The following is a 56,756-nucleotide window of genomic DNA, read 5'->3' as shown; positions in this document are numbered from 1 at the left end:
GGCCAACCCCGCTGTTGCTACAGCCTGGGTTTCTGCCGTATCTCTCAGAGTCCGGATGGGCACATGTGCAGTTTGGAAAAGCGCTGTGGGCTCAGACGGGCAATTACTTGGTCGCAGGGGTCTTGCTGCCGTCCTTGTGCCACTCGAAGACCTGGAAGTCGAAGGAGGTCAGGTCTCCTTGCTTGTTCCATGAGACGGGGCCGATGACGGTGTCAATCTTGGCCTGGTGCAGGTAGTCAGCCACCTTCTTGGGGTCGTTGCCTACGGCCTTGATGCCATCAGCCAGTGCCTGCGCTGCGGCGTACGAGGTCAGCTGGAAAGCACCGGAGGGGTTGCGTTGCTTGTCCTGGAATGCCTTGACGATGGCTGCATTTTGCGGATTGCTGGAAAAGTCTGCGGGCAGCGTCACCAGCATGCCTTCCACCGCATTGCCTGCAATGGCGTTCACCTCGGGGTTGCCCACGCCTTCAGGGCCCATCATGCGCACTTTCAGGCCTTGTTCGGCAGCCTGGCGCAGCAGCAGCCCCATTTCAGGGTGGTAGCCACCGTAGTAGACAAAGTCCACGCCTGCGCTCTTGAGCTTGGTGATGATGGCCGAGTAGTCGCTGTCACCGGCATTGATACCTTCGAACAGCGCCACTTCTACATTGGCTTTTTTCAGCTCATCACGTACGGAAGAAGCGATGCCCTGGCCGTAGGACTGTTTGTCGTGCAGCACGGCCACCTTGCTGGGCTTGGCTGTTTCAATGATGAACTTGGCGGCCGATGGGCCTTGCTGGTCATCGCGGCCGATGGTGCGGAAGATGTAGTGGAAGTTCTTGCCTTCCGTCAGCGCCGGGGAGGTGGCAGAAGGGGTGATGACGACGACGCCTTCGTTGTCATAAATGGGGGCCGCAGCAATGGCCGCACCGGAGCACACGGGACCAATCATGTAGCCAATCTTGCTATTGACCACGCGGTTGGCCGCTACTGGACCCTGCTTGGGTTCGCAGGCATCATCAACAGTCACCACTTCAATGGTTTTGCCATTGATGCCGCCTGCGGCATTGATCTGCTCCACAGCAGTGAAAACGCCTTCCTTGACCATGTCACCATACTGGGTCAGTGGACCCGTAGCAGGGATGACCATGGCGAACTTGATGTTCTCTGCGTGAGCCTGGATACCCACAGTGGCCCCCAGCAGGCCCAAAGTGGCAACGACAGTTTTTAAACGGAGTGAAGCACGCATCATCGAATGTCCTCTCGTAAGTTGGAAACCAAGCATTTGTTGAAAAATGATCTGCAAATTGCATGCCTGTTACTGACGGGACAAGCTTATGATGGCGCCCTCGAATGGTGCAATCGGGTTTCTATCTACCGGATGCTGCGTTGCAGAAAAAAATGAGCGGAAGCTGTGCATTCTCAAGCTGCATGCAGAAAAATTGTGTGCGCTCGCTCCTGCGCACAGGCTGTTCAAAATGGCGCAGGGCTTTCGATGTACAGCTTCTGCCCCGTAACGGGGTGTGGAAACTCCAGCACGGTGGCGTGCAGACACAGGCGATCGGACATCTGTGCAACAGGTGCTGGGGCATACAGTGCATCCCCCAGCATGGGGTGGCCGATGTGGCTCATGTGCACCCGCAGTTGATGGGAGCGGCCAGTGATGGGCTCCAGCCACAGCCTGGTACAGCCAGCAGGCACACCATCCTGACTGGGATGGCGCAGATAACGGGTCTGGCTGGCCTTGCCGATGCTGTGATCGACGATTTGCAGCGGACGGCGCTCCCAGTCACAGATCAGGGGCGCATCCACCATGCACCAATCCGGGGTGAGCACGGTGCCATGCACGATGGCGGTGTAGCGCTTATGGATGGTGCGTGCGGCAAAGGCATCGCCCAGCAGGCGCTGTACTTCCTTGTTGCGGGCAAAGATGAGCAGGCCAGAGGTGGCCATGTCCAGGCGGTGTACGACCAGTGCGTCCGGCCAGTGGAGCACAGCGCGGTGGATCAGGCAGTCTTGTTTGTCAGGGCCACGGCCGGGCACGGAGAGCAGACCTGCGGGTTTGTCCAGGACGAGCAAGTGCTCATCCTCATAGAGGCAAGAAGGGCGAATTGTCGTTAGCAAAGTTTTCAGGCACCAGGTCGGATGAGGCGGTCCACGGTTTCGCAAAGCTCGTCCACATCATTGGGCTTGTAGATCAGTGCGAGCGCACCGGCAGCAATGGCCTGCGCCTCAATTTCAGTTGTGATGTAGCCAGAAGCCAGTGCAACAGGCAGGTCGGAGCGAATGGTCTTGGTATCCCGCACCAGATCTACGCCGCAGTAGCCCGGCATGTTGTAGTCAGTGACGACCAGGTCGTACGCAAAAGGATCTTTGCGCAGGGCTTCTGTGGCTTCTCTGGGATCCAGAAAGCCAGTGACCTGATAGCCCCGGCGGCGCAGCAATCGCTGAACCAGCGACACGAGCGCCTGGTCATCATCCACATACATGACATGCTTGCGCAGGTCTGGCTCTGCGGCTGCCTGTATTGCTGGCACAGCGCATACCGACTGTTTGCTGGCATGCGCGCTGGTCGTACGTTTGGATGTGCTGTCCTGGGCTGATACTGGAAAGTACAGCGTAAATGTGCTGCCCTGCCCCAGTCGGCTGTTGACATCAACGGCACCGCCATGGGTGCGCATGACACCGTGCACTACAGCAAGGCCCAAGCCCGTGCCCTGGCCCACGGGCTTGGTGGTGAAGAAGGGCTCAAAAATGCGCTGCAATGTTTCAGGTGCTATGCCCGGGCCGTTGTCTCGCACGGAGATGACGATGTAGTCGCCCAGTGGCAGACCAAGGCGGTCGCACAGGCGTTGCTCCGACAGGCTCAGGCTGGCTTGCAGCTGAATCAGTCCACGGTTTTCACCCAGTGCATGCACGGCATTGGTGGCCAGATTGAAGATGGCCTGTTCCACCTGGGTGGGGTCTGCCAGCATGCAAGGGAGGTCAGGTGTAGCGTCGACCTGCAGCTCAATCGCTGGAGGCAGGGTCACACGCAACAGCCGCTCTGTGTCTCGCATGACTTCGCTGGCATCTATAGGGTAGCGCTTGGGAGGTTCATTGCGGCTGAAGGTCAGAATCTGACGCACCAGATCACGGGCACGGCGGCCGGCCTTTTCAATTTCCAGCAGACTTTCCAGTGCCTGCGGGTTGTGGCCGCAATCGGCCTTGGCCAGCTCGACGTTACCGAGAATGGCACCAACGATGTTGTTGAAGTCGTGGGCAATGCCGCCAGCCATGGTGCCCAGCGCCTGCATCTTGTGGGATTCGCGCAGCTGCAGCTCTAGCTCGTTGCGCTGCGCCTCGGCACGCTTGTGGCTGGTCAGGTCGCGGGCAAAGACCGTGATGATCTCGCCATCAGGCAGACGGTCAAAGGACAGGCTCACTTCCACAGGCACACTGTTGCCTGTGGCAGTCAATGCAGACATTTCTCCGAGTGTGACCTGGGTGGTCAGCGGCGCCAGATCCAGCGCATGCATGGCCTCGGGAAGAAAGCGATCCAGTTTGCTGCCCAGGGCATCGGTAGCCGGGCAAAGGAACAAGGTGGCAGCTGACGGGTTGAACACCGTAATGCGGTGGTCCTGGTCTACACAGATGATGGCGTCCAGTGACGAGTTGATGACGGACTCAAGCCGGCGCTCACTGGCATGCAGCTGTTCATTGCGATGCAGCAGCTGCTGGCGCTCGGCCAGCAAAGGGCTCTGGTCCACCAGAGCGCACATGAACTGCGCGATCGAAGGGCCATCGCGCTGCGGAATCTGGATGCAGGCGATGTGCAGATCGCCCTGAATCTGTTTGCCATTGCCTAAAGTGAAGATGACGGCATGCGCTTCACTGCTGCCCTCGAGCCGCGCTGCTTCAAAGGCCTGGGTGACGCGGCCTACATCTGTAGGGCAGACATAGGGCATGAAGGACACCAGCAGCCTGTCATGGCCCTCGGCCTGGAAGGCATTGTGTGCCATGGCATTGGCCTGGATGACCATGTCATGCTTATCGAGCACCAGCAGCGGCAAAGGTACGCTGGAGAATAGTGCTTCAAAACGCTCAGAGGCACTTTCTGCCACGGCCTGGCTGTAGTCCAGCACCTTGTTCTGGATTTCCAGCTCGTTCTGGTAATTGCGCAGCTCAGCAATCAGTGCAGCAACGGGATCGTCATCAGGCAGTCTGTCTGGGATGTCGAAGTCAGGCAGACCATCCAGCGACAGCCTCTCCAGGTCAGAGGTGTCGCCGGATTGCGAGGAGGGGTCTTCGCGATTGATGAGAAAGGAGAGGTCTGGGCGGCTCATAGGAAACAGCGCAAGGCCGGAGCAAGGGCGCAGTGTAAGCGCTTGACCTTCAAGGCCACAAAAGGGACTCGTAAGCTTGTGGGCTCAACTCAGGTAAGCATCGGGCATCGGGCAGGTACAAAGGAGGTTGCGGTCTCCATGCACATTGTCAATGCGTGCCACAGGGGGCCAGTATTTGTGGGCCAGCTGGCTTTGCGCAGCGGCCTCTGCGCGGCTGTAGGGGTGTAGCCAGTGCTCGCGCAGCAGTTGTGCGGCAGTGTGCGGGGCATTTTTCAGCGGATTGTCCTCACGCGGCCATGCACCGCTTTCAATGCGCCTGATTTCTTCACGGATGGCAATCATGGCGTCGATGAAACGGTCCAGCTCTTGCAGGGGTTCACTTTCTGTAGGCTCCACCATCAGGGTGCCCGGCACCGGGAAGGAGAGTGTGGGGGCATGGAAACCGTAGTCGATCAGGCGCTTGGCCACGTCTTCCGCTGTCACACCACTGCTGTCCTTGAGAGGGCGCAGGTCCAGAATGCATTCATGGGCGACCAGTCCATCGGGGCCGGTGTAGAGCGTGGAATAGTGTGCCTTCAGGCGGGTGCTGATGTAGTTGGCATTCAGAATGGCAGCCTCTGTGGCGTGGCGCAGGCCAGCTGCACCCATCATGCGGATGTACATCCAGCTGATGGGCAGCACGCTGGCATTGCCATAGGGGGCAGCCGATACCGCCCCCACCGTTGCGGGCCGTCCAGCCGTGGCATGGCCAGGTAGGAAGGGTGCCAGATCCTGCACCACGCAGACAGGGCCCACGCCCGGTCCGCCGCCGCCGTGTGGAATGCAAAACGTCTTGTGCAGATTGAGGTGACTGACATCACCGCCAAAAGCGCCAGGGGCAGCAAGGCCGACCAGGGCGTTCATATTGGCACCATCTACATACACGCGGCCACCGTGCTGGTGCACGACTTCGCACAGTGCACGAATGCTGTCTTCAAACACACCGTGCGTGCTTGGGTAGGTCACCATGATGCAGGCCAGTTCGTGGCTGTGCGCTTCGCACTTGGCCTGCAGGTCTGCCATGTCGATATTGCCATGGGCATCGCAGGCAACGACCACCACACGCATGCCGCACATCTGCGCGCTGGCAGGGTTGGTGCCATGGGCGCTGGCGGGTATCAGACAGACCGTACGCTGGCTGTCACCACGGGCTGCATGCCAGGCACGGATGGCGAGCAGGCCAGCATATTCGCCCTGTGAGCCCGCATTGGGCTGCAAACTCACGTCCGCATAGCCTGTGATGCTGCACAGCCACTGGCGCAATTGCTGGTCGAGCAGGGCATAGCCTTGCTGCTGGTCCGCAGGTGCAAAGGGGTGAATGTGCGCAAATTCCGGCCAGGTGATGGGAAGCATCTCGCTGGTGGCATTGAGCTTCATGGTGCAGGAGCCGAGCGGAATCATGCAGCGATCCAGCGCCAGGTCTTTGTCGGCCAGACTGCGGATGTAGCGCAGCATGGCTGTCTCGCTGCGGTAGCGGTGAAAGACCGGATGGTTCAGATAGGTGCTGCTGCGCTGCAAAGACGCAGGAATGCGCGCAGCGGTGTGGGTGTCAACAGCCGGTGCAGATGGGCTGCCGAAGAGGCGCAGCAGCAGCGCCACATCGGCGGCAGTGCTGGTCTCGTCCAGCGAAATGCCGAGTTCAGATTCAGAGACTTTTCGCAGGTTAACGCCCGTCAATACTGCGCGAGTAGCTATATTTAATGCATGACCGGGGACCGAAATGGTGATGGTGTCGAAGGCCGTGTCATGCACCAGGCGATGACCCAGTGCCTCCAGCCCCAGTGCCAGAGCAGCGGTCAGACTGGCAATGCGCTGGGCCATGGCACGCAGGCCGTCCGGGCCATGGTAGACCGCGTACATGCTGGCGACCACGGCAGGCAGCACCTGGGCGGTGCAGATGTTGGAAGTGGCTTTTTCGCGGCGGATGTGCTGCTCACGGGTCTGCAGTGCCAGTCGCAAAGCAGGTGCACCTTCTGCATCCAGGCTGACGCCCACCAGCCGTCCGGGCAGTGAGCGCTTGTAGGTATCCTGACAGGCCATGAAGGCTGCATGCGGGCCTCCTGCGCCCATGGGCATGCCAAAGCGCTGGCTGCTGCCCACCACAATGTCTGCCCCCCATTCGCCGGGCGGTGTGAGCAGGGTCAGTGCCAGCAGATCGGCAGCCACTACCAGCAGGGCTTGCTGTGCATGGCACAAGCTGGCCGCTTCCTGCCAGTCATGGATGGCGCCTGTACTGCTGGGGTATTGCACCAGCGCCCCAAAGTGCGGCGTTTGCAGTGCGGTGAAAAATGCCTCATGGGTGTCTGGGACGCAGATCTGCCAGCCCATGGGGGCGGCGCGGGTGCGCAGCACTTCCAGCGTTTGAGGGTGAACGTCAGGATGCACCACGAACACGGTGCTCTGGCTGCGGGCGCTGCGCTGGGCCAGAGCCATGGCTTCGGCTGCGGCGGTGGCTTCGTCCAGCATGGACGCATTGGCAATGGGCATGGCAGTGAGGTCACACACCATGGTCTGAAAGTTCAGCAAGGCTTCCAGACGGCCTTGCGAAATTTCTGCCTGATACGGGGTGTAGGCCGTGTACCAGGCCGGATTCTCCAGAATGTTGCGCTGAATGACGCCTGGCGTGTGCGTGCCGTAATAGCCCTGGCCGATAAAGCTCTTGAGGATGCGGTTGCGACAGGCAATGGATTTGAGTTCCTGCAGCGCTTCGGCCTCAGTGGCAGCTGGCGGCAAGTCCATGGGGTGTTGCAGGGCGATGCTGGCGGGGACGACGGCCTGCATCAGCGCGTGGCGTGATGATTGGCCAATGACTTGAAGCATATGTGCTTCATCGGCTGCAGCTGGGCCGATGTGTCGTGCGGCAAAGTCGGTGTGCGTGTCCCATTGTGACAAGGGGGCTTGCAGTCGCTGATTCATCATCCAACCTCCATAAGCCAAATGCATTGGCAGCGCAGCAGGCAGTGCCGCAGGCTGCTATCCAAAACGCGAGAGAACCGGGGATGAAAAAAAACGCACCAGCCGGGGCAAGGTGCGTTTTGAAGGGTTTTAGCTGTTGGCTGCGAAGTCGCCGTAAGCAGTTTCGTCCATCAGACCATCCAGCTGGCTGGGGTCACTGAGTTTCACTTTGAAGAACCAACCGGTGTTCAGCGGGTCGGTATTGGCCAGTGCGGGGTCATTACGCAGTGCTTCGTTGACTTCCACAATCTCACCGGAAACAGGCATGTAGACGTCAGCAGCAGCCTTGACCGATTCGACCACACCTGCGACTTCGCCCTGGTTGAAGGTGGCGCCCACAGCGGGCAGATCCACAAAGACTACATCGCCCAGGGCATCCTGTGCATGCACGGTGATGCCAACCACTGCGGCCTCAGGATTGGCGGCGTTGATCCATTCGTGTTCTTTGGAAAATTTGATGCTCATGACGGCTCACTCCGGTATGCAATAACTATGAGTCCAGCACATGCACAGCGCATGTACGGAATGAATGACACTGTAGCGGTTTCTGCATGGGTCTACGGACGACGGGAAACATCTGCCATTGCGCAGGCCTAGCCTTTGCGGTAGCGCGGCGCTACAAAGGGCAGGGGAACCACTTCCATGGTTACGGGCTTGCCACGCACCATGGCATGGATGCGGGTGCCAAATGCGGTATAGGCCGGAGGCAGATAGCCCATGGCGACAGGGCGATCCAGGCTGGGTGCCATGGAGCCGCTGGTGACAACGCCAATTGCCTCACCATCAGGGATATGCAGGGCAGTACTGTCGCGCACAGGTACACGTTCCATGGCATGCAGGCCTACGCGGATCTTGTCGAGAGGGATGTCGCCTGCGAGTTGTGGCAGCACCACATCTGCGCCGATGAAGCCGCCTTCGCGCAATCCCCCCGTGCGGCGTGCTTTGGGAATGCTCCAGGCCAGACCTGCCTGCGAGGGTGTGGTGCTGCTGTCCATGTCTGCGCCATAGAGGCACAGCCCTGCTTCCAGCCGCAGCGTATTACGCGCGCCCAGTCCGGCAGGCAGCACCTGTGGCTGTGCCAGCGCCCAGCGTGCAAAGGCTTCCATATGGGATGCCGGCAAAGCGATTTCAAACCCATCTTCGCCGGTATAGCCACTGCGCGTGAGGTAGCCCACAGCCCCCTGAAAGCGCAAGGGTGCGCCTTGCATGAAGCTGAGTGTGCTGGCGGCTGGATGGATGGCCTGCAGAACAGCAGCGGCCTGTGGTCCTTGCAGGGCCACCAGTGCCATGTCAGGCAGCATCTGAATATGGCAGGAATGGCCAATGTGCTTTTGCAGCCAGGCCAAGTCCTCATGCTTGCGGCTGGCGTTGACGATAAGCAGATAGTCATCACCACGGTTGATGAGCATCAGATCGTCCAGAATTCCGCCGTTTTCATTGAGCAGCAGGGCATAGCGCTGGCGATGGGGGGCAAGGCCGAGCACATCAATGGGCAGTACCTGCTCCAGCGCAGTGGCGGCTTGTGGGCCGCTGACGCTGATTTGCCCCATGTGCGAGACATCAAACAGACTGACCTGCTCGCGGGTATGGCGGTGCTCTGCTATCAGGCCCTGGGGATATTGCACAGGCATGTCGTAGCCTGCGAACTGCACCATGCGGGCTCCCAGCGCCAGGTGCAAAGCATGCAGGGGCGTGGTACGAACTTCGGCAGGGGAAGGGGAAACACTGCTCATAAGCTTGTCATCCTCTGTTCTGGTGTGTCGAGTCATTCTAGGCGGGCGATCGCTTCTCGCTGCTGAATGTTGTGTGAAAGCTATCCAGCCCCACGCTTGGCAGCCAAGGCCGCGCATCTATGATGCGTGTCTTTGTGTTCAGAGGCATGCGTGTGCATGCAGCTCTGGTTTGGATCCATTCACCATGCTCTCTCACTCATTGAAGTGGACGACCCTGATGGGCGTCCTAGGTGCAGCGTTGCTGACTTCTGGCTGCTCATATGTCAAAGGTTTCTATGGCGGTAAAGTGCAGACGCAGACCGCAACGACGGCGGCGACTGTGCTTTATGCGCCTGAACGTCACTATGCCGCAGACATCAGCGCCGCGCGTGCCTATGTGAGTGCGCAGCTGCCTGCTTCGCAGCGCATGGCTTTGCTGGATGTGCGCGATGCCACGGAATATCGCATGGGCCATCCGGAAGGGGCCTTCCATGTGCCTTATCCACGCATTTACCGTCAGTGCCAGCCTCACCCCAGTGGTGCAGAGCAAGCCCAGATCCGGTCGGACGATGGCAGCGAATGCCGCTATGGCGTGGTGCCGGGCAGTGAAGTGCGCATGAGTGCAGCGGATTTCTGGCAGGCCGTGGTGGATGTGCTGCCCTATAAGGATGCGCCTATTGCAGTGCTGTGCCGTAATGCCGCATGTGCCGCAGAGGCCGCCAACCTGCTGGCGCGGCCTGATCTGTCTGTAGACCCCAAGCTTGCAGGGCAGGGCTATCGGTCGGTCTATGTCATCAAGGAGGGCTTTGTGGGGGCGCCCATGGTGGCCACAGATGTGCAGACAGGACGTGTGCTGAGCACAGAGAAAAAAGCGCAGGCCTTCAAGCAGTCGAGCGGCAAAACCCAGTTGTATGCGCAGCCATCTGTGCCTGTAGACGCAGACAATGACGGAAAAATCACGCAGGCGGACTGGAGCGGCTGGCGCAATTTTCTGGGCTTGCCCTATGTCATGAGCCTGCAGCCCAGTTTGCTCAGTGAGGCTGCTCAGCCCTATTACGAAAAACCTTGAGGAAGCTGAACTGTGGCAAGTGTGTTGGTGAGCTGCAACAGGGCACTTACTTACGCACCGTTCCTACATCGGCGCTACGTTCAGCAACGAATGATGCAGGGCAGTGCCTTGTCAAAGTAGTGAGCAGATACTGACTGGCTGTTGTGTGTGAGCGACATTTCAGTCATTTCTGAAATATCTGGGATTGACTTTTGACTTAAGGCAAACGGCACTGTGCATCGCGGTGATGCAATGGCTGTACGGGGGATGTCCCCGGGTTCACTAACTGAATACCCATTATGAAAAAGACTCTGCTGGCTGTAGCCGCTCTGTGTGCGTTGACTTCCGGTGCTGCAATGGCGCAGCAGCAAGATGGCAAGTGGCAAATCCGTGCACGTGCTGTGAATATCGATTTCCACAATGGTGGCGCTGCGCATGCTCAGGGTGTGAGCGTCAAGGACAAGACCATTCCTGAAGTCGATATCACTTACTTCTTCACACCTAATATCGCTGCAGAACTGATTCTGACCTACCCACAGAAGCTGGATGTGAAAGCGGGTGATGCCAAGATCGGTAGGCTGAAGGCTTTGCCTCCTACGCTGACAGCCCAATATCACTTCACCAACTTTGGCGCTTTCAAGCCTTATGTGGGCGCTGGTATTAACTACACCCGTTTCTCTGGCCAAAAGGACACAGCAGGTATTGGCTGGAAAGTGAAAAACCACAGTTGGGGCGGTGCTCTGCAGGTTGGTTTCGACTATGCGCTGGATAAGAACTGGTCGCTCAACTTTGACGTGAAGAAGGTCTACATGGACACCAAGGTGACAGCTGGAAATGGTGCTGTTGACATGGGCAAACTCAAGCTGAACCCCGTACTGATCGGCGTTGGCGTTGGCTACCGCTTCTAAGCAGGCATCCTCCAAGGGGCTTTCAAACCGCTGTGCTGTATGGCACAGCGGTTTTTTTTGCCTGTGGAGAATAAAAAAACCGTCCACATTGGTGGACGGTTTTTGTGGATGCCGTGGCTGGTGATCAGACTTTATCCAGCGCCTGCTCCAGATCAGCCAGCAAATCGTCGATGTGCTCAATGCCGATGGATAGGCGCACCATGCCTTCGGTGACGCCAGCCTTGGCCAGCTCTGCGGCGTCGAGCTGGCGGTGGGTGGTGGAGGCAGGGTGGGTGGCCAGCGATTTGGCATCGCCGATGTTGACCAGGCGTGTGAACAGCTGCAGTGCATCCAGGAAGCGGGCACCGGCAGCGCGCGCATCCTCGGCCTTGAGGCTGAAGGACAGAATGCCCGAAGCGCGGCCCTGAGACTGTTTTTGCACGATGGCATGGTCGGGGTGGTCTTTCAGACCAGCGTAGCGCACCCATTCCACCTTGGGATGGCGTTGCAGGGTTTCAGCAATCTTCTGGGCGTTGTCGCAGATGCGGTCCATGCGCAGCGCCAGGGTTTCAATGCCTTGCAGAATCTGGAAGGCATTCTGGGGCGAGATGGCCGCACCCATATTGCGCAGCGGCACCACGCGGGCGCGGCCGATGTAGGCTGCCTCGCCCAGGGCTTCGGTATAGACCACGCCGTGGTAGCTGACGTCGGGTTCGTTCAGGCGCTTGAAGCGCTCCTTGTGCGCTGCCCAGGGGAATTTGCCGCTGTCCACAATCGCGCCGCCGACGCTGGTGCCGTGGCCGCCCAGGTATTTGGTGAGCGAGTGCACGACGATGTCAGCACCAAATTCGATAGGGCGTAGCAGGTAGGGCGAGGGCACGGTGTTGTCCACAATCAGTGGCACACCGTGGGCGTGCGCCACATCGGCCAGCGCGCGGATGTCGGTCACATTGCCCAGCGGGTTGCCGATGGACTCAATAAACACCGCCTTGGTCTTGGCATCGATGAGCTTGCCAAAGCTGGCTGGATCGCGCGGATCGGCAAAGCGCACCTCAATGCCCTGCTGCGGGAACGTATGGGCAAACAGGTTGTAGGTGCCGCCGTAGAGCGTGCTGGCGGAGATGATGTTGTCGCCGGCCTCTGCAATGGTCTGGATGGCGTAGGTGGTGGCGGCCATGCCCGATGCCACGGCCAGCGCCGCAATACCGCCTTCCAGCGCTGCGACGCGCTTTTCCAGCACATCGGTCGTAGGGTTCATGATGCGGGTGTAGATATTGCCCTGCACTTTGAGGTCAAACAGATCCGCGCCGTGCTGGGCGCTGTCAAAGGCATAGGCCACCGTCTGGTAGATAGGAACGGCGACGGCTTTGGTGGTGGGATCAGGGCTGTATCCAGCGTGCACGGCCAGTGTTTCGATGCGCATGTTTGTCTCCTGCTGTGGTTGATAGCGTCGCAATAATTGTGAAAAAGAAAGCGGACGCTGCCAACCAAGCAAAAGCTATGTGCTTATGCCTGCTTGATGTAGTGCAAAACTGATAGCTTTTTAGGCAGTATCAGTCTGTGCTGGAAACGTGTTGCATGCTTTGTTGCTTGGGCGATGGCTGCATGGCTGAAGTTGCCGCTGTGCCTGGAGCATGGCGGGGGCGTCTGGGGCGGCTTGGGGCAGGGGCAGCCTGTGTGCTTTCCCAGGCGGGCAAAGCGGCATAGACCATGGCGGGGGCATGCGCGTCATTGGCGGCGTAGCGAATCTGTGCCGGGCTGAGCTGGCGCAGCGCCCAGTTGCTGGTCGATTGCTTCTTGGACTTGTGAAAGCTCTGACCCAGCACCAGCGCCACGGCAGCGCGGACCCCGGTGGAGGAGCCGTAGCCATAGCGCTTGAAGACACGGTCCAGGTCGAGCACATTCACCAAGGGAACGCTCAGCCGATGCGGCAGGGTGGATTTGTCATTGTCCAGGCCAAAGCCCACTTTGATGATGTCTGGGTGCGCCATGACTGCTTGTGCTAGCGCCAGGGCTTCGGTGTGGTGCAGCTGAAGAATCCATGCCGCCTCAGGCGTTGCCAGCTGCACGATGTGGGGGCCGGTGTCGACCTGCCCGGGCCGGAAAAGGGGCTTGCTTTCGGTATCAAACCCCAGTGCCTGCTGTGCCAGCAGTACGGCGCGGGCCTCGGCGAATGCCTGGGGTGTCTGTGGAATATGAATGGCGCTGTCGGGCAGTGCGTTGTAGGGAGGAAGCAGCTGGCTTTCTTCTTTGGAGGGGGGCTTGATGCGGGGCATGGTGCAGGAGTGTGCCTGAACTGTTGCCCTCAGGGCGGCGCAGCGCAAAGTACCAAGAGGGGCGCCGGTGGCAGGCATGACCATGCCCCAGACAGGGGCAGTGCGATCCTCTTTATAGTGCGCCAGCAATTTCGCCAACAGGGAGGGCCAGCTTGTCCATCATGGGTGACGCCTGACCCTCGCAACGATGTGGCGCCGTGTGGCGCGTGCTTAACACCATGGATTTCCGTAAAGCTTGGAAGCCTGCGGTCGCTCCGGCGACGCGCCAGGACGTGTGGCGTGTCGGTCTGGGCGGCATGCTGGGGCTGGCGCTGGCGTCGTTGCTGGTCTGGGGGTGCCAGCAGCTGGGGATACCAGCCGGGCTGAACCTGTTCGCACCGCTGGGTGCCAGTGCCGTGCTGCTGTTTGCCGTGCACACGAGCCCGCTGGCACAGCCCTGGTCCTGCGTGGTGGGCAACACTGTGGCCGGATTGTGGACCTGGCTGGTGGTCAGTTGTGTGCCGCTGGACTGGGCGCCGGCGCTGGCTGTGGGCGGCGCCATCATGGTGATGCAGCTCACCCGCTCGCTGCACCCGCCCGGAGGCGCCGTGGCGCTGCTGTGGGCACTCGATGCGCAGCACGGCACCGTCCATGGCTGGACCTATGCCCTCTGGCCGATTGGTGTGCTGACGCTGTGCCTGGTACTGGTGGCCATCGTGTACCACCGTGTCTGTGGCAAGCGCTATCCACTGCAGCCCGTGGCGATGTCCACGGCGGGCATGCAGCAGCTGCCGACCAAGGCGCTGTCCGAAGCTGACCTGCAGGCGCTGCTGTCGCGCTTTGACCAGAGCAACAACCTGACGGCGCAGGAGCTGCAGCAGCTGGTGCTGGCTGCGGAGGAGCAGGCCATCGCACGGCGCTTTGGCAGCGTGCATTGCGGGCAGCTGATGACCACGGCCATGTGGACGTGCTCGCCCCTGGAGTCGTTGGACAGCCTGGCGGCGAAGTTTCAGCAACATCCCATCAAAAGCCTGCCCGTCGTGGGCGTGCAGGGCGAGCTGCTTGGCGTGGTGGCGCGCAGTGCGCTGCTCGACTGGCTGTGGCAGCAGCGCGGGAACGTGGCGCAACGCCGCCAGCAGCGTGTCTGGCGCCTGTGGGGCAAGAAACCTGCACAGCCCACGGCCTGTGCCGCGGATCTGATGGCCGATGCGCCACTGTGCGTGCAGGACAGCACCCCCGTGTCGCAGCTGCTGGCCGTGCTGGCCGAGCATGCCGTGCCCTTTGTTGCGGTGCTGCGCCAAGGGAGGCTGGTGGGGCTGATCACGCGCACGGACATCATGCGGCTGTTGCTGCACTAGCGAGAGCACCTTCCCTTCCTACAATGGCGCCTGCTTGTGCGAGCCCAACCGGGCTCGCCTTCCGGGACACCTTGTATGCGCTTGCTCGTTTCGATTTCTGACTTCTTCCGTGACAACTACCCGTCCTCAGAACGACTGGGGGTGCCGGTTGCGCGCTGGCGGCAGAGCATTTACCGCACGGTGTTTGAGACGAACACCGAGATGGGCAAGCGCTTTGAGCGCAGGTTGACGCTGGCTATCATCCTGAGCCTGTGCGTGGTGATTGCGCACAGCATTCCCTCGGTGGTCAGCCACCGTCCGCTGTACTACCTGCTGCGTGCGCTGGAGTGGGTGTTTACGCTGGGCTTTACGGCAGAGTATGTGCTGCGGCTGATTTCAGTGCGCCATCCCTTGCGCTATGCGCTGAGCTTTTATGGGCTGGTAGACCTGCTGGCCATTGTGCCCACCTATCTGAGCATCTTTTTCCCCGACGCGCACCTGCTGGTGGCGGTGCGGGCGTTGCGGCTGGTGCGCACCTTTCACGTCTTCCCGATTTTTCGCAGCTTTCTCAACGAGTACCTGATGCTTGGACAGGCGCTGCGGGCCAGTGCGCGCAAGATTTTTGTGTTTCTGAGTGTGGTGGCGCTGATCGTCTATGTCATGGGCACGCTCATGTACTTGCTGGAAGGCCCGGAGCACGGCTTTACCAGCGTGCCCATCGGCATTTACTGGGCGATTTCGACCGTGACCACCGTGGGCTATGGGGACGTAACCCCTGCCACTCCGCTGGGGCGTATCTTCGGCTCCACCATGATGCTGCTGGGCTGGGGCGTGCTGGCTGTACCAACGGGTATTGTGGGGGCGGAACTGTCACGCAATGTGGGCACCAAGGCCGCGCTCAAAGGCGTGTCATGCGATACCTGCGGGCTGGAGCGCCATGAGGAAGATGCGCGCTACTGCCGCCGCTGTGGCACGCGGCTGGTCTTGCCGGGGGCGCAGCGTGTCAAACCGCAGGCGCCTGCAGCAGAGCACAGCAGCCAGGTCCAGTGAGGGTGGTGCCCCTTGAGGGAACGAATGTGGCCTTGTGTTGCACGTAGCAAGTGGCGTTCATGGCAAGATCAGCGCTTTGTTGGATCCATCGGCGAGGTAAAACACATGAAGCAGCGGTTGTGGCAGGCAATGGGAGCAGTGGCAGCGGTGCTGGCACTGGCAGGGTGCGCCAGCGCAGACAAAAAAGGCGGCACGGAGGCCGTGGTACAGGTCAATGTGGATAACGCCCGGCGTGTGACAGACATTGGCTTTGCCCCGCAGGCAGTGGAGTGTGGCCTGGTGGCGCATTGCCCTACGCTGGGCGTGCAGTGGAGCAGTGAAACGCCCAACCGTGCCATCTTGCTGGTTGGTACACGCGGTGGCAAGGCCAAGGTGGAGTCGCTGGAGTTCAATGCCCGTCCCCATGCGCCGCTGCGCGTGCGCTCTCTGGCCAAGCAGGGCTCAGATCTGCCCGGTGTGACAGCCTTTGTGGTGCCCATGGACACCATCGAGCGCGTGGCCTTTGGCAAGGATGCATGGGTGCGCCTGTATACCGATGACGGCGTGATTGAGGAGCTGATGCACAACGGTGAGCGCAGCAGCCGCGCTTCTGATGCTTTCAAGCGTTTGGTCTACGAAGCCTACAAGGGCACAGACAAGGAAGCGCCACAAGGCCTGTTGCAGATGTTCGGTGGCGACAAGCCCTACACCCCGAACTACGATAAATAAGTAGCGCCTTGCGCTGATCTACAAAGGCTTTGCAAGTGTTTTATCTTGCAAAGCCTTGTTGTTTCAGCGCTAGCAGCTTTTCTTTTGAGAGCGGCAGCGTACGCTACCAGGAGGCTGCGGCATGGTTTAGCGCTGCTTTGCACGCGGCAAGGACTGAAATCAGGCATCATTGCGGGTTTACGCCTAGCTTGCCGACGTTATAACCAAAGCATCTTATTACTTGAATATTGATTCTTTGGGGTTTGATATTTCGGCGCGTTACATTCCAACATCTTCTATATCTAGAGCACGTCGCCAGTTTTGTGCGCTACGTGCGGTAGCGAATCACATGATCGAGATTCGGGATCTGTCCCTGACTTACCAAGGCCCCAAGGGGCCGGTCGAAGCGCTCAAGCACATCAACCTGCGTGTTGAAAAGGGCGAAATCTTCGGCATTATTGGTCGCTCCGGTGCGGGCAAAAGCTCGCTGGTGCGCTGCATCAACTTGCTCAATCGCCCCACATCCGGCCAGATGATGGTGGATGGCAGCGACCTGATGCAGCTCAGCGATGCACAGCTGCGCGCTGCCCGCCATCAAATTGGCATGGTGTTCCAGCACTTCAATCTGCTGTCTTCGCGCACCGTCTATGACAACGCCGCGCTGCCACTGGAGCTGGCCGGCATGTCCAAGGCCGAAATCAAAAAGCGCATTGACCCGCTGCTGGAGCTGGTGGGCCTGTCGCATCTGGCCGATCGCTACCCCGCGCAGATCTCTGGCGGCCAGAAGCAGCGTGTGGGCATTGCCCGTGCACTGGCTTCCAACCCCAAGGTGCTGCTCAGTGACGAGGCCACTTCGGCGCTGGACCCTGAAACCACCCGTTCCATTCTGGATTTGCTGCGCAAGGTCAACCGTGAGCTGGGCGTGACCGTGGTCTTGATTACGCACCAGATGCAGGTGATCAAGCAGATTGCGGACCGTGTGGCCGTGATCGACGCTGGTGAAATTGCAGAAATGGGCCCGGTGATCGATGTGTTCACCAAGCCCCAGAAGGACATCACCAAGAGCCTGATCGACGAAATCGTGCCCCAGGAACTGCCCGAGAGCGTGGGCAACCGTGTGCGTGCACTGGCTGCCAAGCTGCCTGCGGGGCAGACGGGCAAGTTGCTGCGCCTGTCGTACGCGGGTGAAAGTGCCTATGAGCCTATCCTGTCGCACCTGATTCGTGAGCTGGGGCTGGATCTGTCCATCCTGCACGGTCAGATTGACGAGATTCAGGAGCAGACCTTTGGCTCACTGGCGGTCTATGCCAGTGGCGAAGCCGCCAAGATTGAAGCAGCTATCACGCACCTGCAGCAGACTGGCGTGATCGTGCAAGTGGTGGAAGTAAAGGCTTAAGCGATGTTTGAGAATTTTTCTGAAATGATGATTCAGCTGTTCATCGACTCCTTCTGGGAGACGGTGATCATGGTGGGCGTCTCCGGCGTAATTGGTGCGCTGATCGGCATTCCCATGGGTGTGTTCCTGCGTCTGACGGACAAGGGCGGCGTGCTGGAAAACGCACCGCTGAACAATTCCGTGGGCTGGGTGGTCAATGCCGTGCGCTCCACGCCTTTCATCATCTTGCTGGTGGCCATTATTCCGCTCACGCGATTTATTACAGGCTCCTCCATCGGCACCTGGGCGGCTGTGGTGCCTCTGACCATTGCGGCTGCGCCCTTTATTGCGCGTCTGGTGGAAACCTCGCTGCGTGAAGTGGACAACGGCCTGATCGAAGCTGCCCAGTCCATGGGCGCGACGACCAGCCAGATCGTCTGGAAGGTGCTGCTGCCCGAAGCCATGCCCGGCATCATTGCGGGCCTGACCATCAGCCTGGTGAGCCTGACGGGTTACTCGGCCATGGCAGGTGCCATCGGTGGCGGTGGCCTGGGGGACCTGGGCATCCGCTACGGCTACCAGCGTTTCCTGCCCGACATCATGCTCGCTGTGGTGATCATTCTGATCTTCTTTGTGCAGGCTATTCAAAGCCTGGGTGACTGGGTCGTCCGCCGTATTAGCCACAAATAAATCTGAGGTGCTGTAGCGCAGGCATATCCCTGCCTGCAGGCACTGCGCAACTGAAAATGCCGTTCACTGCAATTGAGTGAGCGGCATTTTTTATGCGTGCTGTCTGTGCAGAGGCGAGGAGCATGCCACTGCGTGGAGCCGTGTCTGAATGGGCGAGTTTGAACGCTGTGTTGTGCTGCGTTCTGTAGCGATTGCTGCTGTACGCGAGTGCACGTGGAGAGCAGCAGAGTGCGGAACCACCCAATCGCGCTGGCCGGAGGTTACTGCAACAAAAAACGCCTGTACACAAGTAGCGCGTACAGGCGTTGGCGATTCAAGCTGCTGTGTGCACGTACTAGCGTGCTACACAGCAGGGAAGACAAGCTCAGTCTTCGTCGTGTTCGTTGTGCTGGTATTGAGGCGCAGGCTTTTTGAAGCCCTTGGTCATCCATGCCAGATACACAATGCCAACGGCAGCCCAGGCAATGCCGGCCTTGAGCGATGTGTCTTCCACTTCCAGCCACAGCGCGCCAATGGAGATAAAGCCCAGCAGAGGAACGATGAAGTAGTTCAGGATGTCCTTGGCATTCTTCAGACGGCCATCACGGAAGCCGTAGCTGCAGATCACGGACAGGTTCACAAAGCTGAACGCAGTCAGTGCGCCGAAGGAAATCAGTGCTACCACGAACTCCAGGCTCAGGAAACCAGCGGTCAGACAGATCACGCCAGCCAGCCAGATGTTGTAGGCAGGGGTGAAGTTCTTGGGGCTGATATAGCCAAAGAACTTCTTGGGCAGCACGCCGTCACGGCCCATCACATACATCAGGCGCGAAACACCTGCGTGTGCAGAGATGCCCGAAGCCATCACGGTGACGATGGCAAAGCTCAGCACCACAGACTGGAAGAAGGCGCCGCCCACCAGTAGCAGAATTTCAGGCTGGGTTTCATCGACCAGCTCGAAGTACTGCTCGGGATTGCCCGGGAAGTACAGCTGCATGAAGTAGGTGGAGATGATGAAGATGATGCCGGAGATCAGTGCGGTCAGGAAAATCGCACGTGGCAGGGTCTTTTTCGTGTCCTTGGTCTCTTCAGCCAGCGAGCTCAGCGAGTCAAAGCCGGTGAACGAGAAGCACAAGATGGTGGCGCCTGTGATCAAGGCAGCGATTTCTGTATTAGCGCTCCAGAAGGGAGAGAGGCTCCACAGGCCATCGGCAGCACTTTGTTCGGCAATCTTGCCCAGTGCGTTTTCACCCGCCAGCAGCTTGCTGTAGATGATCCAGGTGAAGATGCCAATGATCAGTACCTGCAGCAGCACGATCAGGCTGTTGAAGTTCGCCACAAAGCGTACGCCACGCAGGTTGATGCCAACCATCAGCAGCGACAGCGCGACAATCCAGACCCAGTGGTTGACGTCAGGGAACAGCGCTGTGAGGTAGATGTTCGCCAGCAGGATGTTGACCATGGGGGACAACAGATAGTCCAGCAGCGAGGACCAGCCCACCATAAACCCGGCGTTGGGGTGGATGGACTTTTGCACATAGGTGTAAGCGGAGCCCGATGACGGGTGCTTGCGAATCATGTGGCCGTAGCTGATCGATGTCAGCAGCACGGCGATCAATGCAATCAGATAAGACGTAGGTACGTGCTGCACACTGTCTCTGGAGACCATGCCGAACGTATCTAACAGCGTCATGGGCTGGATATAGGCCAGGCCGATGATGATGACTTGCCAGAGGACAAGTGTCTTTTGGAGCTTTGCTACTCCGTGAGTGTCACGATGGGTGGTCAATTTCTCTACCTCTTGGGGGGTATCAGGGGATGAAGATTTCTGGTGGTTTGGCCTTGGGGCGATCGGGCAGCTGCGTCAGGTACAGCGCTTGATTGGTAAAAATGTGTTTACTGTCGTCAGGCATAAATCTGGCCTTCGAGGGCCTGTTTTCTGATGGAATGCAATTGCGTGCGAACACAAGGCTGCGCACACGCACCAATTGCGTTCTACGACGTAAAAGACCCCGCTACACATGCATGTGCATAGCGGGGCCTGAAAGTCGTTGTCGCACGTGCCTGCAAGTCCCGGTGGAGAGCCCTTGCGCTGGCGCGCGCGATTGGGGCGGGATTCTACACACCTGCTCCCTGCCTTGCAGGACAAATGTGCAGGCAGCTGAAACTGGCTAGGGCTATGCCGGGAATCTGCAAAGTTTGCACACACTGATGCAGCATGTGGCAGCTTGACGGGCAGGCAACGCAGGCGTGCGAAAAAAAGCCCACGGTACTCACCGTGGGCATCAAGCCACATCTACGAACCGGATGAGGCAGTGCGGGATGCACTGCCTGTGCATGCACACGAGGTGATCAGTGGAACTGTTCTTCTTCGGTGGAGCCAGCGAGCGCCTTCACGGAGGAAGTGCCGCCCTGGATGACCGTGGTCACTTCGTCGAAGTAACCAGCGCCCACTTCCTGCTGGTGCGACACGAAGGTATAGCCTTGCTCGCGGGCAGCGAATTCGGGCTCCTGCACCATTTCCACGTAGTGCTTCATGCCTTCGCCGCGAGCATATGCATGGGCGAACTTGAAGGTGTTGAACCAGTTGACGTGAATGCCCGCCAGGGTGATGAACTGGAACTTGTAGCCCAGCGCGGACAGTTCTTCCTGGAACTTGGCAATGGTCTTGTCGTCCAGATTCTTCTTCCAGTTGAAGGAGGGCGAGCAGTTGTAGCTCAGCAGCTTGCCGGGGCAGGCAGCGTGCACGGCCTGGGCGAACTCACGGGCAAAGCCCAGGTCAGGTGTGCCGGTTTCGCACCACACCAGGTCAGCGTAGGGGGCGTAGGCAACGCCACGGCTGATGGCCTGCTCCAGACCGTTCTTGACACGGTAGAAACCTTCCTGGGTACGCTCGCCAGTCAGGAATGGCTTGTCATTGGCATCGTGGTCCGAAGTGATCAGGTTGGCCGCTTCTGCATCGGTACGGGCCAGCACGATGGTGGACACACCCATCACGTCCGCTGCAAAGCGGGCCGCGATCAGCTTTTCGATGGCTTCCTGGGTAGGCACCAGCACCTTGCCGCCCATGTGGCCACACTTCTTCACGGCTGCCAGCTGGTCTTCAAAGTGCACGCCCGAAGCGCCTGCGGCGATCATGTTCTTCATCAGCTCGAAAGCATTGAGCACGCCGCCGAAACCGGCTTCTGCGTCAGCCACGATGGGCAGGAAGTAGTCGATGAACTCCGCATCACCAGGGTTGATGCCACGGCTCCACTGGATTTCATCAGCACGCTTGAAGGTGTTGTTGATGCGGCGCACCATGGTAGGCACCGAGTCGTAGGCGTACAGCGACTGGTCGGGGTACATGGTCTCGGAGGTGTTGCCATCTGCAGCGACTTGCCAGCCCGACAGGTACACGGCTTCCAGACCTGCCTTTGCCTGCTGCATGGCCTGGCCTGCAGTGATGGCACCGAAGGCGTTCACATAGCCCTTCTTGGCAGTGCCATTGATTTTTTCCCACAGCTTTTCAGCACCGCGCTTGGCCAGGGTGTAATCAGGCTGCAGGCTGCCACGCAGACGGACCACATCGGCGGCAGAGTAGCCGCGCTTTACGCCCTTCCAGCGAGGGTTCTGGGCCCAGTCTTTTTCCAGGGCGGCGATCTGCTGTTCACGGCTCAGTTGGTGGTTCAGGGATTCAGGCATTTCAGTCTCCAATCAAAGGCAAGCAAAAGTGAAAAACTTGTCTGCCGTTTTGTGTGCGGCTTGGAGATAAATTTAAGTCTTATAGAAGACTTGAGCAATATCTTATGTCTTATACAAGACTAAATATTTTTCATTTAAAAATCAATGCTTTACGAGTAAATTTCTCAATGTGAATTGAGATGCTTCAGTCTGAAATGAATTTTCAGGCGATGGTGTGACATGTTTTTCACTTGGTGAAAAGTGCTTTGTATGCAATGAAAAATCCGTGTCTGCTCGTTCATAAACAGATGCGCTGACACGAAAAGCGCAAAAAAAGCCCCGGGCGGTAGCGCCATGGGGCTTGTCTGCAGGGACAAGATGGTTTTATGCCTGATGGATGGCGGTGCTTGAGAGCACGATGCCGTCTTCATCGGCGTAGAGCCAGTCGCCGGGTGCAACGCGCGCACCGGCAATGTCCAGCACCACGTTCTGCTGGCCTTGGCCGCGTTTTTCGGTGGGCATGGGCATCAGGCCCAGTGCTGCAATGCCAACCTTGGCTTCGCGCAGTTCGGCGGCATCGCGCACGCAGCCGTGCACCACAATGCCTGCCCAGCCATTGCGCTCGGCGGCAGCTGCCAGATTGCCGCCCACCAGCGCCCTGCGCACAGAGCCGCCGCCGTCCACCACCAGCACCCGGCCCTGGCCGGGGGTGTCCAGCAGCTGTTTGACCAGGCTGTTGTCTTCAAAGCATTTCACCGTCACGACACTGCCTGCAAATTGCGGCAGACCACCAAAGTGTCCGAACAGTGGGGGCAGTACGCGAAAGGCTCCGCTGTCGTCGTGTTTGTGCGCATCGCACAGATCGCAGGTCTGGAAAACAATGCTCATTGGTACTCCTTCATGCATGTTGTGATGGGCTGCTTGGCGCGGCATGCTCGCACTGAAATTCGCGTTTTGCCAAGGAATCTGACAGTTTTTTAAGCTTTCGGGGGTTCCTCGCAACAAATGGAAGAAAAAAAATGGTTCTACCGCTTGGAAAGGCATTTTTTTCCCATTAGCATTTGGCAGAGCCAGAGTTAGCGCGCCGCGTGGCGTAGAACTCTTATGCTCTCTGGCATAACTTCACCCAATAAGGAAAGCAAACATGGCAACTGCAAAGAAGGCAACTGCTGCAGCCGCAGCACCCGCGAAAAAGCGCACTCCTAACGCAGCCTTCATGAAGCCCCTCACACCTAGCGCCGCTCTGGCTGCTGTGGTGGGTTCGGAACCCCTGCCTCGCACAGAAATCATCAGCAAGCTGTGGGTTTACATCAAAGCGAACAATCTGCAGGATGCTGCCAACAAGCGCATGATCAATGCGGACGCCAAGCTCAAGGAAGTGTTTGGCAAGCCCCAAGTGTCCATGTTTGAAATGGCTGGCCTGATCGGCAAGCACGTCAAGTAATTCACGGATGCTTCACATCAAGCCGGCCTTAGCGCCGGCTTTTTTGTTTGCAGGACAATCTGGCCTTTGCACATTGGGTGATCTTCTCGGGCATGCCTCAGTACATTCTTTTTCACAAGCCCTATGGCGTCCTTTCCCAGTTCACGCCGGAGGATGGCGCACGCTCGCTGGCAGAGTTTGATCTGCCTAAGGGGGTGTACCCTGCCGGACGTCTGGACAAGGACTCTGAAGGCCTGCTGCTGCTTACTGACGATGGCCCGCTGATTGAGCAGCTGCTCAACCCGCGCAACCAGAAACCCAAGACCTACTGGGCATTGGTCGAGCGCGTGCCTGATGAGGCGGCCCTGCAGTGCATGCGCGAGGGTCTGCGCATTGAGGACTACACCACCTTGCCGTGTGAAGTGCAGCTGCTGGAACCACAGCCCGAGGTGCCCCCGCGCGACCCGCCCGTGCGCGTGCGCAAGAGCGTGCAGGACGTGTGGCTGGAGATCACCGTGGTGGAGGGCAAGAACCGCCAGGTGCGCAAGATGACGGCGGCCATTGGCCATCCCACCTTGCGGCTGATACGCCGCAGCATTGCAAATTTGCAGCTGGACGATCTGCAGCCCGGCTGCTGGAAGTCGATTGCACGCGAGGACATTGCCTGGGGCGCGGCCAGCTCTGCAGGCACCACCCGCTCCGGTGTGCCTGTGCGCTATGGGCGCGCGGTAGCTGGAGAACCACGCAACAGCAAAGTGACTGCACCACGCCGCCCCGGGGCATGGTTCAACAAGAAGTCGTAAACTGTTGATCTCAAAAAGAAGAGCTGCCAGCGCTGATAAATAAAGGATTTCAAAATTATTTGATCTTGAAACCCTTATCAATCAAGCGCTGGCAGCTCTTTTTTATGGAGCGTGCAGCGAAGAGGCGGCGGCGTTTAGTTCGTCATCAGGCCGATGCCACGCTGCTGGTGCTGAAGGTCGGGCCTGTGGTGCCGGGCACCCAGCCGGGATAGGTTTCCATGATTTCGGCAAACAGGGCAGAGTCAATCCAGCGCTGCAGCCAGTCCTGCAGGTGCGGCCAGGGCCGCTCGGCCCACTGTGCTTCGTCAATGCGTGCGAACTGGCGCACAAAGGGTCGCAGTGCCATGTCGGCCAGGCTGGGGTTCATGCCAAACAGAAAGCCGGTGGCAGCCAGCTGCTCATTCAGCGCGCTCAGCCATGTGCTGGCGTCTTGCTGGGCCTGTGTCACTGCTTCTGCGCTGTAGCGCTCAGGGTATTTGCAGCGGTCCAGCGCCTGCTTGAAGAAGCCGTCATTGCGTGCAATCAGCGCCAGCATGTCTTGCATTGTGCCCTGGGTGGGTGTGAGCCAGCCATCGGGGTCATGTGCCTGCAGTGCGTGCAGCATGATGTCCAGACTCTGCTCAATCACCTTGCCATCCTGCAGCACCAGCACGGGCACCGTGCCCTTGGGGGATGCGGCCAGCAGCGCCTGCGGCTTGTTGCGCAGATTGATTTCACGCAGTTCGCAGGCCAGGCCAGCATGGGCCAGCGCAAGGCGCGCACGCATGGCATAGGGGCAGCGGCGGAAGGAATACAGAATGGGCAAAGCAGAGGCGTTCATGCAGTGGCGAGAAAAGTAAGAAGATTGTGCGCGGCAGCTGCGCCGCACATCAGCCTTGGAAATGTACGCGTTTCGCCGCAGGCCGGTGGTGTGGCCGGGCAAGTCGCACCTGGCTTTGTTACTTTGCGCAGCAGACCGGTTGACCGTCACACAGTCAGGCGATGCGCCCGAGGGCCTTGTGAAATGCAGGACAATGGCGCGCTGAGATGAATGGGGCGTTGTCAGCCCCGCAAACATGGAAAAACTATGACTGAAGCTACAGCACGCCCAGAACTGCCAGATCACCTGTCGATTGACCCCAGCAGCAAGTTTTTTGTCCGTGAAGTGTTTGAGCACGACATCGGCATCCGCTTCAATGGCAAGGAACGCAATGATGTGGAGGAATACTGCATCAGCGAAGGCTGGGTCAAGGTGCCCGCTGGCAAGACGCTGGACCGCAAGGGCCGTCCTCTGCTGATCAAGCTCAAGGGCCAGGTCGAAGCTTTCTACCGCTAAGACGCACGCCAAGCACGCGCTGCGCAAAGACAACGCCTTTCCAGGATTTTTGCAGTCCTGGAAAGGCGTTTTTTATGGGCGAGTCTGTGAAGCTTTCAGTGGAAGACGCCGACGGCCTCAACCAGTCGCTGCGTCTGGCTCTCCAGGCTCTGCGAAGCGGCCGCGCTTTGTTCTACCAGCGCTGCGTTTTGCTGGGTGATGGCATCCATCTGGCCGATGGACTGGCTGGCTTCCAGAATGCCGTCGCGCTGTTCACGCGTGGCGGCGCTGATTTCGGTGATCAGGGAGGAGACCTGCTGCACCTGCTGCACGATGGCTTCGATTTCTGTCTGGGTGTGGTTGACCAGTGCGGTGCCGTTTTGCACCTTGTCTACGCAGTTGTTGATCAGGTCCTTGATTTCCTTGGCGGCGGTGGCACTGCGCTGCGCCAGTGAGCGCACTTCCGAGGCCACCACGGCAAAGCCACGGCCCTGCTCACCAGCGCGAGCAGCTTCCACGGCTGCATTGAGCGCGAGGATGTTGGTCTGGAAGGCGATGGAGTCGATGGTGCCAATGATGTCGTTCATGCGGTTGGCACTGGTGGAAATTTCGCTCATCACGTCAGACACCTTGTGCATGGCCTGACCGCCCTGGCTGGCAGAAGACGAGGTCTGCTGCGCCAGGTTCGATGCCTGTACGGCGGTGTTGGCATTGTTTTCCACGGTGCTGGTCATTTGCTCCATGAAAGAGGCTGTCTGCTGCACGTTGGAAGCAGAGCGTTCCGTGCGTTCGCTCAGGTCCAGATTGCCCTTGGCGATTTCTTCCACGGCCGAGCGCACGCTCAGCACCTGCTGGCTCACATCATCAATCAGCCAGCGGAACATCAGGCCCAGCTGGCTGACGGCGCGCATGGTGATGCCGATTTCATCGACGCGGTCAATGGGCATGGCATCACGGTTGTTGCCGGTGGCGACGTCCAGTGCTTGCTTGCGCAGTTGTTCAATGGGGCGTGCAAACTGCGACTCCAGCATGCCGCAGCCCACAAGGAACAGCACTGTGAGCAGAGCCACCACGCTCAGTCCCGTGGTGCCTGTACCCACCAGTGCCAGGCTGCCTGCGCAGGCAATCAGCCACAGCGACAGCATGTTCAGACGCATGCGGGTGCGCAGGCCCATGAGCTTGCCCGCAGACAGAATCTTGCCCAGCCCAGTGCGAATCAGCACGCCCTTGTACAGGCGCACGCCCTTGGCCTGGCCGGCGCGCATGGCTGCGTACAGCTTGCTGACGGCATGAATTTCGTCCGACGAGGCCTTGGTACGCACGGACATATAGCCCATGGTCTGGCCGTTGCGGATGATGGGTACGGCATTGGCACGCACCCAGTAGTAGTCACCGTTCTGGCGGCGGTTTTTGACCAGGGCACTCCAGGGTTCACCGGACTTGAGTGTGGCCCACATGTCGGCGAATGCCTCTTTGGGCATGTCCGGGTGGCGCACGATGTTGTGCGGCTGGCTGCGCAGATCATCAATGCTGTAGCCACTGGCTTCCACAAAGGCAGCATTGGCATAGCTGATGTAGCTATTGGGGTCAGTGGTAGACATCAGCGTGGCGTTGTCGCTGATCAGGTGCTCGTGACTGGTCACCGGCTGGTTGTTGCGCATGCTGTTCTTACTCGTAGGTGTGGGGCGAAACCGCACGGCAAGCAGTGTCGTGGCGGTGCTGTCGGGCCAGTCCCCCGCATCAGGAGACTGGTTGCGCCTGTGAGGATATGTATCTGCGATTGCCAATCGTGTCAGCAAGAAGCGCATTTGATGCGCTGAGCTGAGATATATCTGCACTGCCCTGCAGCGCATGGCCGCGAGGGCCATGCGATCAGATGTCTGTGCGCTTGCTGTAGCGGCGCACCTGGGCCAGCAGCTCGTTGGGCGAGTAGGGCTTGGTGAGAAAGGCCTGTGCGCCCAGGCTGATGGCCTTCTGGCTCACGGGGCCAGCGGTGTGGGCCGTGAGCATCAGCACCGGCAGCTGGACGAAGCGCTCGTCATTGCGCACGCGGCGCAGCAGTTCCATGCCGTCCATATTGGGCATTTCCACGTCGGCAATCAGCAGCGTGGGGCGTTCGCCGTTTTCCAGCAGCTGCAGGGCTTCCAGGCCATCGGTGGCTGTCACCATGCGGTAGCCGTGGGTCTGCAGCAGGTGCTGGGCCAGGCGGCGCACGCTCATGGAGTCATCGGCCAGCAGCACCAGTGGGCGCTCGGGTTCCTGGGTATCAAGCGTGGTGGCTTCTTCGGGTTGGGTCAGCAGGCGCGCTTCATGTGCCATGAGCACTGGGGAGGGCTCGTAGACCTGCAGCACATGGCCTGATGGCATGGTGGCCGTGCCCATGAGGCCGGGCACAGGCACTTCCAGATGGGCCGGGGGCTGCAGCACAACTTCCTGCATGCCCAGCACTTCATCCACCACCAGGCCCCAGCGCGCCGTGTCGCCACGCACGATGAGCAGGTGGCGCTGGCCATCCAGCGGTGATTCCAGACTTCTGGCGGATTGCTGCCAGACCGCACCGGCCCAGTACACGGGCACGGGGGCGCTGCCTTGATCTTGCAGCATGCCGTGGGCCAGTGCCTGATCGGCCGCAGCCACGGGAATGCGACGCACGGCTTCCACGCTGCGTGCAGGGATGGTGACGCGCCAGCTGCCTGCGCGCAGGGCCAGCACCTGCTCGACCTGGGGCGGGGCTGGCAGGGTGATGTCCATGCGGCAGCCTTTGCCGGGGGTGCTGGTGATGTGCAGCGTGCCGCCTAGTTCGCGCACGATGTCGGCCACGGCATCCATGCCAATGCCGCGGCCTGCCACTTCGGTCAGCTGGCTGGCGGTGCTCAAGCCGGGCTGCAGAATCAGCGCGGCGGCGCGGGCATGGTCTACCGGCTCGTCGGCGCTGATCAGCCCCATCTGGACGGCCTTTTCGCGAATCGCTTCGGGGTTGAGCCCTGTGCCATCGTCAAACAGGCTGAGCACCTGCTGCAGCCCGGCCGTGTGCAGGCGGATGAGGATCTTGCCGGTTTCCGCCTTCTTGGCGGCCTGGCGCTGTGCAGGCGCTTCAATGCCATGAGCCACGCTGTTGCGCAGCAAGTGCTCAAGGGCTGGCGTGAGCGCCTCCTGCACGCAGCGCTCCATGACCGTATCAGCACCCTGCCAGTACAGCTGCACGGATTTGCCGCAGTCTTGCGCGGCCTGCTGCACGCAGGCGGTGAGGCGATCCTGAATGTGCGTCAGAGGCAGCAGGCGTGTGTACAGCAGGGTGTGCTGCAAGGCGCGCAGATGGCTGGCCTGGCTGGACAGGGCCTGCTGAGCATCGCCCATGCTTTGCTGCAGCTGCTGCTGGGCGGTGCCCAGGTCGTCGGTGCAGTCGTTCAGGGCATGAACCAGATCGTGCAGCTCTTCATGCCATTCGTAGGGCAGATCCACATCGCCATGCAGCATCAGGGTGTCGGCCCAGGCCGCACAGTCCTGAATCTGGGCGCGCAGTTTCTGCAGCCCGCTGGCAATTTCCTGCAAAGACATCTGGCTGGCTGTCAGCGCCTGCTGGCTGTTGTCCTGGCTGTGCCACAGGGCCTGGGCATGGCGTGCCACCACGTCCAGCGGTTGCTGCTGCAGGTGGCTGAGCTGGCGCTCGGGGTAGCGCTCGTTCATTTCCTGTTGCAGAGCCACAAAGGCAATGCGCAGGGCTTCAATCGGGGCGGGCAGGCTGGCAGGGCCACGGGGGCCATCTTCCTGCGGTGCATCCAGTGCCAAGCCTTCCAGTGCATGCACCTGGCTGGCCCAGGCCATGGCACCGGCCAGACGGGCGCTGCCCTTGAGGGTGTGCAGGCTGCGCAGCACGATCTGACGGGCGGCCTGCTCCTGCGGCTGCTTGATCCAGTGCTTGAGCGCGCTTTGCAGCTTGGGCCACAGGGCGAGCATTTCTTCTTCAAACACGGAGAAATGCATGGCGTCAAGCACAGGTGCAGCCGCCACGGGCACAGGTTCGCTAGCAGTGGCTGTGTCCGCTGCCAGTGGTGGTTCGCTGACAGGTTCCGCTGTGGGAGCTGTGGGAGCTGTGGGGGCTGGAGGAGCTTCTGTTGCTTCAGTTTCCAGCGCTTCTGGTGCTTGCTCTACAAGCTCTGGAGCAGGGTTGGACGGGCTATTGAGCGTGATCGCCGGCTCGGGCAGCTGTGCGTAGAGCTGGTACAGCGCCTCAATGACCTGAGGGTGGGCGCGGCGCATAAAGCCCGCCGCAAACTGGTGCAGCAGGCGGCGGATTTCTTCGGCCGCGTACTGGCAGGTCTTGCGCTGTGCCATGGGGGCATCTGCCGCCATGCGCTGCATGCAGCGCTGCAGCTGGTGGGCCAGCGTGGCAATTTCTGCGCAGCCTGCTGCCCAGGCCAGGCGTGAGAGCTCGCTGGCGTGGCCAGCGGTTTCGCCGGGCAGGTGGGTGGGCGCGGCTTCCTGTGAAAGCCACAGGGCCAGCTGGGCTTCGATCTGCTGCGACAGGTTTTCGGCCTGCTGCAAAAACTCGGCATCAGGCTCCAGCTGTGCCTGTGTGGCCAGGCCGCTGACCAAGGTCTGTGCAGGCTGAATTTCTGGTGCGGCTTCGAAGGCAGGCAGCGCAGGTGCGGATGGAGGTGCCGGTGGTGTCTCCAGCACAAAGCCTGGAGCAGCTTCAGGGGCAGGCGAGGGCGCATCTGCCTCATCCCACTCATCTACTGGGTGGCACTGCTGGTAGATGGTCTGCAGCAGTGGCGGCAGGCTTTGCTGGCGCTGCTGGGCGGCATCGGTCGCCTGGGCGCAGAAAAACAGCAGATCGCGCACCAGCACATCGGGCGGCAGCTGTGTGCCCTTGGCATAGCTGGCATAGAAGGCCAGCAGGCGTGAGGCCATGCGCTTGGCGTAGATGTCAATGTCCAGCAGGCCGTATTCCACGGCTTCCAGCCAGGCAGCGGCGAGTTGCCAGCTGGTAGCGTCCTGCGCATGGGCGGACAGGCCCAGACACAGCTGCTGCAGCGTGCTGCAAAAAGCCGGGTTGCCGGTTTGCAGCAGGGCCAGCACATGCTGGTCCAGCTGGGTACGCAGCTCGGCGCTGGGGGTGATGGAGGCCGTGTCTGCAGGCGCTGGCAGGTGGGGGATCGGCCAGGGCTGCTCCCACAGGTCTGCAGGGTGGGCCGTGTCTTTGCCGCTGAGCTTGGTCAGCGCGCGGTAGCTGGCAAACAGCTCCTGCGCAGAAGGCTGCGCCTGCTGGCTGATGGCATGCACATAGCTGAGGGCATCGCGTGCAGCCAGCTGCAGCAGCTCGCCGGTCTTTTCCGCAGGGGGCTGCGCTCCCATGGCATAGGACTGCAGTGGCGCATCCATGGCCTGCATGAGCTGCAGCAGCGCGTTCAGATCCAGCACTTGCACGGCATGCAGCAATTGCTGCAGCAGCTGGCGTGCCTGCAGGGCGTGGACCACGCTGGTGGGCGGCATTCTCTGTGCCAGCTCCTGCAGCATGGCAGCAAGCGAGGGCAGCAGAAGCTGTCGGGGGTCTGGTGGTGCAGAGTCTGCAGACGGCTGCGCGGTCTCAGTCATGGGATTGGAGGGCGGGCTCAAGGGAAGCGGGCACTAAGGGCAAGTGTCAAGAAGTCGGGCTGGGCTTATTCCACAAACCGGCCATTTTCCTTGCGGCGCTGGCGCACGCCCTTGCGTACAAACAGCAGTGCGCCGTCCAGCTCCAGCAAGGGCTGGGCCAGGTCGCCCTGTACATGGGCCTGCAGGCGTGCGGGCAGCTCGTCAAGCAAGGCCTGCACCAGCTGCACTTTGGGAGACTCTGGGTCAGGCTGTGCATGCACATAGTCCTGCAGATAGGTGCGCAGGCCCTGCTCCAGCTCGCTCAGCGTGGTGGGCGCGCCCAGGTACTCGGGTTTGGCGGTGGTGCCCTCAATGCCGTAGAGGTAGCAGCCAATGTAGTCACGGAAGGTTTCGCCCACGTTCGGGCCTTTGGTGAGTTTGCGCAACAGATCAGTCAGCCACATGGCGGCAGGCCTTCAGGTAAAAGCAGGCGCAAAAATAAGAGCGGCTAGCGCCTGAAAATCAAGGGTTTGAGGTGCAAATGTACCGCAAAGCAAGCATTAGCTTGCGCTAGCTGCTTGCTTTTCTGAAGCATGCACGCGGCTTAGCGGCAGAAGTCTTCGATCAGCTGTGCCACCGCGAGCGGCTGGTCATGGTGCAGCATATGGCCCGCATCTTCCACGCGTGCAATGCGGCAGTCGGGTACGGCTTGCAGGCGTTGATGGTACTCGGCCAGATCGTACTGGTCTTTCCACCACAGGCTCATGCTGTCGTCGCTGGCTTCCACGGCCAGCACGGGGGCGGTAATCGCTGCGTAATGAGCCAGCACTTCGTCCACGCGAAACAGCTGGGGGTTGACCACCTTGTGCGCCGCATCCCCCAGAATGGCCCAGCGCCCCTGCGCATCGGGCGCCGACCATTCGCCTGCCAGCCACATGGCCTTGTCTTCACTCAGGCGGCGGTTGGTCTTGCGCAGGCGGGCGGCCACGGCTTCGCGGCTGTCATAGGTCTTGAGGGTGATCTCTGCCTGGTGCAGCTGCTTGAGTTCATCCAGCCAGCGGCCCATGCGCCGCGGTGCCTGGCTGGGCTGGGTGGCAGGCAGGCCAAAGCCTTCCAGATTGACGAGGCGTCGAATGCGTGCCGGGCGGGCACCTGCATAGAGCATGGCGACATTGCCGCCCATGCTGTGGCCGACCAGATCTACGGGCTGGCCCTCAGGCGCGTAGTGGTCGAGCAGGGCATCCAGATCGCCCAGATAGTCCGCAAAGTGGTAGTGATCACAGGGCGCAGGCGGCATGCTGTGGCCAAAGCCGCGCCAGTCGGGGGCAATGATGTGGCGGCCCGCATAGAAGGCCTCGGAGAGGGCATCGACGACAAACTGGTAGGAGGCGCTCACATCCATCCAGCCATGCACCAGCACCAGCGGCAGCACACCGGGCTGCGGCTGGCCCCAGGTGCGGACGCGGTAACGCATATGGCGAATGGTGAGGTCGTGGGAGGCGCTGGGTCGCTGAACTTGGTACATGGCTGCGCATTATTGGACAGGCACTGGTCGTGCATGAGACAGCGGTAACTACGTATGCGCAGGCCCTTGTTTTTTCCATCTGGCATGCGCTAGGATGAATGAAGTCATTCAAATCGAATTTAATTTGAATTTTTTCATTCATTCGTGCAAACCCTGACCATGAGCCTGCTCAACCGTCTGCGCCAGTCCGCACTGGAAGCCACACCTGCGATCCGCAAGGTCGGGCTGTGGATGGCGGCTCACCCGCTGCATGCCATTTCGCTGACGGCCGATGAAATTGCCGATCAGGCGCGTGCCTCGCAATCGGCGGTGAACCGTTTTGCCACGCACGCAGGCTTTGCGGGCTTTGTGGAGCTGCGTGCGGCACTGGCTGCCGAGCTGCAGGACGCGCAGGAGCCCATTGCCAAGCTGCGCCAGCAGGCCGATGTGCAGTCCAGCCATCCGCTGGCCAGTGCCCAGTCAGGGCTGTTGCAGGCCGCAGGCGAGCTGGACTTGCAGGTGCTGGAGCAATGTGCGCAGCGCCTGCTGCAAGCGCGCCATGTCTACACCATTGGTCTGGGCATGAGCCACTACTTTGCAGGCTTTGCGGCGAGCGCTTTCATGCCCTATGTGCAGGATGCGACCCACCTGTCCGAAGGCGGTGGTACCGAGCAGATCCTGCGCCGCATGTCGCGCCTGGGCAAGGGTGATGTGGTGCTGGCCATCACAGTGCCGCGCTACTCCATGGACATCGTCACGCTGGCCCGTTTTGCGCGTGAGCGCGGTGCCACCGTGGTGGCGCTGACCGACGCGGCTTCGTCCCCCCTCGTGGGTGCTGCGGACAAGGTGCTGCTGGCACCTGCCAGACATAGCGTGCTGTCGCACAGCTATGTCTCGGTGCAGGCCGTGATTGAAGCGCTGCTCGAGCGTGTGGTGCGCCTGAACCCCCAGGCCGCGGCCATCACCACCAAACTGATTGACACCGTGCTGCCGCACCTGCAGGTGCGGGTGCCCGGCCGAGACTGAACCCCGTTTTTTCCTCCCCTGCAACGCCAACTTCTCCAAAGGAATACATGATGAAACTGGCACAAAAAATCTTGACTGGCTCCATCGTTGCCATGGCACTGGGTGCTGTCACCCCTGCCATGGCGGGCAAGGTGCTCGACGGCGTGAAGCAGCGCGACCAGCTGGTCTGCGGCGTGCACACCGGCCGCGCAGGCTTTGCGCAGGCTGACGGCAATGGCAAGTGGAGTGGACTGGACGTGGACTTCTGCCGCGCTGTGGCAGCTGCCGTGCTCGGTGATGCGAACAAGGTGAAGTTTGTGCCTACATCCGGCCAGACCCGTATCACTGCGTTGCAAAGCGGCGAGATTGATGTGCTGGCGCGCAACACCACCTTCAACTTCACGCGTGACACCAGCCTGGGCCTGATCTGGACCGGCATCAACTTCTACGACGGTCAGGCCTTCATCGTGAAGAAGCGCCCCAACCTCAAGAGCGCCAAGCAGCTGGACAAGGCCACCGTGTGTATTGACGCCGGCACCAGCACCGAGCGCAACCTGCAGGACTTTGCACGCAACAACAAGATCAGCTTCAAGACTGTGGTGTTTGACAACGCCGAAGGCTCCAAGCAGGCCTTTGCCTCGGGCCGCTGCCAGGCTTACACCGGTGACTACACCGCACTGGCCATCCTGCGTGCCACCGACCTGCCCAACCCCGATGACTACGAGCTGCTGCCTGAAATCATCAGCAAGGAGCCCGTCGGCCCTGCCGTGCGCCGTGGCGATGAAGAGTGGTTCACCATCGTGCGCTGGACGCTGCAGGCCATGCAGGGTGCCGAAGAACTGGGCCTGACCCAGGAAAACATCGACGCCAAGGCCAAGAGCGATGACGTGGCCATCAAGCGCTTTACCGGCAATGGTGACGACATTGGCAAGTCGCTGGGTCTGGACAAGAAGTGGGCTTACCGCATCGTCAAGCAGGTGGGCAACTACGGCGAGAGCTTTGCCCGCAACCTGGGTGAGCAAAGTCCGCTGAAGCTCGACCGTGGCATGAACCGCCTCTATACCGAAGGCGGTCTGGTGTACCCACTGCCGCTGCAGTGATGAGAGTGTGATGGCATGACAGGCGGATTCGCGATATGACAGAGCACAACAAGGCGATGGACAAACCACCGCGTAAACCCATACCGCTGGCGGCGTGGCTGATACAGGCGGCCGTGCTGCTGGTGCTGCTGGCACTGTTTGGCTGGCTGGTGCACAACGCGCAGGTCAACCTGCGTGAGCGCAACATGGCTGCGGGCTTTGATTTCCTGTTCAGCGATTCCGCCGGTTTTGCCATCGGCGAAGGCTGGGTGCCGTTCGGTGAGGACGACACCTACTTCCAGGCCATGCTCGCCGGCGCAGCCAACACCTTGCGTGTGGCCGTGCCTGCGCTGCTGTTTGCCACCATGCTGGGTCTGGGGCTGGGCATTGCCTCGCTGGCACAGAATCCGCTGGTCAAGACGCTCTCGCGCTGGTTGGTGGACCTGGTGCGCAACATCCCGCTGCTGGTGCAGGTGCTGCTGATCTACATCATGATGACCGAATGGTTGCCGGATACGGACGATGCACTGCACGCAGCCGGTTTTTACCTGAGCAAGGGCGGCCTGATCCTGCCCTGGGGCGAGGTGGAAGAAACCCCGTTTGGCGTGCACGGCACCCATGTGCTGAGCACCGAATGGATGAGCCTGGTGCTGGCGCTGACGCTGTATGCCGGTGCCTACTGCTCGGAGATCGTGCGCGCGGGCATTCAGTCCGTGCCGCGTGGCCAGAGCGAGGCCGGTCATGCACTGAGCCTGACGCGCTGGCAGATCCTGCGTCTGGTCCTGATTCCACAGGGCCTGCGTGTGGCGATTCCTCCCTATACCAGCCTGATGCTCAGCACCATCAAGAACTCTTCGCTGGGTGTGGCCATTGGCTATCCGGACATTGTCTCCGTGGCCAATACCAGCATGAACCAGACCGGCCGCGCCATTGAGTGCATCGCTGTGATTGCTTCCGTTTATCTGATCATCAACCTGATCACCGCCTTCATCATGGCGCAGGTCAACCGCCGCGTGGCGATCAAGGAGCGTTGAAATGGCGCAGATGCTGCAACCTCCTGTCCCTGCGTCCTGGCGCGAACGCTGGCTCAAGGCCATGTTCGCTTCGGCTGGCACCTCGTTCACCACTGCCGTGGTGCTGGTGCTGCTGGCCGTGGTGCTCTACAAGGCTTTTATCTGGGGTGTGTGGGATGCCACCACCGCCGTGAATGCCGATGTCTGCCGTGACTCCTCCGGTGCCTGCTGGGGCGCCGTGATCTACAACCACCGCATCATTTTGCTGGGCCGCTACCCCGTGGGTGAGGGCTGGCGCCCCGTGCTCGGCATGCTCTTGCTGCTGGGCTCCGTGGGCCTGGCTGCAACGCCGCGCTTCTTTGGCTCCAAAGGCGTGTGGATGGTCACGGGCGCGCTGGTGCTGTTCGTGGCGCTGCTTGCCGGTGGCTGGGCCGGGCTGACGCCTGTGGACTCCGACCTCTGGGGCGGTCTGCCGCTGACGCTGCTGCTCAGCGTGTTTGCCGTGATTACCTCCGTGCCACTGGCCATTGCGCTGGCACTGGGCCGCCGCTCGCAGCTGCCCATCGTGCGCTGGGTCTGCACCGGCTATATCGAGCTGGTGCGCGGCGTGCCTCTGATTACCGTGCTGTTCTTTGGCGCCTTCGTGCTGCCGCTGCTGCTGCCGGCTGCATGGCGCGGCGACGCCATGGTGCGCGTGGCGCTGTGTCTGACGGGTTTTTCTGCCGCCTATCTGGCGGAGGTGTATCGCGGCGGTCTGCAGGCCATTGCCAAGGGGCAGGCCGAAGCGGCCCACGCGCTGAGCCTGTCGCGCTGGCAGACGCTCAAGCTCGTGATCCTGCCGCAGGCCGGGCGCCTGACGATTCCACCGGCCACCAGCCACTTCATCGGTGTGCTCAAGGACACCTCGCTGGTGGCCATCGTGAACATCTACGACCTCACCGGCAGCCTGAAGATGGCGCTCACCAACCCTGAATGGCGCCCTTACTTTGTGGAGGCCTACATCGTGGTGTCGGCCATTTATCTGGTTCTGGGCCTGTCCATCGTGCGCTATGGACGTTTTCTGGAACAACGCTACGCATTGGATAAGCGATGAACACTCCCATTTTGCAAATCGAAGGCGTCCACAAGTGGTATGGCAATTTCCATGCCCTGACGGACTGCTCGCTGACCGTGGCCAAGGGCGAAAAGATTGTGATCTGCGGTCCCTCGGGCTCCGGCAAATCCACGCTGATTCGCTGCGTCAATGAAATCGAAACCATTGACGGCGGCCGCATCCTGTTCAAAGGCCAGCCCATGGACCAGAGCGCCGCTGCCGCCAAGGCACGCCGCCACATTGGCATGGTGTTCCAGCAGTTCAACCTGTTTCCGCATCTGAGCGTGCTGGAAAACCTGATGCTGGCGCCCATGCATGTGCTGGGCGTGAGCCGCAAGGAGGCCGAAGCCACCGCCATGGCGCAGCTCGAACGTGTGCGCATTGCCGCACAGGCGCACAAGTACCCGGGCCAGATGTCTGGCGGCCAGCAGCAGCGCGTGGCGATTGCGCGTGCGCTGTGCATGAGCCCTGAGCTGATGCTGTTTGACGAGCCCACTTCGGCACTCGACCCAGAAATGGTCAATGAAGTGCTGGAAGTGATGGTGGAGCTGGCCGGGCAGGGCATGACCATGCTGTGCGTGACGCACGAAATGGGCTTTGCCCAGCAGGTGGCCGACCGCGTGGTATTCATGGATGGCGGCCAGATTCTGGAAGTGCAGCCGCCCGAGCAGTTCTTCCACAACCCCCAGAGCGAGCGCAGCCGCGCTTTCCTGGGCAAGATTTTGAGGCACGCCGCATGAGCACCGTACCGTTTGTGATTGCCGTGCACGGTGGTGCTGGCACGATTTCCCCTGAACAGGCCAACGAAGCGCCCTACCATGAAGGCCTGCAGGCCGCACTGCGCGCAGGCGCTGCGGTGCTGGAGGCTGGTGGCTCCGCGCTGGATGCCGTGCAGGCAGCCGTGCAGTCGCTCGAAGACTGTCCGCTCTTCAACGCAGGCTGTGGTGCGGTCTATACGGCCGATGCAACGCATGAAATGGATGCCTCCGTCATGGATGGCAGCAACCTCAAGGCCGGAGCCGTGGCCGGCGTGCATGGCGTGCGCAACCCCGTGGCGCTGGCGCGTGCCGTGATGGACCACACCAACCACGTACTGCTGGTGGGGGAGGGTGCGGTGCGTCTGGCGCAGGAGCAGGGTGTACCCATGGCCGACGCCGCCTACTTCCATTCCGAGGAGCGCCTGGCCCAGCTGCAGCGCGTGCGTGCGCAAGGTGCAGGTGTGATGGCGCTGGACCATTCCGCCAAGACCCTGACCGAAAAGCCAACCCCCATCCGTGAAGATGGCAAGCATGGCACCGTGGGTGCGGTCGCGCTGGACCAGCATGGCAATGTGGCGGCGGCGGTGTCCACCGGCGGGTTGACCAACAAGCGCCCCGGCCGCGTGGGTGATTCGCCCATTGTCGGTGCCGGTATCTACGCCAACAACGCGACCTGTGCGATTGCCTGCACGGGCACGGGCGAGCACTTCCTGCGCGCCTGCGTGGGGCACGACATTCACGCGCGCATGGCCTACAAGGGCGAGAGTCTGGAGCAAGCCGGTGAAGCCGTGGTGCATGGGCTGCTCAAGGATATTGGCGGCTCGGGCGGTCTGGTCTCGGTGGACGCCAAGGGCCATGTGCACATGCCGTTCAACTCCGTGGGCATGTACCGTGGTGTGATGCGTCAGGGTGAAGCGCCGCAGAGCTTTATCTTCCGCTGAAGCTGCCATGCAGCAAATACACAAGGGGCGCGCATGGCGCCCTTTGTTTTTATGGGCTGGTCGCGCCGTAAACTCATAGCCCATCAAAAGGAGTCTTTTGCATGGAAACAAGACCGCTTGGCCAAAGCACGCTGCAAGTCACCCCCATCTGCCTGGGCACGATGACCTTTGGCGAACAAGTCAGTGAAGCAGACGCTTTCTCCATCATGGACCGCGCGCTGGAGCGCGGCGTGACCTTCTGGGATACGGCCGAGATGTACGCCGTGCCTGCGCGCCAGGCAACCTATGGCGCAACGGAGGCCATCATTGGCCGCTGGCTGGCCGCACGTCCCGGCGCGCGCGACAAGATCGTGCTGGCGAGCAAGGTAGCAGGCCCTTCGCGCGGCATGCCATGGATTCGTGAAGGCAAGGGCATGACAGCCGCAGACATCATGGCTTCCTGCGAAGGCAGCCTGCGCCGGTTGGGTGTCGATGTGATTGATCTGTACCAGATCCACTGGCCTGAGCGCCATGTGCCTGCCTTTGGCACGCTGTACTACGACCCGGCCAAGGAAGTTGCGCAGACGCCCATTCAGGCGCAGCTGGAAACGCTGGCCAAGTTGGTGGAGCAGGGCAAGATTCGGCACATTGGTCTGTCGAACGAGACGCCTTACGGCGTGCATGAATTCGTACGGCTGGCCGAGCAATATGGCCTGCCGCGTGTGGCCAGCGTGCAAAACCCGTACTGCCTGATTAACCGCAGCTGGGAAAACGCCATGGATGAAACCTGTCACCGCCTGGATGTCGGCTTGCTGGCCTACTCCCCGCTGGGTGTGGGTTTGCTGACGGGTAAATATGACCAAAGCGGCATCACAGGCCCTGACGCCCCCAAGGGCACGCGCCTGTCCTACCCCTCGGTGCAAAAGCAACGCTGGGGTCGTCCTGAGGCACTGGAGGCCGCGCGCCGCTACAACCAGCTGGCACGTGAGCATGGCCTCACGCCCACGCAGATGGCCCTGGCCTTCTGCTACCGCAGCTGGCGTGTGGCCAGCACCATCATTGGCGTGACCAGCCTGTCCCATCTGGATGAAGCTGTGGATGCATGGAATGTGCAGCTGCCCGGCGAATTGATGGAACAATTTGACGCCCTGCGTTGGCAATACCGCGACCCAGGGCAGTAAGACAACGTTGATAGCGTCATGGCAAAAAAAGACAAAGCGCATGTGAGTGAAACACCGGCCACCCAGATGCTCAATGCCCACAAGGTGGCGTTCACTGAACACCCTTATGAGTATGTAGAGCATGGCGGCACGGCCGAATCTGCCCGGCAGCTGGGCCTGGATGAACACTGTGTGATCAAGACCCTGGTCATGCAGGACCAGGATGCCAAGCCGCTGATCGTGCTCATGCATGGCGACTGCACGGTTTCTACCAAGAACCTGGCGCGCCAGATCGGTGCCAAGAGCGTGGAGCCCTGCAAGCCCGAGGTGGCCAACCGCCACAGCGGCTATCTGGTGGGTGGCACCTCACCCTTTGGTACGCGTAAGCAGATGCCGGTGTACATCGAGCAGAGCATTCTGGATCTGCCACGCATTGCCATCAATGGCGGGCGGCGGGGCTTTCTGGTGCAGCTGGATCCTCGGGTTTGTGTGGAGTTGCTCAGCGCCAAGCCGGTACAGTGCGCGCTGGCACAATAGGGCCCCTTGGCAGCCATGGGCTGCCAGCATGACCAGATATAACAAGCGCCTGCCGTCTGGCAGGCAAGGATTGAAGCCTTGAATTCCGTACTTCCTGTAATTGCCGCTGTTGCGGCTTATTTGATTGGCTCGCTGTCTTTTGCAGTCATTGTCAGCTCTCTCATGGGGCTGAACGACCCGCGTACCTATGGCAGCGGCAACCCCGGCGCTACCAATGTGCTGCGTTCGGGCAGCAAGGCTGCCGCAGCTTTGACGCTGCTGCTCGATGCGTTCAAGGGCCTGGTGCCTGTGCTGCTGGTCAAATACTTTGGCCCGGACTTTGGCCTGCATGAGGGCACGCTGGCGCTGGTGGCCATTGCCGCTTTCCTGGGGCATCTGTTCCCTGTGTTCTTCAAGTTCAAGGGCGGTAAGGGCGTGGCCACAGCCCTTGGTGTGCTGCTGGGTATCAGCGGCTGGCTGGGTCTGTTTGTGCTGCTGACCTGGTTGTTTGTGGCTTTCACCACGCGTTACTCGTCGCTGTCGGCACTGATTGCTGCTGTCCTCGCTCCTGCCTACTACATCATGTTCGGGGGCAGTCTGTGGGTGTATGAAAAGCCGCTGCTGGTAGCCGTGGTTGCCATGTCTGCGCTGCTGCTGTGGCGCCATGCGGGCAATATCAATCGCCTGCTCAAGGGGCAAGAAAGCAAGATTGGCAGCAAGAAAGACAAGGCTGCTGCCCAGCCTGCAGCCAAGCAGAAGAACAAGCGCTAAGCGGAAACGAACGCACAGCAAAAAGCCCACAGTGATGTGGGCTTTTTGCTTTTGAAAATATAGCTGCTAGCGCTTGCTGGATAAGCCTTGGAGGCACTTTTTATGCTTAAAAAAAGAGCGCGCCTACATGGAGCCGGGGCGTGGCTCGACCATGGTCTTGACGCGGTGGGCCAGCTGGGCAATGGCCAGGGACGCTGAGCAGCCAGGTGAGGCCTGAACCAGCAGCTGTCTGCGCATGACGGCTTCACGCACCGTCTTGTCAGCAGGAATGTCGCCCATGTGGATCAGGCGCATGGGCAGGCCAGAATCTGAATTGACAAAGCGGTTGAGCACCTGCTGCAGCTGGCCGGTGATGGCGCGACCATCACCGGGGCGGATCGCCTGGTTGATGATCAGGCGCATGTTCTGGCGCTTTTGCTGGGTACTCAGCACCTTGATGGTGGCATAGGCATCTGTCAGCGAGGTGGGCTCAGGTGTGGCGACGATCAGCACTTCATGGGCCAGTGAAACCGAGAACAGCACCACATCCGAAATGCCTGCGCCCGTGTCGAGCAGCACGATGTCATAGCTGGGGGTCAAGGTTTCGAGTACATGAATCAGCTGGTTGCGCACTTCAGGCGTCAGGCGTGAATACTCCACCATGCCCGAGCCTGCAAGCAGCACATGAAAGCCGCCAGGGGCCGTGACGACAGCTTCCTGCAGCGCAGCCTTGCCGGTAAAGACGTCATGCAGCGTGACCTTGGGATAGAGGTTGAGCACCACATCCAGATTGGCCAGCCCAAGGTCTGCATCCAGCACCAGAACGCGCAGACCATGGCGTGTGAGTGCTGCAGCCAGATTGGCTGAGACAAAAGTCTTACCCACACCGCCTTTCCCGCTGGTCACGGCAATGATGTGCGCACCAGAGCGAGAGCCTGCGCGTGGACTGGGCGTTGTCGCAGTCATGGAGGTGGGGGTCGCAGGGGACAGCACGTCGTTCATTTCAATGCATGCCTTCAGTAAACACCATCAGTTTGATCCACGGGAGCGGTCAGCACTTCATGCCAGTCTTCACTACTGCTCTCAGTTGTTAAAGCGGGGATGAGGAGCAAATTTTTTTCTTCTGCAGTCACAGTACTGTCTGGTTGTTGTTCGATCTCAATCCGGTTGCGCCCTCTGTCTTTGGCCAGGTAGAGCTGCTGGTCGGCGCGCTCAATCCATAGCTGTCGTGTGCTGCGGATCCACTGCAGGGCATAGGCACCACCAATGCTGACAGTGACCTGGATGTCTTGCCCGGGCGCAATGCGGATGCGCAGGTTGTCTACGGCGCGCCGTATGCGCTCTGCCACGTTCTGCCCGTATGCAGTTTGGCATGCGGGTAGCACGATGGCAAATTCTTCACCACCGTAACGTGCCAGGGTGTCCATGGGGCGTATGCATTGCGCCAGAGCTTGCGCAACCTGCTGCAGCACCAGATCGCCCACGTTGTGCCCATGCTGGTCATTGACCCGCTTGAAGTGGTCAATATCCACCATCAGCAGCAAAGCGATATCGCCTGACCGGGCAACCCGGTCCAGTTCACGGTCCAGAATGGAATCAAAGTGGCGGCGGTTGGCGGTGCCTGTGAGCGGATCACGCAGGGACAGGTCGCACAAGCCATCAATAATGGCCTGCAGGTGAGCGACGAGGTCAGTCTGGGCTGCTGGCAGGGCGGCAGTCTCTCGCTCACCCAGCAAGGTAAAAGCACCGTCCAGACGGAGCTTTTGCAAAAGGGGTGATGAAGAAATAGGTTTGCCAGTCACAAACAAGATCCAGCACAAAAAACATCACGAAGTGTAGCAGTCTGCGCAGGGCAGGCAATGCTTTCCAGCTTATTTGCTGGTTTGGCAAGACCGCATGTTCAGGACTGCCTGCGAATTGGTGCGCGAGAGCAAGAGGTCTGGCCCCGGCACGAGTGCGCCTGCTTGCTCCAGTATGGCCTGAACGGGCAGCTTCAAACCACCGATATGCAGGCAAATTCCAAGCTTATGCAGGCTTCGGCGCAGGCGCAGAAAGCTCTCCACGCCTGTGACGTCAATACGGTTGATGGGCTGTGCATCCAGATACACCATGCGAATGTCACTGCGCTGCTGCAGCACATCGTTGATATAGCGCTCCAGCGCATTGGCCGAGGCAAAGTCCCATTCCGCATCCATGCGCAGCGCCAGCACGTGGGGGGCAATGGGCGGCAGGTTCCAGATGGTGCGCGAGCGCAGGCTGCCGTCGGCATGCTCGCCAATTTCCAGAATGCGCGGGTGCAGGCGCTGGTACAGGAAGTAGCACAGGCTCAGCAGCACGCCTGTGAGCACGCCCCAGTACAGACTGGGCGCGGTAGCCAGCGTGAGCGCAAAGGTGGTCAGTGCAATGCTGCCTTCCACGCGCGAGATGCGAAACAGTGCACGCAAGGTGCGTGGCTGGATGAGGTTGATGACGGCAGACACCACCACGGCCGCCAGCGCTGCCTGCGGTACGTGGTAGAGCACAGGGGTGAACCACAGCACACAGACCAGCACCAGACCAATCGCAAAGACGGTGGCCCAGCCCGACTTGGCGCCGGAGTGCAGCGTGACGGCAGAGCGGGAAAACGAAGCGCTGATGGCAAAGCTGCCACTCAGCCCGGCTGCGACCTTGGCCATGCCCTGGGCGATCAGGTCCTGGTTTTCATTCCAGCGTGTGCCCTGTTTGCGGTGCTCGACCTGGGCGCTGGAGGCTACTTCCAGAAAGCTCACCAGACTGACCATCAGCACAGGCAGCAAAAGCTGAGTGGCATCGTTCCAGGCGAGCATCTGAGGCAAAGACAGGCTGGGCAGTCCTGCAGGCAGGTGGCCTACGATGTTGCCGTCGTGTTCCGCATACCCTGTGGCAGCGCTGATGATGCCGCACAGCGCAATGACGATAACGGCCGCAGGCAGCTTGGGTGCCAGGCGCTTGAGTATCAGCAGCAGGCCCAGCCCCCCGGCGCCAAAGCACAGCGCCAAAGGATCAAAGTGGTGCAGGCTGGGGGCGCGCATCAGGGCGCTCCAGGAGCTGCGCAGGCCCAGCAGGTCGGGTAGCTGAGACAGCAAAATCAAAATACCTGCAGCCTGGGTAAAGCCATTGAGCACGGGGGAGGTCACCAGGTTCACCAGCCACCCTGCACGGATGGCGCCCATCAGCCACTGCATGGCGCCTGCCATGATGGCCAGCCATGCCGCCAGCGTGACCCATTGGGCGCTGCCGGGCTCGGTCATGCCGGCCAGAGAGGCGCCAATGAGCAGGCTGGTCAGCGCGGTCGGGCCTACACCCAGCAAAGGCGAAGCACCCCACAGTACTGCGATGAGGGAGGGGAGCAGGGCTGCATAGATGCCTGTGACCAAAGGCATGCCAGCCAGCGCTGCATAGGCCACGCCTTGTGGCAGCAGCATCAGGGCAATCGTGATGCCAGCCAGCAATTCATTGCGTGCCAGTGAAGGTGTGAGCCTGGGCCAGGCCAGAAAGGGAAGCCACCGTGTCAATTGCATAGTGGGTCAATTGTCGTTGCGCTGCAGTGGGTGCTATCCCAACATCAGGGACAGGCCGGTGTCGCAGCTGAGCAGGGTCGAAAAAACAGCCCCCGAAAACAGACAAGGCTCCCAGTGGGAGCCTTGTGAAGGAGCTTAGTCCTTGCCTTCCTGTTTGGAGATGCAGACGGCTGCGGTAAAGATCACGTCAGTCGATGAGTTCAGCGCGGTTTCTGCCGAGTCCTGCAGCACACCGATGATGAAGCCAATGGCCACTACCTGCATGGCCACATCGTTGGAGATGCCAAACAGCGAACAGGCCAGAGGAATCAGCAGCAGGGAGCCGCCAGCCACGCCGGAAGCACCGCAGGCGCAGACAGCTGCGACCACGCACAGCAAGATGGCAGTGGAAATGTCCACCACAATGCCCAGGGTGTGGGCAGCGGCCAGTGTCAGCACGCTGATGGTGATGGCCGCACCTGCCATGTTGATGGTGGCACCCAGCGGAATGGCAACGCTGTAGGTGTTTTCGTCCAGGTTCAGGCGCTTGGCAATCGCCATGTTCACCGGAATATTGGCGGCTGAGCTGCGGGTAAAGAAGGCCGTCACACCGCTTTCACGCAGGCACATCAGCACCAGTGGGTAGGGGTTGCGGCGAATCTTCCACCAGACGATGAGCGGGTTGACGACCAGGGCCACGACCAGCATGGATCCCAGCAGCACCAGCAGCAGCTGTACATAACCCATCAGCGCTTCAACGCCGGTGGCTGCGACGGTGGACGCCACCAGACCAAAAATGCCCAGAGGTGCGAGGCGGATCACGCCCTGAATAATCAGGGTGATGCCATTGGACAGGTCAGCAACTGCTCTGCGTGTGGTTTCAGCGCCATGGCGCAGGGCAATGCCAATGGCAATGGCCCACACCAGAATGCCGACGTAGTTGGCGTGCATGAGGGCGCTGACGGGGTTGTCCACGGCGTTTTTGAGCACCTGCATCAGCACTTCAGTAATGCCGCCAGGTGCGGCCATGCCCGTGGCTGCGTCAGTGAGTGTCAGCGTGGTGGGGAACAGCATGCTGGCCATGACACCAATGATGGCGGCGGTCAGCGTGCCAATGGCATACAGCCACAGAATAGGGCGCAGGTGGGAGGTCTGGCCAGGGCTGCGATTGCTGATGGCGGCAATCACCAGGACAAACACCAAAATAGGAGCAACTGCTTTCAGGGCAGAAATAAACAGTGTTCCGAGTAATTCAACCTTTAAGGCAGCTTCTGGCCAGGCAAATGCCAGCGCAGCACCTAAAACGAGTCCAATGAGGATTTGAGTCACAACGCTAGTCCGTTGTGACCAGCTCAGCACGGGTTGGAAAATCATGAAGAAAGTTGCGCCGTTTGATTTGAAGAGAAGTGGCGAGTTTAGAGGTTAATGCTTACTCTTTCAGAGGATATAACGCATAACTGTGGACTATGAAGTGATGCTTGCAGCCGCATATTTGTCCAAGCGCAAGCAAGGTATCTGCTGCTGCGCCGTGATGCATGTAGCGCAGGAAGGATAATCGGCAGCCTATGTCGTCCCCCAAAGTTCTATTCGGCTTTCATGCCGTCGGTGTGCGTCTGAAGACAGCGCCCCAATCCATTATCGAAATCTATTACGAAGCAACGCGCCGCGACGCGCGTATGCGTCAGTTCCTGGAAAAGGCGCGTGAGGCCGGTGCGCGTCTGATCGAAGCCGATGCCATGCGTATTGCAAAGCTCGCCGGCAGCCACGGTCACCAGGGTGTGGCCGCCCGTGTAGAAGAAGTCAAAGACAGCCGCACGCTGGATGAACTGCTGGACGATCTGGAAGAGTCTGGCGTCAAGAACCCGCTGCTGCTGGTGCTGGACGGCGTGACCGATCCACACAATCTCGGCGCTTGCCTGCGTGTGGCTGACGGCGCGGGTGTGCATGCTGTGATTGCACCCAAGGACCATGCTTCGGGCATCAATGCGACGGTCGCCAAGGTGGCCAGCGGTGCGGCGGAGACCGTGCCTTACTTCATGGTGACCAATCTGGCGCGCACGCTGAACCAGCTCAAGGAGCGCAATATCTGGATCATTGGCACCAGCGGTGATGCAGAAAAGCACCTGTACCAGGTAGACCTGAAAGGCCCCGTGGCACTGGTGCTCGGTGCTGAGGGTGATGGCATGCGCCAGCTCACGCGCAAGACCTGCGATGAGCTGATCAGCATCCCCATGCAGGGCGCGGTCGAGAGCCTGAACGTCTCGGTGGCCAGCGGTGTGTGCCTGTACGAAGCGGTACGCCAGCGTCAGTCATCCTAAAACAATAGCTGTCAGCGCCCGCCATGTCTGCCTTGGAGACCAAAAATACTGAAAATTTCCAGCAGGTCCGCCAGTGGCTGCAGCATGCGCAGCATGTGGCGGTGCTGACCGGGGCAGGCGTGAGCGCTGAATCCGGTGTGCCCACATTTCGTGATGCGCATACCGGCTACTGGGCGCAGTTTGATCCGCAGGAAATGGCATCGGAGCCGGGTTTTCGCGCGCACCCGCAGCGCGTGTGGCAGTGGTACAGCTACCGGCGTTCGCTGGTGCAGGCTGTGCAGCCCAACGCAGCGCATGTGGCGCTGGCCGCTTACGCCAATGCCTATCCGGGCAAGCTTCAGCTGATCACACAGAACGTAGACGGGCTGCACCAGCGTGCAGGCAGTCATGAGGTGATCTGCCTGCATGGTGATCTGATGCGCAATCAGTGGCTCAGCACCTGCTGCCCGCACTGTGATCTGGAGCAGGCATTGCAAGAAGGGGCAGAGCCTCCATGCTGTGCCGTGTGCGGCAATCTTGTGCGCCCTGGTGTGGTCTGGTTTGGAGAGTATCTGCCAGCAGAAGCCCTTGCACAGGCAGAGGCTGCGGCCAATACCTGTGAGGTGATGCTGGTGGTTGGTACGTCCGGCGTGGTGTACCCCGCAGCGGGGTTGGTATTTCAGGCCTATGAGCGCGGTGCACGCATCGTCATGGTGAACACGGAAGTCACAGAGCTGGACATGCTGGCGCATGCCTTGCTGCGTGGGTCTGCTGCACAACTGCTGCCGCAGCTGCTGCGCTAAAGCTGACGCACGCCGCTGGGAAGCTTAGTGCTTTTGCTGCGCCAGCCATTGCTCAAAAGCAGGGCGTAGATGGCTGGGCAGTGCCACCAAGTCCTGCTCGAGCACGCGTGCCATCTCCTGCAGTGTAGACAGGCGTGGGTCCAGTCCATTGCTTTCCAGGCGTTGAACCGTCATGCGGGACAGGCCTGCCTGCTGTGCCAGTTCTGCCTGTGTCATCTTGCGCGCTTTGCGCACAGCAGTCAGTGCCAGCACCAGAGGGTGGTCGGGCTTGGAGGTGTCTTCAGAATCTAGCGCTTGCATGGGGGGCGGTGCTCATCAATGCCGTATCTGCTGTGCTGCCGGGCTCAGGCAAACACATTCAGACGGGTTCCCAGATTGCCATAGCGTGCCAGTTCAGGCTGGAGCAGTGCGGACTCACTGGCGCTGGGGCTGGCAGCGGTTTTGCCGGGGTTGTGTTGTTGTGGCGCGCGGTGCTTGAGGTCCTGCATGGTCACGGTGTCCGCCATGCGGTTCTGTGCCCACGCATTCGTGGCATTGCGCAGGGCAGTGTGGTAACGAATGTCCATGAGAGAGCTCCTGTCGAGATACAGGAACTCTAATGTTTTGACGAGTGCGGCAGTCCTGTGAAAAAAACGTGATTCACCGTCTTAATCGGAGTTTGCGCTGTCAGGCCAGTGCTCCAGCCATGCGATGCGGCCTTGCCCGCCTTCATTGATGCGAGCGATCAGCTCTGCACTCAGGCTTTGCGGAATGCTCCACTGCAAATGCACCATCGATTGGTGTGCAACATTGCGCAGCGTAGCGCCTGCCAGTTCCAGTTCACGGCGCAGCCAGCCTTCCATGGCATAGGGCAGGCTGCACTGCAGTACTTCCATGCGCTGCAGTGGTACTTTTTCCGCCTTGAGCAGTGCCTGTGCGACTGCATCGGTATAGGCACGCACCAGCCCGCCAGCACCCAGCTTGACCCCACCAAAATAGCGCACCACGGTGGCCAGTACGCCTTCCAGCTCCTGGTGGCGCAGTACTTCCAGCATGGGGCGGCCTGCCGTGCCACTGGGCTCGCCATCATCCACTGCGGCCGACTGTCCGCCTGCCAGCAGGGCCCAGCAGACGTGGGCGGCACTCGGATGTTCCTGCCACAGACTGTCTACATAGGCTTGCGCAGATGCGCGGTCAGCCATGGGCTGCACGCAGCAGATAAAGCGGCTTTTCTTGATGATGAGTTCGTGATGCGTTGCTTGAGCGAGAGTCTGAGCCATAGGGGCGAGAGCTTACGGCATCTGCTGAGCCCTTGCGCTGAAAGCGATGCAGTGCAAAGCGGGACAGAAGCTTGAAGCCATGTCCTACGGTAGGTGCTGCTCAGGCACCCTACAGTCACATGGCAAGGAGAATAGCCATGTCCATTCCAGAAGATGCCTTTGCCCCTCTCCAGCATCACACCTTCGGGCGATCACATACTGTGCCGCCTCCGCTGCCAGAGTCCATCCTGCAAAAGGCTGGTGCAACCGGTGTTGCGGAGCCTGTATCTGCCATGCATGCTGGTCGCACGGCAGACGCCTCTTCCCTGGATCTGGATCAGCTGGTGCGAGGCGTCGGCGAATGGTGATACGGCGCTGACAACTCAGTGCATGCGCAGTGTCACTGCGCGCATTTATGCTTCAGGTGTTTCGGGTGTGAAGATGTCCCAGCATGCAATGAACAGTGCAGCAATGGCAGGGCCAATCACAAACCCTGTCAGGCCAAACAGGGACATGCCGCCAAGCGTGGAAATCAGAACAATGTAGTCGGGAATCTTGGTGTCCTTGCCGACCAGAATTGGGCGCAGCACGTTGTCCACCAGGCCAATCACCAAGATGCCGTAAGCCGTAAGAATCAGTCCATGGGTGACGGCGCCTGTGCTCAGAAAGTAAATGGCCACAGGCCCCCAGATCAGGCTGGCGCCAACGGCAGGCAGCAGCGACAGAAAGGCCATGACCACGCCCCATAGCACAGGGCCTTGAATACCCAGAATCCAGAAAATCAATCCGCCCAGTGCACCTTGGGCAATGGCTACAGCCACATTCCCTTTGACGGTGGCGCGAATGACGGTCGCAAACTTGTTTGCAAGATTGCGCTTGTGCACAGGATTCATGGGAATCGCATCACGCAGCCGGGTAACCAGTGTTTGTCCATCACGCAGCAGGAAATAGAGCAAATACAGCATGACACCAAAGCTCACGATAAAGCCCAGGGTGTTCTGTCCCAGCTGTACGACCTGCCCCGCCAGCAGCTTGCCCGCCTCGGCGGCAACGCTGGAGAGTTTGTCCTGAATGGCTTGTGCAGATGCCAGATTGATGCGTTCCAGAAAGCCGACCAGCCAGCTTGGCATGGCAGCATTGATTTGCTGGAAGTAGGCGCCAAAGTTGATTTGGCCTTCTGCAATACGGTTGTAAATCAGTATGGTTTCGTTAGCGACCGAAAAACCAATCAGTATCAGCGGAAGAATGACCCCTAGCAGACACAGCAGCAAGGTGATGAAGGTCGCCAGATTGTGATGCTGTGGCATGCGCTGCTGCAGACGCCGCTTCAGGGGGTAAAACAAGATGGCCAGCACCACAGCCCAGAACACAGCGCCCATGAAAGGCCACAGGATGGCAGCAAAACCAATGCTGACGGCTGTCAGCAGCAGTAAGAAGGCTTTGTTGATGGGGGGCATGCTTTGCATGGCAGGGGTGTTGGCAGCAAATAAAGCATCAGATGTTAGCGACTTGTTTGTGAATTCTTATTTTTGAAATGAAGAAGCCTGAAACTTTACATATTGATTTGGTTGGAAGCTTTCCTGTGCTCTCAATTTTGTTGCGCTGCAGAATGGAAATTTCTGCACTCTTACATAAGACCTTCATGCTGGTTTGCGGTTTAAGTGGCACAATGGCACTAGCAACATTAGGCCCTTCCCAGCCACAGTCGCATCCGCCAATCGGTACAGCCGTGTCGCGGAAGGTTTACTAACCAACTAAAGCTTCCTTCAGGGGAGCAGAGGTCAGCGGAATATGAGCGATCAGCCCACTGTCTACAAAGCCTACCAAGGCAACACCTATCTCTTCGGTGGTAACGCACCTTACGTCGAAGAGATGTACGAAAGCTATCTGGAGAACCCAGGCAGCGTTCCAGACTCTTGGCGTGAGTACTTTGATGCCCTGCAGCACGTGCCTGCAGTAGATGGCAGCAACGCCAAAGACATCCCCCACCTGCCCGTCATCAATGCGTTTGCCGAGCGTGCCAAGCAAGGCCACACCACCGTCGTGGTGGCCAATGGCGCTGACACGGAAATGGGCCGCAAGCGCGTGGCTGTGCAGCAGCTGATTGCCGCTTACCGCAATGTGGGCCAGCGCTGGGCTGATCTGGACCCACTCAAGCGCACCGAGCGTCCTGAAATTCCTGAGCTTGACCCTGCTTTCTACGGCTTCACTGATGCCGACCTGGAAGTCGTATTCAACGTAGGCAACACATTCTTCGGCAAGGAAACCATGTCCTTGCGCGAGTTGATCAATGCGCTGCGCGAGACTTACTGCGGCACCATCGGTGCTGAATTCATGTATGCCACCGACCAGGCGCAAAAGCGCTGGTGGCAGCAGCGCCTGGAGTCCATTCGCTCCAAGCCTGTACTGGATGCTGAACAGAAAAAACGCATTCTCGATCGCCTGACCGCTGCTGAAGGCCTGGAGCGCTACCTGCACACCAAGTATGTGGGTCAGAAGCGCTTCTCGCTGGAAGGTGGTGAGTCCTTCATCGTGGCGATGGACGAGCTGATCAACGCTGGCGGCAAGAAGGGTATCCAGGAAATCGTGATCGGCATGGCCCACCGTGGTCGTCTGAACGTGCTGGTGAATACCCTGGGCAAGATGCCCAAGGACCTGTTTGCTGAGTTCGATCACACTGCCCCTGAAGACCTGCCCGCTGGTGACGTGAAGTACCACCAGGGCTTCAGCTCGGACGTATCCACAGCAGGCGGCCCTGTGCACCTGTCGCTGGCGTTCAACCCTTCCCACCTGGAAATCGTGAACCCTGTGGTCGAAGGCTCGGTGCGCTCGCGCATGGATCGCCGCAACGACCCCGAAGGCAAGCAAGTGCTGCCTGTGCTGGTGCACGGTGACGCGGCTTTTGCTGGCCAAGGCGTGAACCAGGAAACCCTGGCGCTGATGCAGACCCGTGGTTACAGCACTGGCGGCACGGTACACATCATCATCAACAACCAGATTGGTTTCACCACCTCTGACCCCCGCGACAAGGGTTCGACCACCTACTGCACGGACATCGTGAAGATGGTGGAGTCGCCTGTGCTGCACGTCAACGGTGACGATCCAGAAGCTGTGGCACTGTGCATGCAGCTGGCGCTGGACTACCGCATGGAGTTCCAGCAGGACGTGGTCGTAGACATCGTCTGCTTCCGCAAGCTGGGCCACAACGAGCAGGACACCCCTGCGCTGACACAGCCCCTGATGTACAAGAAGATTGCCGCTCACCCCGGCACTCGCAAGCTGTACGCAGACAAGCTGGCTGCTCAAGGTCTGGGCGATACGTTGGGCGACGACATGGTCAAGGCCTATCGCGCAGCCATGGACGAAGGCCGTCACACCCAGGAAGTGGTGCTGACCAACTTCAAGAGCCAGTACGCTGTGGACTGGAGCCCCTTCCTGAACCAGAAGTGGACCGATGCAGGCGATACCGCGATCCCTCTGACCGAGTGGAAGCGTCTGGCCGAGAAGATCACCACGCTGCCAGATAACGTCAATCCTCACCCTCTGGTCAAAAAGGTGGTCGACGACCGTGCAGCCATGGGCCGTGGAGAGATCAATGTCGACTGGGGCATGGGCGAACACATGGCGTTTGCTTCGCTGGTGGCTTCGGGCTACCCCGTGCGTCTGTCCGGTGAAGACAGTGGCCGTGGCACCTTTACCCACCGCCATGCAGTGATTCACAACCAAAAACGTGAGAAGTGGGACGAAGGTACCTACATCCCACTGCAGAACGTGGCTGAAAACCAGGCTCCGTTCACCGTGATCGACTCCATCCTGTCTGAAGAAGCAGTGCTGGGCTTTGAATACGGCTATGCATCGAACGACCCCAACACCCTGGTGATCTGGGAAGCTCAGTTCGGTGACTTCGCCAACGGCGCGCAAGTGGTGATCGACCAGTTCATCGCCTCCGGTGAAGTGAAGTGGGGCCGTATCAATGGCCTGACACTGATGCTGCCTCACGGCTACGAAGGCCAGGGTCCAGAGCACAGCTCGGCCCGTCTGGAGCGCTTCATGCAGCTGGCCGCTGACACCAATATGCAGATCGTGCAGCCCACAACGGCCAGCCAGATCTTCCACGTGCTGCGTCGCCAAATGGTGCGCAAGCTGCGCAAGCCCCTGGTGATCATGACGCCCAAGTCGCTGCTGCGTAACAAGGACGCAACATCGCCTCTGACCGAGTTCACCTCTGGTGCCTTCCAGACCGTGCTGGGCGAGCGCGACGAAGCCATCCTGGCCAACGCCGACAAGGTCAAGCGCGTGATTGCCTGCTCCGGCAAGGTCTACTACGACCTGGTTAAGAAGCGCGCCGAGAAGGAAGCTTCTGACGTGGCCATCATCCGCGTCGAGCAGCTGTACCCCTTCCCGCACAAGGCGTTCGAAACCGAACTCAAGAAGTTCGCCAATGCCAAGGAACTGGTGTGGTGCCAGGACGAACCACAAAACCAAGGTGCGTGGTTCTTCATTCAGCACAACATCTACGAAAACATGTCCGAAGGCCAGAAGCTGGGTTATGCCGGCCGTGCCGCATCGGCATCGCCAGCCGTGGGCTATGCCCACCTGCACGCTGAGCAGCAGAAGAACCTGGTGGAAGCTGCGTTCTCCAAGCTCAAGGGCTTTGTACTGTCCAAGTAATTAAAAGTAGACCAGCCCCGCTGTGGCGGGGCTCCTCACAAACTTTTAGAAAGAATTCAAAATGGCAATCGTAGAAGTTAAGGTTCCCCAGCTGTCCGAATCCATCGCAGAAGCGACCATGCTCAACTGGAAGAAAAAGGTTGGCGAAGCTGTCGCTGTGGACGAAATCCTGATCGAAATCGAAACCGACAAGGTCGTGCTGGAAGTGCCCGCACCTTCGGCTGGCGTGCTGGTGGAAATCGTGCAGGGTGACGGTGCAACCGTGACTGCCGAGCAGCTGATCGCCAAGATCGACACCGAAGCCGTGGCTGGCGCTGCAGCATCTGCTCCCGCCGCTGCAGCAGCCCCTGCTGCCGCACCCGCTCCTGCTGCTGCACCTGCAGCCAACAAGGGCGATGTTGCCATGCCTGCTGCTGCCAAGCTGCTGGCTGAGAACAACCTGTCTGCCGCTAACGTGGCTGGTACAGGCAAGGACGGTCGCGTGACCAAGGGTGATGCACTGGCCGCGATCAAGGCTGGCGCTGCCATCCCCACAGGCGCTCCCAAGGCTGCCCTGCCTCAGGTGGCTGCTCCTGCTCTCAAGGAAGACCTGTCCGGCCGTCCTGAGCAGCGCGTGCCCATGACACGTCTGCGTGCACGTATTGCTGAGCGTCTGCTGCAGTCGCAATCGACCAACGCCATCCTGACCACGTTCAACGAAGTGAACATGGCTCCTGTGATGGAGCTGCGCAAGAAGTTCCAGGACGCTTTCACCAAGGAACACGGCGTGAAGCTGGGCTTCATGTCCTTCTTTGTGAAGGCTGCTGTGCATGCCCTGAAGAAGTACCCCGTGCTGAACGCTTCGGTGGACGGCAACGACATCATCTACCACGGCTACTTCGACATCGGTATCGCTGTTGGCTCGCCTCGTGGTCTGGTGGTGCCTATCCTGCGCAATGCTGACCAGATGAGCTTTGCCGACATCGAGAAGAAGATTGCTGAATTTGGCCAGAAGGCCAAGGACGGCAAGCTGGGCATCGAAGAGATGACTGGCGGTACCTTCTCCATCTCCAATGGCGGCACTTTCGGTTCGATGATGTCTACCCCCATCATCAACCCTCCTCAGTCTGCCATTCTGGGCGTGCACGCTACCAAGGATCGCGCTGTGGTCGAAAACGGCCAAGTGGTGGTGCGCCCCATGAACTACCTGGCCATGTCGTATGACCACCGTATCATCGACGGCCGCGAAGCCGTGCTGGGCCTGGTGGCCATGAAGGAAGCGCTGGAAGATCCTTCCCGCCTGCTGTTCGACCTGTAATTCACACAGGGTTCGCACCACGACGAAAACCCACCCTCGGCCACGCCCTGCGGTGGGTTTTTTCAAGCACTTCAGACAAGAGATTTTGAGACATGAGCAAGCAATTTGACGTTATCGTGATCGGCGCCGGCCCCGGCGGCTACATCGCAGCCATCCGCGCTGCCCAGCTGGGCAAGAACGTGGCATGTATTGATGCCTGGAGCACCGCTGCTGGCACGCCTGCACCTGGCGGTACCTGCACCAACGTGGGCTGCATTCCTTCCAAGGCCCTGCTGCAGTCGTCCGAGCACTTTGAACATGCCAAGCTGCACTTCGGTGAGCACGGCATCAGCACGGGTGAAGTGGCCATCGATGTGCCCAAGATGATCGCCCGCAAGGACGCCATCGTGAAGCAGAACAACGACGGCATCCTGTACCTGTTCAAGAAGAACAAGGTCACTTTCTTCCACGGTCTGGCTTCATTTGTGAAGGCAGTGGAAGGCGGCTACGAAATCAAGGTTGCAGGCAAGAGCGAAGAAACGCTGGTGGGTAACCAGATCGTGGTGGCCACAGGTTCCAACGCCCGTGCACTGCCCGGCGTGCCTTTTGACGAAGAAAAGGTGCTGTCCAACGACGGCGCACTGCGCATCGGCGCAGCACCCAAGAAGCTGGGTCTGATCGGCGCTGGCGTGATCGGTCTGGAAATGGGTTCCGTCTGGCGCCGTCTGGGCACGGAAGTGACCGTGCTGGAAGGCATGGACAAGTTCCTGCCCGCTGTGGACGAGCAGATCGCCAAGGAAGCCAAGAAGGCTTTTGACAAGCAAGGCCTGAAGATCGAGCTGGGCGTGAAGATCTCCAACGTCGACACCTCCGGTGCAGGCGTGAAGGTGGAGTACACCAATGCCAAGGGCGAAGCCCAGACGCTGGAAGTGGACAAGCTGATCGTCTCCATCGGCCGTACCGCCAACACCAATGGTCTGAACGCGGAAGCCGTGGGCCTGAAGGTGGACGAGCGCGGCATGATCGTCGTGGACGACGAGTGCAAGACCAATCTGCCTGGCGTGTGGGCCGTGGGTGACGTGGTGCGTGGCCCCATGCTGGCACACAAGGCGGAAGAAGAAGCCGTGGCAGTGGCCGAACGCATCGCTGGCCAGCATGGTCATGTGAATTTTGCGACACTGCCTTCCGTGATCTACACCAGCCCCGAAGTGGCATGGGTAGGCCGCAATGAGCAGCAGCTCAAGGAGCAGGGCGTGAAGTACAAGGCTGGTACTTTCCCCTTCCTGGCCAACGGCCGTGCACGTGCCCTGGGCGATACCACGGGTATGGTGAAGTTCCTGGCCGATGCCGAGACCGACGAAATCCTGGGCGTGCACATGGTCGGCCCCATGGTCTCCGAACTGATCTCCGAAGCTGTTGTGGCCATGGAGTTCAAGGCATCGAGCGAAGACATCGCCCGTATCTGCCACGCACACCCATCGCTGTCCGAGTCCACCAAGGAAGCTGCGCTGGCCGTGGATAAGCGTACGCTGAACTTCTAAACTTTTTTAGAAGCCAAATAGCCGCCAAGCCCAGGTTCTGCCTGCGCTTGGCGCTATCGTTTTATGTATTGCCTGCGTGTGAGGCAGGCAAGCAGAAAGAATTGTTGAGCATGAGCCAGTCTGTCCGTGCGGCCTACGAGGCCGAACTTGCCGCCAAAGGCTTTACTGCCGACCCTGCGCAGCTGCGCGCCGTAGAAGCGCTGCAGCGCTGTGCCGATGATTGGGCCGCTTACAAGGCGCAACGCTCGAACGCGATCAAGAAGCTGTTTCGCAAACCTGAAATCCCGCGTGGTGTCTACATGTACGGCGGGGTGGGGCGCGGCAAGAGCTTTCTGATGGATTGCTTTTTCAATACCGTCCCCATCAAGCGCAAGGTACGCCTGCACTTTCATGAGTTCATGCGCGAGGTGCACCGCGAGCTGCATCTGCTGCAGGGCACGCAGAACCCGCTCGATGCCCTGGGTGCAAAAATTGCCAAGCGCTACAAGCTCATCTGCTTTGACGAATTCCACGTGGCGGACATCACGGACGCCATG

At 60.0% G+C, this 56,756-nt stretch carries 50 protein-coding genes (1 of these 50 only partly in view); 26 read left to right on the top strand and 24 right to left on the bottom strand.

Annotated elements, in window-relative coordinates:
- Positions 1 to 103: 103 nt before the first annotated feature.
- The 6 genes from F7P80_RS06060 to gcvT all read right to left on the bottom strand — a co-directional run bounded on the left by F7P80_RS06060 (position 104) and on the right by gcvT (position 9,031).
- Positions 104 to 1,228, bottom strand: coding sequence for a branched-chain amino acid ABC transporter substrate-binding protein (locus F7P80_RS06060; protein WP_058880232.1), 1,125 nt, complete (start codon positions 1,226 to 1,228; stop codon positions 104 to 106).
- 224 nt (positions 1,229 to 1,452) lie between these two features.
- Positions 1,453 to 2,058, bottom strand: a complete 606-nt coding sequence (locus F7P80_RS06055) for an RluA family pseudouridine synthase (RefSeq protein ID WP_249041396.1) — start codon at positions 2,056 to 2,058, stop codon at positions 1,453 to 1,455.
- 50 nt (positions 2,059 to 2,108) lie between these two features.
- Positions 2,109 to 4,304 carry a PAS domain-containing hybrid sensor histidine kinase/response regulator gene (locus F7P80_RS06050; protein ID WP_151043418.1) on the bottom strand — a complete coding sequence of 732 codons (2,196 nt, stop codon included), beginning with the start codon at positions 4,302 to 4,304 and terminating at the stop codon, positions 2,109 to 2,111.
- A gap of 84 nt (positions 4,305 to 4,388) precedes the next feature.
- A complete protein-coding gene (gene gcvP, locus F7P80_RS06045; RefSeq protein ID WP_151043416.1) occupies positions 4,389 to 7,259 on the bottom strand; it encodes an aminomethyl-transferring glycine dehydrogenase in 2,871 nt (956 codons plus the stop codon).
- 129 nt (positions 7,260 to 7,388) lie between these two features.
- Positions 7,389 to 7,763 carry a glycine cleavage system protein GcvH gene (gene gcvH / locus F7P80_RS06040; RefSeq protein ID WP_054067212.1) on the bottom strand — a complete coding sequence of 125 codons (375 nt, stop codon included), beginning with the start codon at positions 7,761 to 7,763 and terminating at the stop codon, positions 7,389 to 7,391.
- 128 nt (positions 7,764 to 7,891) lie between these two features.
- Entirely contained in the window at positions 7,892 to 9,031 is a 1,140-nt protein-coding gene (gene gcvT / locus F7P80_RS06035; RefSeq protein ID WP_151043414.1) for a glycine cleavage system aminomethyltransferase GcvT, read from the bottom strand.
- Positions 9,032 to 9,215: 184 nt separating this feature from the next.
- Here gcvT and F7P80_RS06030 point away from each other — a divergent pair, with 184 nt between their 5' ends.
- Together F7P80_RS06030 and F7P80_RS06025 are read left to right on the top strand one after the other, a co-directional pair.
- On the top strand, positions 9,216 to 10,079 hold the full coding sequence (locus F7P80_RS06030; protein ID WP_170265349.1) for a rhodanese-like domain-containing protein: 864 nt from the start codon (positions 9,216 to 9,218) through the stop codon (positions 10,077 to 10,079).
- 278 nt (positions 10,080 to 10,357) lie between these two features.
- Positions 10,358 to 10,966: an OmpW/AlkL family protein gene (locus F7P80_RS06025; protein ID WP_151043410.1), complete on the top strand. Its 609-nt coding sequence runs from the start codon at positions 10,358 to 10,360 to the stop codon at positions 10,964 to 10,966.
- A 124-nt stretch (positions 10,967 to 11,090) separates the two neighbouring features.
- Here F7P80_RS06025 and F7P80_RS06020 read toward each other — a convergent pair whose 3' ends face one another.
- Both F7P80_RS06020 and F7P80_RS06015 read right to left on the bottom strand, forming a co-directional pair.
- Positions 11,091 to 12,368, bottom strand: a complete 1,278-nt coding sequence (locus F7P80_RS06020; protein WP_151043408.1) for an O-acetylhomoserine aminocarboxypropyltransferase/cysteine synthase family protein — start codon at positions 12,366 to 12,368, stop codon at positions 11,091 to 11,093.
- A gap of 130 nt (positions 12,369 to 12,498) precedes the next feature.
- A complete protein-coding gene (locus F7P80_RS06015; RefSeq protein WP_058880231.1) occupies positions 12,499 to 13,221 on the bottom strand; it encodes a 3'-5' exonuclease in 723 nt (240 codons plus the stop codon).
- A 218-nt stretch (positions 13,222 to 13,439) separates the two neighbouring features.
- Here F7P80_RS06015 and F7P80_RS06010 point away from each other — a divergent pair, with 218 nt between their 5' ends.
- The 5 genes from F7P80_RS06010 to F7P80_RS05990 all read left to right on the top strand — a co-directional run bounded on the left by F7P80_RS06010 (position 13,440) and on the right by F7P80_RS05990 (position 18,339).
- Positions 13,440 to 14,558, top strand: coding sequence for an HPP family protein (locus F7P80_RS06010; protein ID WP_077344634.1), 1,119 nt, complete (start codon positions 13,440 to 13,442; stop codon positions 14,556 to 14,558).
- A gap of 75 nt (positions 14,559 to 14,633) precedes the next feature.
- Positions 14,634 to 15,587, top strand: coding sequence for an ion transporter (locus F7P80_RS06005; RefSeq protein WP_151043406.1), 954 nt, complete (start codon positions 14,634 to 14,636; stop codon positions 15,585 to 15,587).
- Positions 15,588 to 15,692: 105 nt separating this feature from the next.
- On the top strand, positions 15,693 to 16,295 hold the full coding sequence (locus F7P80_RS06000; RefSeq protein WP_054067220.1) for a hypothetical protein: 603 nt from the start codon (positions 15,693 to 15,695) through the stop codon (positions 16,293 to 16,295).
- A 328-nt stretch (positions 16,296 to 16,623) separates the two neighbouring features.
- Positions 16,624 to 17,670, top strand: coding sequence for a methionine ABC transporter ATP-binding protein (locus F7P80_RS05995; RefSeq protein WP_151043404.1), 1,047 nt, complete (start codon positions 16,624 to 16,626; stop codon positions 17,668 to 17,670).
- Positions 17,671 to 17,673: 3 nt separating this feature from the next.
- Positions 17,674 to 18,339, top strand: a complete 666-nt coding sequence (locus F7P80_RS05990) for a methionine ABC transporter permease (protein ID WP_054067222.1) — start codon at positions 17,674 to 17,676, stop codon at positions 18,337 to 18,339.
- A gap of 364 nt (positions 18,340 to 18,703) precedes the next feature.
- On the opposite strand, the gene F7P80_RS05985 is transcribed toward F7P80_RS05990, so the two are convergent.
- The 3 genes from F7P80_RS05985 to rraA all read right to left on the bottom strand — a co-directional run bounded on the left by F7P80_RS05985 (position 18,704) and on the right by rraA (position 22,869).
- Positions 18,704 to 20,107 (bottom strand): APC family permease, encoded by a 1,404-nt coding sequence (locus F7P80_RS05985; protein ID WP_249041395.1) that lies wholly within the window; start codon positions 20,105 to 20,107, stop codon positions 18,704 to 18,706.
- Positions 20,108 to 20,670: 563 nt separating this feature from the next.
- Positions 20,671 to 22,002: an isocitrate lyase gene (aceA, locus tag F7P80_RS05980; protein WP_151043402.1), complete on the bottom strand. Its 1,332-nt coding sequence runs from the start codon at positions 22,000 to 22,002 to the stop codon at positions 20,671 to 20,673.
- Positions 22,003 to 22,365: 363 nt separating this feature from the next.
- Positions 22,366 to 22,869 carry a ribonuclease E activity regulator RraA gene (rraA, locus tag F7P80_RS05975; RefSeq protein WP_058880212.1) on the bottom strand — a complete coding sequence of 168 codons (504 nt, stop codon included), beginning with the start codon at positions 22,867 to 22,869 and terminating at the stop codon, positions 22,366 to 22,368.
- Between the two features lie 256 nt (positions 22,870 to 23,125).
- On the opposite strand from rraA, the gene F7P80_RS05970 reads away from it, so the two are divergent.
- Complete coding sequence (locus F7P80_RS05970) at positions 23,126 to 23,425, top strand: SWIB/MDM2 domain-containing protein (protein WP_054067226.1); 300 nt, start codon at positions 23,126 to 23,128, stop codon at positions 23,423 to 23,425.
- A 47-nt stretch (positions 23,426 to 23,472) separates the two neighbouring features.
- Entirely contained in the window at positions 23,473 to 24,207 is a 735-nt protein-coding gene (locus tag F7P80_RS05965) for a pseudouridine synthase (RefSeq protein ID WP_242603968.1), read from the top strand.
- A gap of 145 nt (positions 24,208 to 24,352) precedes the next feature.
- Here the strand turns inward: F7P80_RS05965 and F7P80_RS05960 are convergent, their stop codons facing one another.
- Entirely contained in the window at positions 24,353 to 25,027 is a 675-nt protein-coding gene (locus tag F7P80_RS05960) for a glutathione S-transferase (RefSeq protein ID WP_151043400.1), read from the bottom strand.
- Between the two features lie 246 nt (positions 25,028 to 25,273).
- Here F7P80_RS05960 and F7P80_RS05955 point away from each other — a divergent pair, with 246 nt between their 5' ends.
- Positions 25,274 to 25,522: a DUF3297 family protein gene (locus F7P80_RS05955; protein WP_054067228.1), complete on the top strand. Its 249-nt coding sequence runs from the start codon at positions 25,274 to 25,276 to the stop codon at positions 25,520 to 25,522.
- Between the two features lie 95 nt (positions 25,523 to 25,617).
- Here the strand turns inward: F7P80_RS05955 and F7P80_RS05950 are convergent, their stop codons facing one another.
- The 4 genes from F7P80_RS05950 to F7P80_RS05935 form a co-directional block, all read right to left on the bottom strand.
- Positions 25,618 to 27,162 carry a methyl-accepting chemotaxis protein gene (locus F7P80_RS05950; protein WP_151043398.1) on the bottom strand — a complete coding sequence of 515 codons (1,545 nt, stop codon included), beginning with the start codon at positions 27,160 to 27,162 and terminating at the stop codon, positions 25,618 to 25,620.
- Positions 27,163 to 27,373: 211 nt separating this feature from the next.
- Positions 27,374 to 31,099 (bottom strand): hybrid sensor histidine kinase/response regulator, encoded by a 3,726-nt coding sequence (locus F7P80_RS05945; RefSeq protein ID WP_151043396.1) that lies wholly within the window; start codon positions 31,097 to 31,099, stop codon positions 27,374 to 27,376.
- A 65-nt stretch (positions 31,100 to 31,164) separates the two neighbouring features.
- The gene (locus tag F7P80_RS05940) at positions 31,165 to 31,542 is read right to left on the bottom strand and encodes a hypothetical protein (RefSeq protein ID WP_077344631.1); all 378 of its coding nucleotides are present in this window, start codon (positions 31,540 to 31,542) and stop codon (positions 31,165 to 31,167) included.
- A gap of 140 nt (positions 31,543 to 31,682) precedes the next feature.
- Positions 31,683 to 32,603 (bottom strand): alpha/beta fold hydrolase, encoded by a 921-nt coding sequence (locus F7P80_RS05935; RefSeq protein ID WP_151043394.1) that lies wholly within the window; start codon positions 32,601 to 32,603, stop codon positions 31,683 to 31,685.
- A gap of 144 nt (positions 32,604 to 32,747) precedes the next feature.
- On the opposite strand from F7P80_RS05935, the gene F7P80_RS05930 reads away from it, so the two are divergent.
- The 9 genes from F7P80_RS05930 to plsY all read left to right on the top strand — a co-directional run bounded on the left by F7P80_RS05930 (position 32,748) and on the right by plsY (position 40,897).
- A complete protein-coding gene (locus F7P80_RS05930) occupies positions 32,748 to 33,608 on the top strand; it encodes a MurR/RpiR family transcriptional regulator (RefSeq protein WP_151043392.1) in 861 nt (286 codons plus the stop codon).
- Positions 33,609 to 33,658: 50 nt separating this feature from the next.
- Positions 33,659 to 34,687, top strand: coding sequence for an amino acid ABC transporter substrate-binding protein (locus F7P80_RS05925; RefSeq protein ID WP_205245381.1), 1,029 nt, complete (start codon positions 33,659 to 33,661; stop codon positions 34,685 to 34,687).
- Between the two features lie 35 nt (positions 34,688 to 34,722).
- The gene (locus F7P80_RS05920; protein WP_151043390.1) at positions 34,723 to 35,700 is read left to right on the top strand and encodes an ABC transporter permease subunit; all 978 of its coding nucleotides are present in this window, start codon (positions 34,723 to 34,725) and stop codon (positions 35,698 to 35,700) included.
- Position 35,701: 1 nt separating this feature from the next.
- Positions 35,702 to 36,772: an amino acid ABC transporter permease gene (locus F7P80_RS05915; protein WP_054067236.1), complete on the top strand. Its 1,071-nt coding sequence runs from the start codon at positions 35,702 to 35,704 to the stop codon at positions 36,770 to 36,772.
- Positions 36,769 to 37,512, top strand: coding sequence for an amino acid ABC transporter ATP-binding protein (locus F7P80_RS05910; protein WP_282959020.1), 744 nt, complete (start codon positions 36,769 to 36,771; stop codon positions 37,510 to 37,512). The genes F7P80_RS05915 and F7P80_RS05910 overlap by 4 nt, the downstream gene beginning before the upstream one ends.
- Positions 37,509 to 38,471, top strand: a complete 963-nt coding sequence (locus F7P80_RS05905) for an isoaspartyl peptidase/L-asparaginase family protein (RefSeq protein WP_058880208.1) — start codon at positions 37,509 to 37,511, stop codon at positions 38,469 to 38,471. Before F7P80_RS05910 ends, F7P80_RS05905 begins: the two co-directional genes overlap by 4 nt.
- Before the next feature lie 101 nt (positions 38,472 to 38,572).
- Complete coding sequence (locus F7P80_RS05900) at positions 38,573 to 39,631, top strand: aldo/keto reductase (RefSeq protein ID WP_054067239.1); 1,059 nt, start codon at positions 38,573 to 38,575, stop codon at positions 39,629 to 39,631.
- Positions 39,632 to 39,649: 18 nt separating this feature from the next.
- The gene (gene ybaK / locus F7P80_RS05895) at positions 39,650 to 40,147 is read left to right on the top strand and encodes a Cys-tRNA(Pro) deacylase (RefSeq protein WP_151043388.1); all 498 of its coding nucleotides are present in this window, start codon (positions 39,650 to 39,652) and stop codon (positions 40,145 to 40,147) included.
- A gap of 78 nt (positions 40,148 to 40,225) precedes the next feature.
- Positions 40,226 to 40,897 (top strand): glycerol-3-phosphate 1-O-acyltransferase PlsY, encoded by a 672-nt coding sequence (plsY, locus tag F7P80_RS05890; protein ID WP_151043386.1) that lies wholly within the window; start codon positions 40,226 to 40,228, stop codon positions 40,895 to 40,897.
- 123 nt (positions 40,898 to 41,020) lie between these two features.
- On the opposite strand, the gene F7P80_RS05885 is transcribed toward plsY, so the two are convergent.
- The 4 genes from F7P80_RS05885 to sstT form a co-directional block, all read right to left on the bottom strand.
- Entirely contained in the window at positions 41,021 to 41,878 is an 858-nt protein-coding gene (locus F7P80_RS05885) for a MinD/ParA family protein (RefSeq protein WP_054067242.1), read from the bottom strand.
- 14 nt (positions 41,879 to 41,892) lie between these two features.
- Positions 41,893 to 42,645, bottom strand: a complete 753-nt coding sequence (locus F7P80_RS05880) for a GGDEF domain-containing protein (protein WP_151043384.1) — start codon at positions 42,643 to 42,645, stop codon at positions 41,893 to 41,895.
- 102 nt (positions 42,646 to 42,747) lie between these two features.
- Positions 42,748 to 44,415 carry a SulP family inorganic anion transporter gene (locus F7P80_RS05875; protein WP_151043382.1) on the bottom strand — a complete coding sequence of 556 codons (1,668 nt, stop codon included), beginning with the start codon at positions 44,413 to 44,415 and terminating at the stop codon, positions 42,748 to 42,750.
- Between the two features lie 135 nt (positions 44,416 to 44,550).
- Entirely contained in the window at positions 44,551 to 45,768 is a 1,218-nt protein-coding gene (gene sstT, locus F7P80_RS05870) for a serine/threonine transporter SstT (RefSeq protein WP_054067244.1), read from the bottom strand.
- A gap of 191 nt (positions 45,769 to 45,959) precedes the next feature.
- Here sstT and rlmB point away from each other — a divergent pair, with 191 nt between their 5' ends.
- Positions 45,960 to 46,712 carry a 23S rRNA (guanosine(2251)-2'-O)-methyltransferase RlmB gene (gene rlmB / locus F7P80_RS05865; protein WP_054067245.1) on the top strand — a complete coding sequence of 251 codons (753 nt, stop codon included), beginning with the start codon at positions 45,960 to 45,962 and terminating at the stop codon, positions 46,710 to 46,712.
- 23 nt (positions 46,713 to 46,735) lie between these two features.
- Positions 46,736 to 47,494 (top strand): SIR2 family NAD-dependent protein deacylase, encoded by a 759-nt coding sequence (locus F7P80_RS05860; protein WP_151043380.1) that lies wholly within the window; start codon positions 46,736 to 46,738, stop codon positions 47,492 to 47,494.
- Between the two features lie 24 nt (positions 47,495 to 47,518).
- Here the strand turns inward: F7P80_RS05860 and F7P80_RS05855 are convergent, their stop codons facing one another.
- From F7P80_RS05855 to F7P80_RS05845, 3 genes are all read right to left on the bottom strand, one after another.
- Complete coding sequence (locus F7P80_RS05855; protein WP_077344660.1) at positions 47,519 to 47,794, bottom strand: helix-turn-helix domain-containing protein; 276 nt, start codon at positions 47,792 to 47,794, stop codon at positions 47,519 to 47,521.
- Positions 47,795 to 47,838: 44 nt separating this feature from the next.
- Entirely contained in the window at positions 47,839 to 48,060 is a 222-nt protein-coding gene (locus F7P80_RS05850; protein ID WP_054067247.1) for a hypothetical protein, read from the bottom strand.
- Between the two features lie 81 nt (positions 48,061 to 48,141).
- Complete coding sequence (locus F7P80_RS05845; protein WP_054067248.1) at positions 48,142 to 48,753, bottom strand: IMPACT family protein; 612 nt, start codon at positions 48,751 to 48,753, stop codon at positions 48,142 to 48,144.
- A gap of 137 nt (positions 48,754 to 48,890) precedes the next feature.
- On the opposite strand from F7P80_RS05845, the gene F7P80_RS05840 reads away from it, so the two are divergent.
- Positions 48,891 to 49,100, top strand: coding sequence for a hypothetical protein (locus F7P80_RS05840; protein ID WP_151043378.1), 210 nt, complete (start codon positions 48,891 to 48,893; stop codon positions 49,098 to 49,100).
- Between the two features lie 45 nt (positions 49,101 to 49,145).
- Here F7P80_RS05840 and F7P80_RS05835 read toward each other — a convergent pair whose 3' ends face one another.
- Entirely contained in the window at positions 49,146 to 50,198 is a 1,053-nt protein-coding gene (locus tag F7P80_RS05835; protein WP_054067250.1) for an AI-2E family transporter, read from the bottom strand.
- A gap of 325 nt (positions 50,199 to 50,523) precedes the next feature.
- Between F7P80_RS05835 and F7P80_RS05830 the strand changes: the two genes are divergently transcribed.
- The 4 genes from F7P80_RS05830 to zapE form a co-directional block, all read left to right on the top strand.
- Positions 50,524 to 53,403, top strand: a complete 2,880-nt coding sequence (locus F7P80_RS05830; RefSeq protein ID WP_151043376.1) for a 2-oxoglutarate dehydrogenase E1 component — start codon at positions 50,524 to 50,526, stop codon at positions 53,401 to 53,403.
- Between the two features lie 61 nt (positions 53,404 to 53,464).
- Positions 53,465 to 54,700 (top strand): 2-oxoglutarate dehydrogenase complex dihydrolipoyllysine-residue succinyltransferase, encoded by a 1,236-nt coding sequence (odhB, locus tag F7P80_RS05825; protein ID WP_058880203.1) that lies wholly within the window; start codon positions 53,465 to 53,467, stop codon positions 54,698 to 54,700.
- A gap of 92 nt (positions 54,701 to 54,792) precedes the next feature.
- The gene (gene lpdA / locus F7P80_RS05820) at positions 54,793 to 56,220 is read left to right on the top strand and encodes a dihydrolipoyl dehydrogenase (protein ID WP_151043374.1); all 1,428 of its coding nucleotides are present in this window, start codon (positions 54,793 to 54,795) and stop codon (positions 56,218 to 56,220) included.
- Between the two features lie 110 nt (positions 56,221 to 56,330).
- Positions 56,331 to 56,756, top strand: partial view of a cell division protein ZapE gene (gene zapE / locus F7P80_RS05815; protein WP_151043372.1) — the 5' portion only. Its footprint extends 678 nt past the window's final position; the window shows 426 of its 1,104 coding nt (coding positions 1-426); it begins with the start codon at positions 56,331 to 56,333; the stop codon falls past the right edge of the window.

The organism is Comamonas kerstersii (genome assembly GCF_008801935.1).
GTDB lineage: Bacteria > Pseudomonadota > Gammaproteobacteria > Burkholderiales > Burkholderiaceae_C > Comamonas > Comamonas kerstersii.
The sequence above is the reverse complement of the archived record's forward strand: the minus strand, read 5'-3'. Positions and strand labels throughout refer to the sequence as shown.

Excerpts from the sequence above, each read along its gene's own strand:
- F7P80_RS05885 (WP_054067242.1), bottom strand. The coding sequence starts at position 41,878 with ATGAACGACGTGCTGTCCCCTGCGACCCCCACCTCCATGACTGCGACA.
- F7P80_RS05920 (WP_151043390.1), top strand. The coding sequence starts at position 34,723 with ATGACAGAGCACAACAAGGCGATGGACAAACCACCGCGTAAACCCATA.
- F7P80_RS05910 (WP_282959020.1), top strand. The coding sequence starts at position 36,769 with ATGAACACTCCCATTTTGCAAATCGAAGGCGTCCACAAGTGGTATGGC.
- lpdA (WP_151043374.1), top strand. The coding sequence starts at position 54,793 with ATGAGCAAGCAATTTGACGTTATCGTGATCGGCGCCGGCCCCGGCGGC.
- F7P80_RS06025 (WP_151043410.1), top strand. The coding sequence starts at position 10,358 with ATGAAAAAGACTCTGCTGGCTGTAGCCGCTCTGTGTGCGTTGACTTCC.
- F7P80_RS05915 (WP_054067236.1), top strand. The coding sequence starts at position 35,702 with ATGGCGCAGATGCTGCAACCTCCTGTCCCTGCGTCCTGGCGCGAACGC.
- aceA (WP_151043402.1), bottom strand. The coding sequence starts at position 22,002 with ATGCCTGAATCCCTGAACCACCAACTGAGCCGTGAACAGCAGATCGCC.
- F7P80_RS05900 (WP_054067239.1), top strand. The coding sequence starts at position 38,573 with ATGGAAACAAGACCGCTTGGCCAAAGCACGCTGCAAGTCACCCCCATC.
- F7P80_RS05855 (WP_077344660.1), bottom strand. The coding sequence starts at position 47,794 with ATGCAAGCGCTAGATTCTGAAGACACCTCCAAGCCCGACCACCCTCTG.
- F7P80_RS05960 (WP_151043400.1), bottom strand. The coding sequence starts at position 25,027 with ATGAACGCCTCTGCTTTGCCCATTCTGTATTCCTTCCGCCGCTGCCCC.
- F7P80_RS05955 (WP_054067228.1), top strand. The coding sequence starts at position 25,274 with ATGACTGAAGCTACAGCACGCCCAGAACTGCCAGATCACCTGTCGATT.
- F7P80_RS06030 (WP_170265349.1), top strand. The coding sequence starts at position 9,216 with ATGCTCTCTCACTCATTGAAGTGGACGACCCTGATGGGCGTCCTAGGT.
- gcvP (WP_151043416.1), bottom strand. The coding sequence starts at position 7,259 with ATGAATCAGCGACTGCAAGCCCCCTTGTCACAATGGGACACGCACACC.
- F7P80_RS05950 (WP_151043398.1), bottom strand. The coding sequence starts at position 27,162 with ATGCGCAACAACCAGCCGGTGACCAGTCACGAGCACCTGATCAGCGAC.
- F7P80_RS05860 (WP_151043380.1), top strand. The coding sequence starts at position 46,736 with ATGTCTGCCTTGGAGACCAAAAATACTGAAAATTTCCAGCAGGTCCGC.
- F7P80_RS05945 (WP_151043396.1), bottom strand. The coding sequence starts at position 31,099 with ATGACTGAGACCGCGCAGCCGTCTGCAGACTCTGCACCACCAGACCCC.
- F7P80_RS06020 (WP_151043408.1), bottom strand. The coding sequence starts at position 12,368 with ATGCGCATCGAAACACTGGCCGTGCACGCTGGATACAGCCCTGATCCC.
- ybaK (WP_151043388.1), top strand. The coding sequence starts at position 39,650 with ATGGCAAAAAAAGACAAAGCGCATGTGAGTGAAACACCGGCCACCCAG.
- gcvT (WP_151043414.1), bottom strand. The coding sequence starts at position 9,031 with ATGAGCAGTGTTTCCCCTTCCCCTGCCGAAGTTCGTACCACGCCCCTG.
- F7P80_RS05995 (WP_151043404.1), top strand. The coding sequence starts at position 16,624 with ATGATCGAGATTCGGGATCTGTCCCTGACTTACCAAGGCCCCAAGGGG.
- F7P80_RS05830 (WP_151043376.1), top strand. The coding sequence starts at position 50,524 with ATGAGCGATCAGCCCACTGTCTACAAAGCCTACCAAGGCAACACCTAT.
- F7P80_RS06000 (WP_054067220.1), top strand. The coding sequence starts at position 15,693 with ATGAAGCAGCGGTTGTGGCAGGCAATGGGAGCAGTGGCAGCGGTGCTG.
- rlmB (WP_054067245.1), top strand. The coding sequence starts at position 45,960 with ATGTCGTCCCCCAAAGTTCTATTCGGCTTTCATGCCGTCGGTGTGCGT.
- F7P80_RS05905 (WP_058880208.1), top strand. The coding sequence starts at position 37,509 with ATGAGCACCGTACCGTTTGTGATTGCCGTGCACGGTGGTGCTGGCACG.
- rraA (WP_058880212.1), bottom strand. The coding sequence starts at position 22,869 with ATGAGCATTGTTTTCCAGACCTGCGATCTGTGCGATGCGCACAAACAC.
- F7P80_RS06015 (WP_058880231.1), bottom strand. The coding sequence starts at position 13,221 with ATGCCCCGCATCAAGCCCCCCTCCAAAGAAGAAAGCCAGCTGCTTCCT.
- F7P80_RS05935 (WP_151043394.1), bottom strand. The coding sequence starts at position 32,603 with ATGTACCAAGTTCAGCGACCCAGCGCCTCCCACGACCTCACCATTCGC.
- F7P80_RS06010 (WP_077344634.1), top strand. The coding sequence starts at position 13,440 with ATGGATTTCCGTAAAGCTTGGAAGCCTGCGGTCGCTCCGGCGACGCGC.
- F7P80_RS05845 (WP_054067248.1), bottom strand. The coding sequence starts at position 48,753 with ATGGCTCAGACTCTCGCTCAAGCAACGCATCACGAACTCATCATCAAG.
- F7P80_RS06060 (WP_058880232.1), bottom strand. The coding sequence starts at position 1,228 with ATGCGTGCTTCACTCCGTTTAAAAACTGTCGTTGCCACTTTGGGCCTG.
- F7P80_RS05875 (WP_151043382.1), bottom strand. The coding sequence starts at position 44,415 with ATGCAATTGACACGGTGGCTTCCCTTTCTGGCCTGGCCCAGGCTCACA.
- odhB (WP_058880203.1), top strand. The coding sequence starts at position 53,465 with ATGGCAATCGTAGAAGTTAAGGTTCCCCAGCTGTCCGAATCCATCGCA.
- F7P80_RS06050 (WP_151043418.1), bottom strand. The coding sequence starts at position 4,304 with ATGAGCCGCCCAGACCTCTCCTTTCTCATCAATCGCGAAGACCCCTCC.
- F7P80_RS05940 (WP_077344631.1), bottom strand. The coding sequence starts at position 31,542 with ATGTGGCTGACTGATCTGTTGCGCAAACTCACCAAAGGCCCGAACGTG.
- F7P80_RS05925 (WP_205245381.1), top strand. The coding sequence starts at position 33,659 with ATGAAACTGGCACAAAAAATCTTGACTGGCTCCATCGTTGCCATGGCA.
- gcvH (WP_054067212.1), bottom strand. The coding sequence starts at position 7,763 with ATGAGCATCAAATTTTCCAAAGAACACGAATGGATCAACGCCGCCAAT.
- sstT (WP_054067244.1), bottom strand. The coding sequence starts at position 45,768 with ATGATTTTCCAACCCGTGCTGAGCTGGTCACAACGGACTAGCGTTGTG.
- F7P80_RS05835 (WP_054067250.1), bottom strand. The coding sequence starts at position 50,198 with ATGCAAAGCATGCCCCCCATCAACAAAGCCTTCTTACTGCTGCTGACA.
- F7P80_RS05990 (WP_054067222.1), top strand. The coding sequence starts at position 17,674 with ATGTTTGAGAATTTTTCTGAAATGATGATTCAGCTGTTCATCGACTCC.
- F7P80_RS05970 (WP_054067226.1), top strand. The coding sequence starts at position 23,126 with ATGGCAACTGCAAAGAAGGCAACTGCTGCAGCCGCAGCACCCGCGAAA.
- F7P80_RS06005 (WP_151043406.1), top strand. The coding sequence starts at position 14,634 with ATGCGCTTGCTCGTTTCGATTTCTGACTTCTTCCGTGACAACTACCCG.
- F7P80_RS05850 (WP_054067247.1), bottom strand. The coding sequence starts at position 48,060 with ATGGACATTCGTTACCACACTGCCCTGCGCAATGCCACGAATGCGTGG.
- F7P80_RS05840 (WP_151043378.1), top strand. The coding sequence starts at position 48,891 with ATGTCCATTCCAGAAGATGCCTTTGCCCCTCTCCAGCATCACACCTTC.